A 43612-nucleotide genomic window follows, 5' to 3' on the forward strand; every position below is an offset into this window, starting at 1 on the left:
TCAACTTGCTTTCAGACGTCATTAGTAATTGAGTCTGTTCTTCGAGCTCCTCGTTTGAAGCTTGTAACGCTTCCTGTTGTTGATATAATTCTTCGGCTTGTTGTCTGGTTTGCAGCAAAGCAGCATTGAGATCAAACCTGGATCTGGCCGAGGCGAGGATTATAGCAATACTGCCGGCGGTCTCTTCCAAAAACTGATTTTCAGATTTATTGAGATTCTTAATCGCACCCAATTCTAACACGGCTTCAACCTGATCGTTGTAAATGCATGGTACAATGACCAACTGGCTTGGGGCCACACTACCTATACCTGAGCTTACAGAAATATAGTCTTGAGGAAGATCTGTTATCTTAAGGATTTTCTTTTCATATGCGGCCTGGCCAAGGAGGCTTTCACCTGTCTTGAAGGATTTTAGAAATCCTGCTCCGGGTTGAAATGCATAACCTGCAGTATATCTGAAGGTTTCATTGCCATCATAGGCATACATGAGACCAACTTGCTGCTTGAGATAACTGGCAATAAAGGTGATTACATTTGTGCATATTTGTTCTTGTGACTGGTCTCCTCGTAACTGATTGTCAAGATCTGTAATACCTTTTTCTAACCACTTTTGGTGCTTATCGTATTCGTGTGCCGCCTCAAGACTTTCAGCCATGAGATTAAAGGATTCCGTAACGGATCCTAATTCGTTCGAGCCGTTAACCGGAATCCTGTGAGAGAGATCGCCCGCACCGATCAGTTGTGCACCCGATTGTAGCCGAAGCAATGGTTTAAATGTTTTTATTGAAAAATAGAGAGAGAGGAGCACGGCAATAGCAAGGACAATCATGAGCAGGATGGTCTGTCTTTTGCTGATGAGATTTACAGCAATAAGCGCTTCATCCACAGGTTGGGCGACAACAATGAGCAGCTTGGGTTCAGCCACCTCGTGAGCATTGGATATTACTTTGATATTATAGCGATTAAAGTATGTTCCGTTGGTATTTTTATTTTTGGCACCAGCTGCAAAATCCTTAACTATAGGATTATATAGCGCATTTTCTCCTGCCAGGACGGCACTATGGTCAGGATAAGCTATATACTGTCCCTCAGTGTTAACCACATAAACGTAGCCCGTCTCTCCAACTTGTAAGTCAGGTATAAAATTTACCAGCTTTTCCATATCGATTTCAACGACTAGTACAGCGGTAACCTGTCTATCCATGGCGCTGAGTAAGGGAATCTTCGCATTTAAGAGTAACAGATTGTCCTTGTTTTTATATAAAGATCCAATAGTACTATGAAGACTTGCTGTATTACTGAAATATTTGTGGTCAGCATTTACGCCGAAATCTTTGAGGTTGTATATAGTATCGCGGCCGATTTTTACGAATTCGCGACCATCGGATTTTACTATGGCCAGGGTATAAAGAGAGGGGTTTGATGATATCAGTAATTGTAGAATCGATTCCTGATCCGTTATCTCTGCACTTTCAAGTTCAGTACCTTCGGCAACAAGTTGGATCTTTTCCAGTGTACCGCTGAGAGAAACTTCGATCAGCTTTGCAGCATTGTAGGCTACTCTCGTTTGAATCTCAGCAACCGATTGCAAACGGACGTGACGAATGTCTTGAATCGTGCTGATACCAAATCCGGCTAGAGGAACAATGGCCAACAGGAGAATGAACACTGTCAATCTGACGCTTAACCGATTCCACCATTTCATAATGCGCTCTTTCGACTAAAATTGAATATCAACTATCTGATCGGCAATGCGCCAGACACGACTGGTAAAGTGTAAGCCGAGTCTTTCAACTATGTTTTTGTTGATTATAAGCTCGATTTTTTCAGGGGTTTCTATTGGAATGTCCTTGGGGGCTATCCCTTTTACTATCTTGTGTACCAACCGTGCAGCCTGCCTTCCATCATTGTACTGTGAACCACAATATGAGGCGATTGCACCAGATTCAATACTTGTCATGTCATGACCAAATACAGGAATTCCCTCCTCCATGGCTTTAGGGAAGATGATTGTTTTCAGAGCCTTACGGATTGGTGCAATTGGCAGCTCGAAGATAACATCAATGTGTGATTTTGACAGTGCTGCAGTTGCCTTAATAATATCGTCCTGGGTTTCCACTTCTACAACCTGCAATTCAAAACCTAGCTCGTCAGCACTTTTTCTTGCAACAGCCAGTGATTGAACTGATGGTACTATAGATGGGACATGGAAACAGAAAAGCTTTCGAGCTTTAGGGAACATTTTCCGGATAAACCAGAGTCTTTTGGCCATTAGCTTCGTATCATTGGTATCTATTCCTGTGAAATTATTACCGGAACTTGCCATGCTAGCTACAATTTTTCGTTCAACTGAGGATGCGGCCAAGAGAAAAACAACGGGAATACTGCTTCCCGCTGAGGCAAACAGCAGGGCATCAGCCTCTATGCCTCCGGCGGCTATTACCACGTCAGGTTTCTCTGCAATCAGTTCTGCTGCAAGCTCTGGGAGTTTGTCTCGATCTCCTGCAGCATCCTTTATCTCATAGATAAAGGTGTTTCCCTCAGCCCTCTCATGTAAGGCAAGTCCATCTTGTAAGCCCTTAATCGGACTATTACGTATATTGCTGGACTTGAGAATAGTGACACGGATAGATTTGGCAAAAACGGTATGTGCCTGAAAAATGGTTGTATATACAGTTGAGAGTAAAAAGAATAAAAAAATACAAGAGAATTTCTTTAGAGGTGGCAGGCTAGGTGTTTTAAGCTTTTTCTCATATAAAGAGCTTTTCAACATCATTTTGAGTCACTCCGTGTAGGTGGAGAATTTTCGTTTTTTATTTGCATTAAGTTTTCCTGTCTTGAGACATCAGAACAAGCCCAACTTGCATCCACCATCCTTGGCGGTACAGCGGGTTTTTACATGAGCACTGAATGTCAGTTATCCGATCAGAACCACGTTCTTAATTATGTTACCAATAAAGTGTCTTTTAAAAGTATTATCATGATTCTAGCCGCTTATGTTAGCGTCAAATAGTCAGGCCAGATATCTCTATAAAATAGTATAAGTAAAAGGCTATCATAATATAAATGGCGAGTCCAATTTCTTTAAGAAGAGTGCCGAAACTATGTAGAGTACAAGTTGAGTTCTAAGGCCATGTTCAAGGCAACGGATATGAATGTGCAGAGCCGCTCGCCAGATTACGTGCCAGATTTGGGAGATCAGGGATATATATTGTCCTGCTATAGAAATTCCAGTTTCTCTATTACTGGTATAAGATTTGAGAAATAAATGAACCCAAGGTGGATTTTTGTATTTGATTGACGGAATTATCACCGGACTTGATTACATGGTGCGTCGAAATCATGAAGAGATATAGGATGTTTAAACAGTGTCTGGATCCATAATGGAAGAACTGGCCTCGGATATCGCAGTAAGGTTGTAAAGATATGGAAGTGAATATTGTTCAAATGGAACTGATTCCAGTTCAAGGTACCCCGTTAATATTGCCACATCTAGGGCCCAATTTCCTGTCAATTCCTAAATTACAGGTGTCAACTCATGTTCCCTAACATTTGAAAGACAACTATTGTCACCTATTTTCCAATGTGGCACGGTAAGAAAATCAGACATCATGACATTTGCGATTATCATGCGGAAAAGGTTATCAGGTGTTGTCCACGTCTTTAACCTCCTCAATACCTAATTGCGTTACCGCCCAGGTGTGCATCATTTTAAGAATCGGAAACGCAGTTTTTCCAAGCTCGGTAAGAGTATATTCAACACGGGGTGGAACTTCAGGGTATACGGTCCTTACCACCAGTCCATCCCGTTCCAACTCTTTGAGCTGCTGAGTGAGCATCTTCTGGCTCACTCCCGGTACGATTCGTTCCAGCTCCATATATCGTTTCGTCCCGTCATTTAGGTGCCAGAGCATCAAGCATTTCCATTTTCCGCTTAACATATCCATGGATATCTCTACCGGACAATGATACTGCTTCTTCTTCCACTGAATCATTATTTCAAACCCTTCCTCAAAAAAAAATCTCTCGGTACGCCATATATCTCAGCAATTCAAACCAAAAGGTTCGTGTCGAACCAAAGGGTGCCTTCTTGTTCCATTACTTCAACTGGTTATCTTTTACAGTGTTCGAAACAGGCATAAACTAACCACAACACCAGGAGATAACAATGACATATCCAAGAACATTCTCCCATATCGGGATATCTGTAACTGATTTAGAAAAAGCTGTAGAATTTTATACCAAAGTACTTGGCTGGTACGTCATCATGCCTCCGACTGAAATTGTATCAGACGATTCTGCAATCGGAATAATGTGCGATGATGTTTTCGGAAAAGGCTGGGAGCGATTTAAGATTGCCCACCTTGCAACCGGGGATAGAGTTGGCGTAGAAATATTTGAGTTCAAAAACGCTGAACTCCGAGAAGATAATTTTGAGTTTTGGAAGAACGGAGTATTTCATTTTGCTGTTCAGGACCCTGATATTGAGGGCCTTGCTGCTAAGATTGTAGAACACGGCGGCAAGCAGAGAATGCCGGTCAGAGAGTACTATCCAGGTGAAAAACCCTATCGTATGGTATATTGCGAGGATCCTTTCGGTAATATAATTGAGCTATATTCCCATAGCTACGAATTGACGTACTCCGCTGGTGCATACCAGGATAAACTGTAGAGCCCTCCCAAAAAACGTACCCTGCGTTCTTGCAGGGTACGCTGATTCCAAAAGTTACCCTTGTTTTTTAAAAAACAATCAGCCTATCGGACCATTGTAGATATTTTCTTGTACTGAATGTAGCCCTGGCCAAATTGTACGGTTACAATTGGCAGATGACCCATGTTTTGAGACGACTGGTAACACTTTTTTTTATTTCGTAATACGGACTCTGGTGATATATTACCTGCAGTGTAGGCAAACAAGCTGGTACCTTCACGGTAGAAACTACAATTACGATGTTCACGAAAAAATCAGGGTAGACGTAGGAAGGAGGATGTTGAATAGTGCCTTTTGGTTGCTCACTGCTTGTTCAATAGAGATTGTATGGCAGAAGCGAACTAAAATCAGCAAGAGCCATCGCGGCGTTCTCCTCAACCATCCGTAGAATAGTGAATTGAATACCAAAGAGGACATTAAAAATGAATATGAACAATCCTTATCAAACGACAATGCACATTCATCCTGTTGGCACGGTATCTAGCCCCATCAAAGATCTCTCACTGAAAGCCGGAGAATCAGGTCTTGAACGTCAGGAGAATGACGGAGAAATCAGAGAAAACCACCAACGGATAAAGGAAACAGTTTGTGATTTGGTTATTGCCAAGGAATGGCAGGAACTGCTTGACGGCATTGAGGAGTTTTCTCACGCCCTTGTACTTTATTGGCCGCACCTTCTGGATACAGACAGGCGGAGGATTAAAAAAGTTCACCCCATGGGGAGAAAGGATCTTCCGTTGACCGGCATTTTCGCCACGCGCAGCCCGGCCCGTCCCAACCCAATCCTTGTATCGGTGGTGAAAATTGTTGAAAGGGAAAAAAATATTTTGAGAGTTGTGGGACTGGAGGCAGTCGACGGAAGTCCTGTTCTGGATATCAAACCACATGTCAAATCGTATGATACCTTGGAAAACCCAAAGCTAGCACCATGGATGGAACAAATCCAAAGAGAACTCGAAGGTGAGGATGTCAAATAAAAACGGACATTGTTGTGACGCGTCTTTTCAGCCCTGTTTACTTTTCTTTTCGTTTTTTTGAGGTTGTAAATTTTTATCTCCTCTTCCTCTTTTGATCGGCAATAACGAAAACGTCTCATAACAAACGAAGGGCTCAAAGCTGCCATTTTGAGCCCTCCTGCAGGTATCCCAGCAAACACTTGTGGCTAAGCACGGTTCTCGTTGTTGCTCAAGAGGGAAGAATGGAGATCAATGCACTGAAGGCAGGTCCAACAGACTCTTATAGGCAAGTGACCATTATCTTTTGTAGCTGGTGATGACTCGATAAGAAAATAATCCACAGTAACCAGGGCAGACCATGGTTTCAATCATTTAAAATATATGCAATTGCGTTTGCCTGTTGCCACCTGTCAGGAAAGCCTGTGCAAATATAATGTTTGAAAGCTTGTCACTTCAGTTTTGAACCTCTCTCATACCTTGAAGCGGCCCGTGACTTCTTGCATCTTAGCTGTCATTTCACTCAGATTAGCAGCACTTTTACGCACCATGGTACTACTTTCAGTCAACTCCAGAGAGGAGTGGCTGACCTCAGCGATATCCTTGGCGACTTCTCCTGAAACCATGGATATCTGAGATACGTTGCTGGCCACTTCCTGAAGGCCGGTTGAGGCCTGTTCAATATTTTCAGCAATGTCGTTGGTGGTGGAGGTTTGATTTTCCACGGCGGAAGCAATGGAGTCAACTATGGTGTTCACCTCGTTGATGACCCGGAGAATTTCCTGGATCTCATCCACAGTCTTGCCGGTTGAATCTTGTATTCCCTTGATCCTGGTGTTGATCTCGATAGTGGCCATGGCGGTCTGTTTGGCCAGTTCTTTGATCTCGTTGGCAACTACCGCAAAACCTTTTCCTGCATCTCCGGCCCTCGCGGCTTCAATGGTGGCATTCAGGGCCAGAAGGTTCGTCTGCTCGGAGATCTCAGTAATGGTTTCAGTTACCCTGCCGATCTCCTGAGCGGCATCTCCTAGGACGCTAATCAGTTCATAGGAGCTCCGGGTACGCACCACAGCCTCATTGGTCATGGTCCGGGCGTTTTTGGTGCTGCCGGCAATCTCTTTTCCCGCTGCGGCAATGGTTCCAGTGGATTCAGCCACCGTACTCACATTGACCGCAGCTTCTTCTACAGCAGCGGCTACGGTGTTCATATTAATGCTCATCTCTTCGGCGGCAGCGGCTACACCATTAGCCCTGGATTGAATATTTGATGTCGCCCCGCTCATCTGTTCTGCGAGAGCTGCCAGCTCCTGCCCAGAGTGGTTCAGGGTAACGCCGTTGTTTTGAATCTGGCTGATCATCCCGCCAAGAGTGGTGAGCAACTTGTCAATGGAACGTCCAAGAACTCCAATTTCGTCTTTAGCAGTAAAGCCCATTCGTTTCGTCAGGTCTCCCTCTCCTTCGGCAAGGTCAAGAGCAACATGGATTGCTTGGTTCAGTCCTCTGATCAAGCTCAAAGAAGTGGTTATCACAAGCATAATGCTGGCAGCAAGGATGGCGACAAAACTGACCCCAATTATGGTCAGCTTTCTCTGCATGGTTTTGACCTGTAAAATAGCAGACTGGATAATGTTTTGTGCAAGTGTATCATCAACGCTCTTAAGGAGATTGATTTTATTCGTAATGGTCTTGAACCATATTTCCGGATCAATCCCAAAGGTTTTTGTGTTGTCTAGGCCGACGTTCAACGCTACCTGTCGCATGCGCGCCACTTCATCGACATCGTTTCCGCGAACGGTTTCATTATAGATTCTCATAGCTTCGACGGTTGATTCGGCGCGAAAGGCGTCGAGATAATTTTCTTGGGCAGCGAGAAGTTGCAGGAAGCGGCTGTAGGTCTCCGTGGTAAATGAACCTTTGCTGAATACGGCACTTAGAGTGGCCCGTTCTATTCCAGCTCGTTCCTTGCCCTGAAGAAAATTGACATAGGCAAAGAGTTGAGTGGTGATTCCAGGGTTATCGCTGAGATGGCTTGTGGCGGAAATGGTATCCAGGAGTGTTTTAATAAGGGCAGTGTAGTAGTGAATGACCTCTTTTGTTTCCATCTGCTGGCTACTGACCTTTTGCCGGGTTCTGTCGAGTTCCTTGAGGATAGTTTCAACCTGGCGGGTTTTCACGGCGAGTGTCGCTCCTGCAGCTTGTTCCTGGAGAGTGGTCAACGATTTTCTATAGTTCGCAGATTTCTCGTCGGTTGCAGTTCGTTGGTTATCGAGGATTACCTCAAATTTTGTTCCCTTACTGGCGAGAAATCCAGAAGAGGCCCCACGTTCTTTTTGTAGCTCGTGAACCAGCAGGCTGATCTGCCCACTGAATTCGACCATGGTGATGATATTCTTATCAGACCGGACCTTGGCATAAGTCGTGACCAAATTGATACCGGAGGTGACGAGGTAGCCGCACATGGGGAGCAAGATAATGAGGCCGATCTTAGTTTTGATAGAGAGATTCTGTAGGAGATGTTTCATGTCATGTTTTCTTCTGTTGATTGCATTATTAAGCGAAAGTTCCATCAGCAATGATATCACTTTTTGTTGATAAGCCATATCGCGAGGTGAAAAAAAATGAAAAAATTTGTGGCGATACATCAACACATCATTTGTAAGGTACAAATCAGGGATCTGGTGTGTTTTATGTAGAGGTGGACGCGAAAGACTGGACAATGAGGATACCAATTGGGGTTGGAGTCTTTGTCTTGTAAAGAGCACCGAAATAAATACTGCAAGACTCAACGATATAAAAATCTCTGGAGCTATTCCAGAGGGCATAAAGACGGATAATGGTGTAAAATTAAATAGATAAACCTGAAACCTATACTTTTAGCAGAAGTGAGGACTACAGTTATTGGGGATTAACTGTATTGTTAAACTCAGACCCCATAGAATCAGGGATTAATCTCATAGATCAAATAAGAGGCTATAGTAGAGCCGAGCTAGAGAGTAACATCGCTCAGGTTGCGGTGATCATGAGGCCTAGCCTCGGCGAGAGAGACATACGAAGATATGCAGGTCATGATCAAGCAGGGCATGTACCTTGACACAACACTGTTTTTCTCGTCTATTTATTCGATGTTCCTTTATGTTTTTCGCAAATTTTGTTCGGGAAAAGGGTGGTCAAGTTGACCCAACAAGCTGCTACCTTGAAAATATGAGTGCCCTTGAAGCTTGTCGTGATGTGAAATTTGGTTGTATAATTCATACAGTACCCTGTCCCGACAGACCATTTTAAAGTGATCCTCATTGGGACAAAAGTGATTGAGGGTTTACCAGAAACGAAGTCTCTGAGGAGGAGACAAAAAGATATGAGGAAAATCAGCATAAAATGGGCAGCATGTTTTATCATCATTTTCATCCTCGCTCCCCTGGCATACCCGAGAGATGAGCCTGTCAAAGTCCTTATTCTCAATTCATACCACAAAGGTTTTCCCTGGACTGATAATATTGTGAAAGGAGTGGAGGCTGTTTTTAAACCTGAAGAAACTAATTTTGAACTGAGTGTAGAGTATATGGATACCAAGGCCATGGGCTATAGCGCAGAATATCAACGAAAGCTCCATGATCTCTACCTTTACAAATATAGCGGGCAGAAATTTGATCTCGTAATCTCCTCTGATGACGACGCATTCGATTTTTTAAGAGAATATCATGAAGAATTGTTTCCTGGAACTCCTGTAGTTTTCTGTGGGGTGAACAATCGTATTGCACCAAATATTATAGATCACAATACGTTCACGGGGATTCTTGAAACTACCGCCCATAAAGAAACTATTGATTTGATCCTGAATAATCACCCACAGACAAAAAAAATATTTCTTATAATTGATAAGAGTCCATCAGGAGAATATCAGTGGGAAATCTTGGAGCAAAGCTTTACCCGTTATAAGGGTATCGATTTTATCCGCCTGTCTGATGACCTTTCAATAAAGGAGATTGAACAGATCCTCTCCGGCCTTACAGAGGATGCCGCTGTTATTTTTTTTACGTTGTCACAAGATAAATCTGGCGCATATCTGACATTAAAAGACAGTGTAATCCGGGTGACAAGGGCAAGTAAACGGCCCGTATACACGACACATTCGATGGACGTGCTCTATGGAGCGGTGGGGGGGAAGGTCCTTGGAGGCTTTCATCATGGAGAAAATGTGGCTGCTCTTGCCCAGCGCATCCTTGGTGGCGAAAAGGTGAGCAGCATACCTGTTGTCGAAGTGAGCCCAACCCAATATGTATTTAATTTTGAACAGCTTAAAAAATGGGGGATCGAACTCTCAAAACTTCCCAAAGAGAGCATTTTCCTCAACAGGCCAGTCTCAACCTACGAAGACTATAAGGTCCTGATATGGTCTGTTGTTGTAGCTATAACATTGCTCGTTTCGATCATTTTTTTTCTGCAGGCAAATATCATGCGACGTAAGGTGGCGGAGGACAAACTGAGAGACAGTGAGGAACGATTCCGTCTTGCTTTTGAAAAGGCCAATGACGGCATATGTCTGGTAGCCATAAGTGGCGAGATCCTCAAGGTGAATCAACGGATGTGTGACATCTTTGGCTATAGCTCCCAGGAATTGGAAAGCATGACTGTAAACGACATTGCCTGTGCAGAAGATAAGGAAGTGAGCCCAACCTTTATGAAAAAAAGCATGGATGGGGAAATTGACCACGCTATATTCGAAAAAATGTATACCCATAAGAATGGCAGGATGATACACGCTCAAGTTTCAAATACTATGGTAAAAGATAGCGCAGGGAAACCCTTATATTTCATCTCTCACCTGCAGGATATCACCGACAAAAAGAAAAATGATGAGGCGTTTCGTGCAGGACAGGCCAAGTTAAAGGCGGCTCTAGATAGCATGACTGATGCGGTTTCTATCTCTGATGAAAAGGGCAGGCTTATCGAATTCAATGAGGCTTTTGCAACCTTTCATCGGTTTGGCAGCAAAGCCGAATGTTATAGTGTTTTTTCAGAGTATCCTGAAATTTTAGATGCTTTTTCACCGGATGGTACACTGGTACCATTGGATATGTGGGCAGTTCCCAGGGCTCTGCGGGGTGAAGTTGTAATAGATTCGAAGGTTATCTTAAAACGTAAAGACACCGGAGAGAGTTGGATTGGCAGTTATAATTTTGCTCCCATTCGCAACAAAGAAGGTGAAATAATTGGCTCAGTAGTGGTGGGGCGGGATATCACTAAAGAGACGGAAATTGAACAGGAGATTATCCACCAGCAACAGCTGCTCAAAGCGATTGTTGATAACATTCCAGTCCTTATTACCCTGTATGATCCAAAAACCAGGGTTTTGCTCACCAACAAAGCGTTTGAAAAAACGATCGGCTGGACCAACGAAGAGTTCCAGCACATGGATATCATGGAGGCATGCTATCCGGATCCTCAGCATAGAGCTGAGGCCGCTGAATACATGGAGAAAGTTTCAAATGAATGGCAGGAATTCAAAGTCACAACCAAAAGTGGTGGAACCATCGACAGTATCTGGTCCAATGTTCGTCTGGAAGATGACACCCGGATTGGTATCGGCATAGATATCACCGAAAAAAAGCAGCTTGAGTCAAATCTCAATCAGGCGTACAAAATGGAATCGCTGGGCACTCTTGCCGGTGGAATTGCCCATGATTTCAATAATATTCTATCGGTCATCCTGGGGTTTACCGAATTAGCCCTTGCTGGTGCAGAAAAAGAGACCCCGGTGGAGAATGATCTCAGAGAGGTGTATGCAGCAGGAGTTCGGGCCAAAGAACTGGTGACCCAGATTTTGACCTTTGCCCGCCAGTCTGATGAGACACTCAAACCAATTGAAGCTGGTCTTATCGTTAAAGAAACTCTTAAATTTATTCGGTCGACTATTCCGACGACAATCGAAATAAGGCACAATATTGAAAGTACATCCCGCATCCTGGGAAGTCCAACTCAGTTGCATCAGATCATGATGAACCTCTGCACCAATGCTGCTCATGCCATGGAGGAAAAAGGTGGTACTCTTGAAATCACACTACGGGACAGATCTCTTCATAGAGCCACGGAAACCGTTACGGGTGATTTAAAACCTGGAGAATATATTGAACTCAAAATTTCTGATACGGGATGCGGGATAGCCCCTCATATAGTTGACAGAATTTTCGAGCCTTATTTCACTACAAAGGGCCCGGGAGGGGGAACGGGAATGGGACTCGCTCTCGTTCATGGGATTGTCGAGATATTCAACGGTAAGATTATTGTAGAGAGTACCCAAAGAAAAGGAACGGATATAATCATTTACCTGCCAATCTGTAAAGAAAGCATCCTCCAATCACCAGACAATACGGAAGAGTTACCCACAGGGCAGGAACGAATTCTATTGGTCGATGATGAGGCCCAGGTCGCATATATCGGTAGTCGGATTCTTCATCAGTTAGGCTATTTGGTAACAGTAAAAACCTCCAGTCTAGAAGCGCTTGAGCTTTTCCAGTCGGATCATGCCGATTTTGACCTGGTAATCAGTGATGTTACAATGCCTAAGATGACCGGAGACCAGCTGGCGAGCCATTTCAGGGATATCCGACCGGATATCCCAATCATTTTATGCAGTGGCTATACAAAGAGGTTTTCAGAGGAAGAAGCTTTAAAAGCAGGAATCAAGGCCTTTATTAATAAACCGATTGTCAAAGCGGACTTGGCTGTGACGGTACGAAGAGTATTGGATGAGGCCAGGACCTGATGTTGACATAAGTTGATTCCTCATCACTTGTCTACACCTTCTGGTAACCATTGTTTTTTAAATACTGTTTATTATGGGCAGGCTAACAAAATAAAGCCCAAGTACTCCAATACAAACACCTGCGAGTTTACGGAAAATGCCACTTCCTCTATTCCATGTATTGTTTGTTAAAAACTTTTTCACTAAAGCCGTTGAGCTCCCCGCTAAGACAATGGGAATACAGTGACCAATACCAAACAGGACAATGAACATAACCCCTGTCATTATCTTGTTCTGGATTGTAATGATAGCAAGAATAGGAGCAATAAAGCCAAAGGTGCATGAGCCTGAAAGAATTCCATAGGCCAAGCCGAGTACAAATGCTCCCAATAAACCTTTTACCTGTATTTTGGCCATCAAGCCGTTGGACATCGAACACTTGGCTATGCCAAGAAAATCGAGTGATACCCATACGAGAATAGCACCTACAGCAATGCTCATGTATGGGCCAACATCACCCAGCATTCTTCCAAGTAAACTGCATATAATCCCTATCGTGGCAATCGTGATAAATAGGCCAAAGGTAAAAATAACTGCGTATAGAGCAGCTCGTCGACCTTCTACAACTTGATTTTGCCCAGCGACATAGCTGACCAATAAGGGAATTGAAGCCAGATGACAAGGACTAAACAGAACACTTACAACGCCCCATAAAAAACAACCGAGGCCACCTAACAAGAGACCTTGGCTCATCCAGGCGTTAATCGTGAGAAATATCTGATCCATGGGTTATTGAACTCCCAGTTTCTGCAATTCAGCAACAATACCTGCTTTATCAAAAAAGCCTTCATGTCTGAGCACCTCGTTCCCTTCGGCATCATAAAATATTTGTGTGGGGATAGCCCTAATGCCGAATTTTTTGCCGGCATCAGGATTTACCCAAACATCGATGAAAACGATTGCTGCCCGGTCTTTATATTCTTTTTCCAGCTCTTCCAGAATTGGTGCCATCATTTTGCAAGGAATACATTTTTTGGCTCCCAGATCGACCATGGTCACGACCCCAGGAACCGGAACCTGTGTTTCAGTTATTGTTGTTGTACCTGCAGAAGCAATTGATGCGAATAACAGAATTGCGGCAATGATGCGAAAGAGTTGAATGCTGTATATTTTGAGAATAGAATTCACGTTGCGAGCCCTTTATAGATATTTTTTAACCTGACTAACCAGATCCGTTATAGTTTTCATTGAAACCTCTGTTTTACCTTTTTCAAAACCAAGGTCACCAAGCACGATATGGTTAAACTCTGAAAACTGCAACCTCAAGTGACTTCTTCGCACAGCCAAGAGAACACCCGTCAATGGCTAAAATGGATGAGGCAGCCTGCGTTGTTTTAATTATGCCCTCGACCTGACCGCCTATTCCGGCGAGACAGAACATTTTTCCACTGCCTTCGCGAGTAAGTCTGCGAGCTGCCTGGTCGGCAAGCTCGCCTACATCGGCCGCTCCTGAACATGAAAAGATGAGTTTGGGAGCTGAACTGCATGAACATCCACAAGTGATTGATGTTGAACTCATTTTCTATCCCCTTATGAAAATCATTGGATCATATTTTTAATTTCAGTAAGCGAAGGTACGCGTCCAACACTTTTCACTTTCCCATCAATAACCAAACCTGGAGTCATCATCACCCCAAAAGACATGATTTTGTCAAAATCAGATACTTTTTCCAGTTCGAATTCAATACCGAGCTCTTTTGCTGCTTGGGTTGCAGTTTCAGCCAGCTGATTGCATTTAGGGCACCCAGGCCCAAGGATATGAATTTTCATAATTTTCTCCAAAGTTTTAAATTATCCAACAATTATTCCAAAAAACATCCCGCTGATAGTCGCCATAACGATGACAAGGCTGACGAAGACCGCCGTTTTCTTTGCACCAAGTACCGAGTTAATGACCAACATATTGGGGAGGCTGAGGGCAGGTCCTGCCAGGAGCAGTGCGAGTGCAGGACCATTTCCCATGCCATTTGCCATAAGACCTTGCAAAATCGGCACCTCTGTCAAAGTGGCGAAATACATAAAAGCACCGGCGAAAGAAGCAAAGAAATTAGAAAACAGGGAATTACCACCGACTGCTCTGGCAACCCATTCTGAAGGGATCAGGCCTTCATGCCCAACACGACCAAGCAGTGCCCCGGCAATCAATACACCGAAAAGCAACAATGGCAGGATTTGTTTTGCAAAGGACCAGGACGAAGAAAACCACTCTTGGTTTTCGCCCTGATCGGTACTTGTTACAATAGAAAGGCCTATAAAACCGGCAGTGAACGGTATTAGGGGCTGATCATGATAGACATAGGCAAGAAGAGCGACGGGAACAGCGACACATGCAACTTTCCAGACTCGCATCTTAAACCAAAGGATGAGCATCAGGCTAAAAAGCACTGAAAATATCGAGGTTATTAGCCATTTAGCATTGAATATTGCCGCCCAAATACCAGTGGTCGCCTCAGGTTTTCCCCAATTTGCAAAGACAAGAATTCCTACCATTGAGAAGAGATAAAGGCTGGTCTGCCAGAGAGGGCGTGTGACAGGTTCTTCCGGCATTGCCATTTGTATAGCCAACTTGGCCTTCTCTTCCTTGCGAAAAATAAATGCCATGAGTACCCCGATCACAATACTGAAAATCATTGCTCCCACAGCCCTTGCAATTCCTAATTGTGGACCAAGAATTCGTGCTGTTAAGATGATGGCAAGTGCATTAATTGCTGGACCGGAATATAAAAATGCTGTGGCTGGACCAAGGCCAGCACCCATTTTGTAGATTCCAGCAAATAAAGGAAGGATGGTGCAGGAACAAACGGCCAGAATGGTTCCTGACACGGATGCAACCCCATACGCCAGGATCTTATTGGCTCCTGCGCCCAGATATTTCATTACAGAGTTTTGACTGATGAAAACACCAATAGCCCCAGCGATGAAAAATGCAGGGACCAGACAAAGCAACACGTGCTCACGGGCGTACCATTTAACGAGGTGAAAAGCTTCTAATACTGCCAGGTCGAAGCGCTCGCTTCCCACAGGTAAATAGAAACATCCAACAAATATCGCTATGATCCATACAAGATACTTCCACTCATTTTTCCAGTTCATGACACTTGTCCCACAGTATGACATTTGGTAAAATGACCAAATGATAGAGAAAAAAATATACTTAAAACTACAACAAATCTGCTTGTTCTTCGGCCTGATTTTTTATGACAGCTTCAATACAAGACATGTATTTTAAAATACATGGAACCTTCAGTTTATAAAAAACTTGTTTTCCTCGTTTTTCGTCAGCAACAACTCCTGCTTGTTTAAGGACAGATAGATGCTTTGAAATTGTTGAGAAGTCAGCATCTATAGATTCTGCCAGTTCGCAAACACATTTTTCCCCATGTTCGAGTTGTTCCGCCATCCACAATCGGGTAGGGTGGCCCAGCGCTTTTAGGACATTGGCTTTTGCCTCAATTAATGCTTTTTGCTTGTCTTTCATTGTACCTCCAAAAGGATGGACACATGGTAAAACGACCAAATGATCTTGTCAAGATGATTTATTGGGTTTACTGTGTTGGTCGTAGAGTGAAAAACGTTAAAAACATAAAAACTATGGGCTTTTAGCTCGGACAAACCCATTTAATTGTATGAAAAACAACAAAAGATTACTCGTCGTAGGTGGTACAGGTAGAGATGTAGGTAAAACAGAATTTATTTGTCAACTGTTAAAGAAAATATCTGTGACTCATGAGGTATATGCTTTAAAAGTCTCAGCAATATTCCCAGATGAAGACCTGTTTCACGGAAGCCATGATGAATCTGAGAGCAGGTTGCATCTTTATGAAGAATTAAATGCATCTACGACTAAAGACACATCAAGAATGTTAAGAGCTGGTGCGAAGAAGGTATTTTACCTGCGAAGTGATGATGCGGGAATATTGGATGGATATAGAAATTTTGTCAATCAAATCCCCCCAAAAGCTATAGTTATCTGTGAATCAAACAGTCTTGGTCAATTTATCAAACCGGGAATTAGTATAGTTGTAAAGGCCTTACATAAGCCTATCAAAGAGAGGGCGATCGTTTTATTAGAGAGTGCGAATTTGGTGGTCAACTCTGATTGTATTTCAGGGTTTCCTGAACTGGAATCAGTCTGTTACAGCGAAACAGGCGGCTGGAAACTCCAATCAAAAACAGAGGTAAATTTCGACTGAAATCCTTGGAAATATTTAGCTGAGTCAATTCCCCCATCTTAAATGGCTGTCTGGAATCGGAATGCTCATTCTTTTGCTCTATTGAGTCATGTCTACTGTACTACCCTTGCACTTTGGTCGAGTATGTGCAAGGGTATGTCAGTGTGAAAAAGGTTTTTTCTTCCCTCTCATACCCATTGTCGTTGCAAGGAAAACACCCCAAACCCCTCGGGGTTGAAACCGGCATCCTTAAAACAAAAACACTTCAACGAGACTTTCCGGTTCAAGGATTTGCCCCGGTTCCAGCACGATATAACCGTCGGCGTGAACAATGGTACTGAGCATGTGTGATCCCTGCTGGGTCATTTCTGTAATGACTGCAAGTTTATTCGGTTTGTTTTCGACGGTGACGCGAATAAAATTTGTCCGGCTCCCTGTATTGGATACTCTTTTGATTGTTTTTGCAGTTATGGAATGGTGTATAGATTCAACCCCCTGAAGTTCAGCCAAAACGGGACGTACATAGTTGATGAAGCACATGAAAGCAGAGACAGGATTCCCGGGTAAGCCAAAAAGCAGTGTACCTTCCAAACGGCAGACAAAAAGAGGTTTGCCGGGTTTTTGGCGGATTTTCCAGAAAAGTTCTTTAAAACCTGCAGTCAAAGCGGCTTCTTTCACATGATCATGCTTGCCTACTGATACACCTCCGGAACAGAGGATAATTCTATTACCGGTCATGGATGCATTTTTAACCGCTTCAATTGTTTGCTCCAGACTATCTTTAATGTGCGAAATAGAGCTGATATGAGCACCCGACTCACGGACCGCAGCGGCTAGCATTATGGAGTTTGAGTCTCTGATCTGATGTGATTTTATGTCAGTTGTATCAGGAGGTGCCAATTCAGTTCCTGTCACAAGTATAGCTACTTTAGGAGGCGCGTAGACCGGAACCGTATATTGCCCAACGGCTGCAAGAAGAGCTAATTCACGTGCTCCCAGGACCATTCCTTTTGAGAAGAGCCGGGTTCCTTTCTTAAATTCCTCCCCTTCATATCTGACATCCTGCCCCTTGGTTTTAACCGAGAGTATCTCGACATTTTCTCCATTTTCTCGCGTATCTTCCACTCGGACAATTGTATCGGCACCTTCCGGCAACATTGCACCTGTACTAATTCTAATTGCTGAACTGGAGGTTATTATTCCTTTGAAAGGAATGCCTGCCTGGCTTTCTCCGATCACTTTCAGGCAAACGGGATGGTCCGAACTGGCTTCACTGCAGTCTTCCCATCGAACCGCAAAACCATCCATTGCTGAATTTGTATATCGCGGTGAAGATTCCGGTGCTTCTATGTCGTCACTGAGCCTTCGAAGGTGTGCATCTGCGAGACCGACTATTTCTGTTACAGGAACAGGCATATTCTCATGAAGTATTTGATGTGCTTCTATGACCGATATCATGAATTTCTCCAGGGGATGTTTATTTAAAGTTATAATCAAAATTATGTCTGACCAGGGAATAGCTATACAACAACTGTGCCATTGTAAAGGCTGGTGGAGTGTCATTAGAGATTATTGTAGATCGTGGGGCCATTCCTTCGTCTTTGGACGTCAGAGAGGTCCATTTGTCTGAGTAGCAAAAAAAACAGATAGTGATGATGGCAAACTCCAACAATAGCACCTGAAGAGAAAAATGTGTTACAATTTCGAAACGTCGAGAAGCTCAATTATCGAATTGGGCGGTGTCGGACAAAGATACAGGGAGATGGAGTGAATATTGCAAAAAAACATATGGTATATAATCTCAGCAATTTTTGCTTACCCGGGGGCACCATGAAATATTTGAAACTGTCTTTTCTCTGTATCCTCCTTCTCTTGTCTAGTGCGCTTCCGTTAAAAGCTGATCAGGAAACGTTAAGAGCTGGGGTGGCCAGCATGATCACTCCCGTCAGTGCTGTCAAATACTATCAGCAGGTTGTTCAATATTTGGGGAAAAAGCTGGGACTTCCAGCAGAGATGGTTCACCGTACAACGTACGATGAAATAGATGTCATGCTCGAAGATGGGCTCGTGGATTTTGCATTTATCTGCTCAGCCCCTTATGTCATTGATAGTGAAAAATTTGGAGTCGAACTGCTCGTTGCTCCTCTGGTTAATAATGAACCTTTCTACCGTTCTAATATTATTGTCCATAGGGAGAGTCCGAGCAAAACTATTGATGACCTTGAAGGCCAGTCTTTTGCTTTTGTTGATCCGAAATCAAATACAGGCCGTCTGTATCCAACCTATGCCCTCGCTAAAAAGCATGAAACCCCTGAGGCCTTTTTTAGCTCGACAGTTTATAGCTATAGCCATAATAAATCTGTTGAGTTCGTCGCTAAAAAGAGAGTGGCGGCTGCAGCTGTTGATTCGATCGTATACGATTATATGGTAGCGACCAACTCTCCTTACGCCAGAGAAACAAAGGTCATTCATCGATCACAGCCGTTTGGAATCCCCCCGGTCGTCGTCCCTCCGGGGTTGTCGTCATATATGAAAAGTGCCATTCGTGAAGTTTTTTTGGATATGCATCTCGATACTGAGGGAAAGGCCATATTATCTGCAATGAAGATTGATAAATTTGTGGACGTCCCCGATAGCAACTATGACTCTATTCGAGCTATGCGTGCTTTCATAAAAAACAACACACACCTTCCGGGCACTTCACGGCAGGTGGAAGATGAGACCTCAAGTGAAGACACCAATACGTACTATTTTGGAATAGTTCCTCGAGATAATCCGAGAGTTTCCTATGAGCGATACCAGCCTCTCATCGATTATTTGTCAATGGTGACAGGTGAGAAAATAGAATTACAGCTCGAAACAGATTACAAGGACGTGGTCAACAGTCTGGGTAAAGGCAAGACATCCTTTGCTCTACTTGGGCCTCTCACCTATTTAGATGCCTATAAACGCTATGGTGCAGCTCCTATTGCACGAAGCAAAACAGCTCGTGGAGAGATGTACTATCGAAGCGTAATTGTTACCGGTCTCGATGGCTCAATCCAGGAGCTGTCGGAGCTTGTTAATAAAAAGTTTGCATTTGCAGCGACTTGGTCAACCTCAGGTAACCTGATCCCACGCTACATGCTCGCCTGGTCTGGGATACATCTAGAGAATCTTAAAGAATATCAGAATTTCAACTATCATGGCTCGGTTGCAAAGAAAATACTCAGCAATCAGTTTGATGCCGGAGCGATCCGTTACTCTATCGCTGAACAGTACCTTCGCTATGGATTGAAAATCATAGCGACTTCAGACCCTATTCCAACAGGTCCGGTAGTTGTCTCACCTAAAACCCCCTATGAGGTAATGCAGAAAATTCAAAAAGCACTGCTTCACATGGGAGAAACAGAAGAGGGGCTAGCCGTTTTAAAAAAACTTGATCCGGATTTGCAAGGAGGGTTTTTCCCCGCCTCGGACCTGAATTACAGCAAGATCAGGCAGATGATAAACGATGTGCCAATGACCTGTGGAAAAGACTGTCACCCCCAAAGGACACTCTAAGATGTTCCAGTCGATTAACGATTCACTGCAAAAAAAGTTCATTCTCATAACGTTTATATCGGTTCTTATTCTTGCGGTACTGGTCAGCGTTTTTGTCGCCAGTAAAACCCGGTCTGCTTTATACAACGCAACAGAACAAAAAGGTCGAATGCTTGCACAGACAGTGAGTGCACTCATTATAAACGAGCTTATTTACGAACAACTCGGCCTTGTCGAGGAAGGGGGCTTGATTGACAACTATGTGCGGGAACTGTACGAGCGCAAAGAGCTTGAATTGCTCTATGTAGCTGTGCTCAACCCAGAGTTTCAGGTTATTTCACATAGTGATTTCGGAGAGTTCGGTAAAGATTATCAAGATCCTTTTGTACAAGAAACCCAGCAGGCTCAAAAGGTTCTTGTCAAGAAAACTCAGGTCCAGGACAGCACTGTTAACGCCTTGGAGTTTGCTACCTCTCTATCGATTGAAGGCAAACGCTGGGGGGTCTTGCTCTTTTCTATATCGCTTGAAAGTGTTGAAAAAGAGGCAAAGAAAATACTTTTTCAGATTCTTCTGCTTACCTCCATGGCGTTGATTCTCCTCTTCTTGCTTGTATTTTTTTTAAGCCAGAGATTTATCCGTCCGATTATCGATCTGTCTCAGGCAATGGCTGAGGTTGAAATTGGTATGGTCGAAAAAGCTATCCCGGTAAAAGGCAGGGATGAACTGTCGCAACTCGCAGAAAGTTATAATGAAATGGTTCGTCGAATTCGAGATACCAATGAGGAAATGAAACTCGCCCACGAAAAATTACTGCAATCTGAAAAACTGGCAACACTCGGTGTGCTCTCCTCAAGTGTTGCCCATCGAATTAATAACCCGCTTGGTGGTTTGTTCAACTGTGTACAGATGTTGAAACGAAAAGGGGATGATCCTGAATTCAGGGCTAATTACCTGGCTCTTGTTGAAGAGGGCCTAGACAACATTGAGGAGACAGTAGGACAGTTACTCTGGACCGCAGGGACAAGAGAGGGAGAAGAGAGAGCATGCGAAATTTCGACTGCCCTGTCTGGGGTCGTCAAATTTCTTGATTATAGAATGGGCAGACAAAATATCAGCTACTCTGAGTCAGTCACGCCAGGATTGCGGGTGTCTGTTCCGCCGCACGATCTGGAAGAAATCTTTCTCAACACAATGATTAATTCTATTCAGGCGATGGAAAATGGCGGGCAGTTAATCGTTTCTGCCGGAAGGGAAGGGAGAAATACCGTAATATGCATAGAAGATAACGGAATAGGTATAGCAAAGGATAAGCTGGATAAGGTGTTTGAGCTCTTTTATTCCACCAAAAAAGCAGGTGAAGGGACCGGACTTGGGATGTGGATGACCTATGAACTTGTTGTGAAGTACAAAGGAACAATAAAGCTACAGAGTACTGAAGGTGTTGGTACATCTGTGATTATATCGATACCGGAGAGCAAATGAATAAAAGTATCCTGATTGTCGAAGATGAAAAAATTTTACGAATATCTCTTACCGATGCCTTAAGGGAAGAAGGATATACCGTTTTTGCTGCAACAAACGGTAGGGAGGCTCTGGTTGCCATAGAGCAAGGAATTTTTTCCGTCATAATTACAGATATCCGCCTGCCTGATATAAGTGGAATGGAAATTTTGAGAAAATCCATGGAAATCGCTGCGGCAGTACCCGTTGTGATGATGACCGGTTATGGCAATATCAAAGATGCTGTGGAATCAATGCGAATAGGCGCATTTGATTATATCACCAAGCCATTTGACCTGGAAGAAATGTTTGTAACGGTCAGTAAGGCCCTGGAGGTTAATGCCATTACCGAGGAAAATATACGCTTAAAAAAGGAACTGAGCAGTCAGTTCAGTGCCGGCAAGATAATAGGTGAAAGTAAAGCGATGCAGTCCGTTTTCGCTCTCCTTGATAAGGTGAGTCGGACGGAATCCACGGTTTTGCTTCTTGGCGAATCAGGCACAGGAAAAGAGCTTGTTGCATCGACAATCCACTATCAGAGTGCGAGGAAAAAAAAGGCGATTATCAGGGTCAATTGTGCTGCCCTTCCTGATGATTTGATTGAAAGTGAATTGTTCGGCTACGAAAAAGGCGCTTTCACCGGTGCAGATGGCAAAAAACCAGGCAGGTTTGACATGGCAGATGGAGGGACTCTATTTCTCGATGAAATCGGCGACCTGCCGCCCCTTACCCAGACGAAAATATTACGTTTCTTAGAGGAGAAAACTTTTGAACGACTAGGCAGTACCTCGACGGTATCTGTTGATGTACGTATCATCGCGGCAACGAATAAAAATTTGGAGAGAGAAGTCAGTAAGGGAATGTTCAGAGAGGACCTCTATTATCGACTTAATGTCATTCCTGTAATCCTGCCACCTCTGCGGAAAAGAATTGAAGACATTCCACTGTTGCTCGACTCATTTACGCGTAAATTCAATGATCAGTTCGGCACAAATGTGGTTTTTGGCGCGGATGCGGTAACAGAGCTATCGAAATATGGCTTCCCCGGTAACGTCAGAGAATTGTTGAATATTGTTGAACGATGCATTGCTTTGGCAAGTAACAAGATTATTGGCCGGAATGATTTGCCTGTACATATTTTACAAAATAAAAGGGAGAAAGTCCCTCTCCTGTCATTGCAGCAGGTTTCTGTCGAGGCGGAGAAAAACCATATACTTAAAATCTTAAGTATGACCCAAGGAAACCGCTCAAAGGCCGCAGAAATTCTCGGGGTGAGTAGAAAAACTCTCTGGGAAAAGATCAATAACTATAATTTGAACGTTTAACGCACATTTGGTTGAGGCTCAATACAACCTGAGCTAGAAGTAGGCGCGGGTGGTTATGTTACCACAATGTAACACAAGTGTTATGAGGCAGCCAGTTATCTCTTTGATATTTCGGTTCATCCAGCTCAAATAGCCACCATGGAGACAATCGTCCCCTTGTTTGTCTTGTTCACTTCTATAACGCCCTGTAATTAATACACATAAATCCGTAACATTAATTTTACGTTACGACTGTGTAACACTTGTCGCCTGATTTTGCATGGCACAAAAAATGCTTGTTATCTGTAGTGTCGCTTGTGTGATCGCTGATCGAAATTTTATTAATTTGTGGAGGTGTACATGAAGATTAAAAGAAGGGACTTTTTGAAGTTGTCTGCGGCGGCCGGTGCCTCGGCGGCTTTAACCGGCTGTGTCGGAGCAAACGAGCCTACGACTAATGCTCTGGCCCCAGGAAGTAGCAATGTCAAAATTGGAGAAATGCCGGGCGAATGGAAACCCTCAACATGCCAGGGCTGTACAACCTGGTGTCCTGTAGAGATTTTTGTCCAGGATGGAAGGGCCGTTAAAGTAAGAGGAAATCGATATTCCAAGCAAAATGAAGGAAGTGTGTGTCCACGTGGGCATCTTTCACTGCAACAACTCTATGATCCTGACAGAATAAAAGTGCCGATGAAGCGCACCAATCCCAAAAAGGGACGCGGGGTGGATCCAAAATTTGTACCGATTAGCTGGGACGAGGCACTGAACACCATTGCTGACAAGATGATGGAACTTCGCAAGGCAGAAGAGACAGAAAAATACTGTTTAATGCGTGGGCGATACACATACTTAAGGGATGTCATTTATGATGTGATGCCTAAGGTCTTCGGGTCACCAAATAACATCTCCCACAGTTCCACCTGTGCAGAAGCTGAAAAATTCGGGTCATTTTACACGGAAGGATATTGGGACTACAGGGACTACGATCTTGATAACGCGAAGTATATTTTGATCTGGGGCTGTGATCCTGTTGCCAGTAATCGAATGATTCCCGCAACGATTCAGAGACTTGGAGACGCCCTCGATAGAGCAACCGTAGTGGCGGTTGATCCACGTCTTACCACCAGTGCTGCAAAAGCAAACGAGTGGCTGCCTCTCATGCCAGGATCTGACGGTGCTTTGGCACTTGGTATTGCCCATGTGATTTTATCAGAAGGACTCTGGTTCAAAGGTTTCGTGGGTGATTTTAACGATGGGGTCAACCGTTTTAAGCCTGGTATGGAGGTTGAGGAAACGAGCTTCACCGAAAAAGAAACCCATGGCTTGGTTAAATGGTGGAATATTGCTGTAAAGGACATGAGCCCTGCCAAGGCTGCTGAACTGAGTGGTGTTACAGAAGAACAGATTCTCCGGGTCGCAAGAGGAATGGCGCAAGCTGCTCCCAATGTCTGTGTCTGGATGGGGCCGGGTGCGGCAATGCACGCACGTGGTGGATATTCGGCGATGGCCGTCCATGCTCTTGGTGGTTTGGTGGGTGGGATTGATAACGTAGGAGGCTCTCTGCAAACAGCCAAGATACCGGTCAATAAACTTGATAAAGATATACTGAAAAAGCATCAGGATGATCTGGCTAAGAAACATTCAAAATTTGAAAAAATCGATCAGCGAGGCCGTCTTGAATTACCGGTTATTTCTCACGGTGAGTCGGGTGGGGGGGTTGCAACCAACAATGCGGCAACCGGCATCTTAAATAAAGACCCCTATGATATAAAAGTCCTTGTCGGCTATATGAATAATCCCGCGTTCTCCTGCAACGGCACTGACCGCTGGGAAAAGGCTCTTGCCAGTGTCCCGTTTACTGTTCACCTGACTACAAATGCCTCAGAATTCTCCATGTTTGCAGACATAGTTTTGCCCTGTACCGTGAACAAATATGAGAGGTACGGATTCGTTAAAACCAAGGCAAACAGGTATGCAACCTGTACTCTTCTGCAGCCGGTAGTTGATCCGATTTGGGATGTGATTGTCGATGAAACGGAGTTCCCATTCCTCATTGCAGAAAAGCTGAAAGAGCGTGGCTTCTCAAACCTCTACGACTGCCTGGTTGAAATGTACTCGGATCCTGAAACAGGGAAAAAACCCGCGGACAGCAAGGAATTTACAATATTCGCCCTTAAATATTATACAAGTCCTTTATGGGATGGCAAAGAAGACACCCATGGCGATAAAATCAATGGTTGGGCGGATATGCTTAAGAAAGGGATGTGGAATTCTGAAGCATATAAGTACAAGGCGCACTGGGGTGGTAAATTTCATACCGAGTCTAAAAAGTTTGAGTTCTATAGCGAAACTCTAAAGAAAGCACTTACGGGGCATGCCGATAAACATAAGGTTGATGTCGATACCGTGCTTGAAAAGGCAAATTATACCGCAAAGGGCGAGCTTGCCTTTGTGCCTCATTACGAGCCTCCGCTTCGACATGGGAGTGTCGAAGACTACCCGCTGGTGTTTATCGACTATAAATCCAGGTTAAACAGAGAAGGGCGGAGTGCAAACTGCCCATGGTATTATGAATTCAAACATGTTGATCCGGGTGATATCGGGGATCAGGATACTCTTCGTATGAATCCAATCGATGCCGCCAGGTACGGAATCAAAGATGGTGACAAGGTTCTCCTGTCATCTGTTGCGGCCAGTGGTGAATGTGTTGCCCGTGTGTGGGAAGGTGTTCGACCCGGGACTGTCAGTAAATCCTATGGTCAGGGGCATTGGGCATACGGTAGAACGGCAACAGAAGATTTCGCTAAAGCCAAGCCAAGAGGCGTGAACAACAACTCCATTATCCCCTGGGAACTGGAGCGTCTGTCAGGTTCAAACGCTCGCAATGGTGGACATGCAGCAGTGCGTGTCGAAAAGATATAGTTAACAGGAGGACAGATTTATGACGCAATATGCGATGGTGATAGATTTACGGAAATGTGTTGGTTGCGGTGCCTGCGCTCTTGCTTGCAAGACAGAAAACAACACCGCTCTCAGGAATAATGGTCAGACGCACAACTGGGCTGATTTCATTCATGAAACAACAGGTGTCTTCCCGGATACAAAATACCGAACCTTACCGGTACTCTGTAACCACTGTAGTAATGCTCCGTGTGTTGAGGCGTGTCCTGTTGAGCCAAAGGCAATGTTTAAAACGCCTGAAGGTCTCACAATGCACAATGATGAGCGTTGCATCGGCTGTCGTGCTTGTCAGGATGCTTGTCCATACAGCATGGAAGAAGTTGCAAAAGACAGGGCTTCCGGTGACTACAGTGTGATTAGTTACAACGAAGAAGGTGAGCCAACACATCCTTACTACTCAGATAAAACCGAGCTGATTCCGGGTTGCTCCGCATCGGCAGCTGAACAGGCAAAACTTGCTGGTGCCACTCCGCCTCATGAAATGAAGTATTCACATCCGGATTATGAAGCCGTTCGCCGGGATAATATTGTAGAGAAGTGTATTCTCTGTGATCATCGACTGAAGGTTGATAAAGAACCCTATTGTGTGGTCTCTTGCCCTTCTGGAGCCAGAGTCGTTGGTGATATTGATAATCCAGAGAGTGAAGTCTATAAATTACTCAGAAAGCATAAAGCGTTTGTCCTGAAAGAAGACGAAGGGACTTCGCCGAATGTTTACTATATCAGAGAGTATAGTAATCGCTAAAAAGTAATCGTGCATATCTAATACCCCTGCGTTTTTCATAACACATGAAAAGCGCAGGTTACTCATTTCTACCTTTACGAAAATTATTCATGATGAATGAAATCAACAAGCTCATATCCCGTGGCGATTGTTTTAAACTGCTGGCCGTCTGTTTCTATGAACCTGAAAAAAAATTATTCACTGAAGAGAAGTTAGGTGAAAATCTTGGACATTTACTGGCGGACATCTCTTTTGATGCGCGCATAGCGGCAGATAGTATGCAAAGAGCTCTCTGTGAAATAAGTCAGGAAAATTTAAGCATTGACCATGCATCGCTGTTTGTCGGCCCTTTTGAACTCATCGCAGCGCCCTATGGTTCAGTGTATATAGATAAAAAACGGACTGTTATGGGGGAGTCTACCCTGTATGCGGCCAGGTGTTACCAGGAGGCCGGCTTAGCTGTTGATATCAAGGAACCCCAGGACCACATCGCGATTGAGCTGGAATTTATGTATTTTTTGTGCAGTAAAGAAGCTGCTGCCAGACAAGAAAACCGGATGGAAGATGCAGACCGTTTCCAAGATCTGCAGGCCAGATTTTATTATAACGCCATGCGACCATGGGTGAACGAATTTTGTGATGCCATCCAAGCGGGAAGCAAAAATGAATTTTACCTTGGAGTTGCACGGTGTTTGGATCATTTTCTATCCGCCTGTGAGAGTGTTTACGGCAGGCCTCCTGTCACGTGCACGGATTTGAAAAACTAATGGGACCACTTACACTATTTACAAACATTTTTTCAGACCCTTCTTTGCTTCCTGTTCAGTATCCTGGGAGATGTCTTAGAAGACGGCTGAACACCAATCAATGTCAGAGGTGCGTGAGCAGCTGTCCGTCAGGTGCAGTAACTTTAAATGATCGTGAAATTGTACTTAATGAAAAGAAATGTACCGGGTGCATGGCATGTACGGCAGCTTGCCCTCAGGATGCACTGGAGAGCGAATATGATTTGAATGAATTCGTGCATTCGTGCAGGGGGGACTCCAGTATCGTCATCTCATGTGCTCGCCAGAAGCAGGCTGGTCCCCATGAAATTGTCTTACCTTGCGTTGGTATTCTTTCAAACCAAGTCTTATCAGCTATTTTAATCATGAATAGCAAATCGGTGGTTATTAACGTTTCCGGGTGTGCTGGCTGTTGCAATCAGGTGGCGTCAGATAATTTTATTCAAGACTACAGACAGATCACAGAATGTCTTGCAGAACGTATAACAACAAAGACTACGTTAATTCATAATAAAGAACAGTTGCATGATATCATTGTGGATCGGAGATTATATTTAACAAATATCAGAAATATCGTGACCAAGGTCACGAAGAAAAACCTTGTTTTTAATCCTACTGTTCAGCCTGATGAGAAAGACACAACACGGCGAATACCTTTAAAAATACGACTGTTCAAGAACTTGGTTGCAGAGTTGGACTCTGAAGCCCGCAAAAATATTCTTAAGCTATTTTGCCCGCAGCTGTCGATTAATGAAAATTGTACGGTCTGCCCGCTATGTAAAGGCATTTGCCCAACTGGGGCCATTCAGATAGAACGGGCAGAAGGATCTAAAAATCTTCAATTTAACTCTCTGGATTGCAGCGGCTGTGGCTTGTGCGTTGAATTTTGTAAAAAAAACGCTCTGTCAATGTACTGATTTTGACAGTAGAATTAATGTATTGCCCCCCGCAGATAAAGGGATACCAAGACGCTTTCCAAGCAGTACTTTTTCCATCACGCCTGCCAAGCCACATCTCTTCGAAATCCTGTATCGTAGGTCCTGACCTCTCCGCTGCCTGTAAGTATTAAAAAAAAATGGCAAAGACTTGCCGTTTTATCCTTCGAAAATATTGATAGGACAAAGGATGGAACAGGGAAGGGGAGTTGCGTTTCCTCAGGTGTCTGCAGGGTATCCTCTCACCAAGAGATAAGCTTTAGCGCAGGGATTCCAATCAGTAGCCCTTGGGAGCATTATCTCTACCTGACTCCAACCTTTTGCGGTGAGCTTTTCTTTGTCGCGCCATAAATGGAAAAAGAATTTAACATTGTATAACAGACAGTTAGATTCATTCTCCTGATAGTTTGCAAAAACCACTTGCACATATCCGAATATTCGGATATATGAATTTATAGATGTTGAGCGCAACTGTAACACTTTTACAAATAGGAAGCGATTATGCAAACAGAAATACAGTTATTCAAAGCACTCTCCGACAGTACAAGGCTACGGATGCTTCTGCTGCTCCTGAGCAACGGTGAATTATGCGTCTGTGATCTGATGGAGTCCTTGGAAATTCCGCAATCAACAGCGTCCCGTCACCTCACTCTTTTACGGAGTGCTGGAATCGTTGATGGGCAACGGCGCGGTACCTGGATGTATTATCAGATAGTTGAAGATCAAGCCCTCGGTTCCGCGCTAATGCGCGCACTCAAGCAACACTGCTCAAATCTGGAAAAAGCGGTAGAAGACCAGAAAAGATGTATGGAATTTCTCTCAAAAAAAATAGATTCTCCGTGTCACAAAGCACGCAATGAATAGGAGGAATAAAAATGTCAGCAAATAAACAGCTTTCGTTTCTTGATCGCTACCTCACTCTCTGGATTTTCCTGGCCATGTTCGTCGGGGTATTTACAGGCTACCTGTATCCTCCAGTAAATGAGTTCATCAATACATTTCAGGTTGGTACCACCAATATCCCCATAGCCATCGGCTTGATTATGATGATGTACCCACCCCTTGCAAAGGTAAAATACGAAGAACTGGGCCTGGTCTTTAGAGATACAAAAGTTCTTGTACTTTCATTGGTACAGAACTGGATTATTGGCCCCGTGTTGATGTTTCTGTTGGCCATAACCTTTCTTTCCGGTCATCATGAATATATGGTCGGCCTGATCCTTATTGGTCTTGCCAGGTGTATCGCCATGGTCATTGTCTGGAACGATCTGGCAGACGGCGACACTGAGTATTGTGCGGGACTTGTTGCCTTTAATTCCATCTTCCAGGTGCTCTTTTTTTCACTCTACGCCTGGATCTTTATTACCGTCGTACCGGCATGGTTCGGTTTTGCGGGCACTGTGGTCAATATCTCCATCGGGGAAATCGCCAAATCGGTCTTTATCTACTTAGGAATACCCTTCATAGGCGGGATGGTGACTCGTTTGATAGGCTTGAGAACCAAGGGTAAGGAGTGGTACGAGACAGTCTTTATTCCGAAAATATCACCACTAACCCTTATATTTCTGCTCTTTACCATACTGGTGATGTTCGCTTTAAAAGGTGAGTACATCGTCCAGCTACCTTTTGACGTGTTGCGTATTGCTGTGCCGCTGACCATCTATTTCCTCGTTATGTTTCTCGTCTCCTTCGTTCTTTCCATGAAGGTTGGGGCAACGTATGAACAAACTGTAACGCTCAGCTTTACCGCCGCATCAAACAATTTTGAACTGGCTATTGCCGTGGCGATTGCAGTTTTTGGCATCAATTCCGGCGTAGCATTTGCGGCTGTTATTGGTCCGCTCGTGGAGGTGCCTGTACTGATTGCACTGGTTAACGTGGCCCTCCGTTTCCGAACCAAATATTTTCCCCACGTACAGAACACCGTCACCGGCGTTTGTCACGTGAGAAAACCACAATAATGAGAAGGTATCATGGGTACAAAAACAACAATTCTCTTTCTCTGTACCGGGAACTCCTGCAGGAGTCAGATGGCAGAAGGCTGGGCAAAGGTGCTGAAAAAAGATCAGCTTGAGGTCTGGTCCGCCGGTATAAAAAAGCATGGCCTCAACCCTTTGGCAGTACAGGCCATGGCTGAGGCCGGTGTCGATATTTCAAAACAGGAATCTCAGCTGATTAATGAATTGCCGATCAAGGAATTTGACTGGGTTATAACCCTCTGCGGTCATGCAGATGAAACATGCCCCTTCTTTCCCGGCAAAAGGGTTCATGTCGGTTTTGATGATCCACCAAAGCTTGCCGAACAAGGCGCCAATGATGAAGAAAAACTCGTCCATTACAGGAGAGTTCGAGACGAGATTAAGGCATTCATCCTTTCTCTTCCCGACTTTCTCGAAAATAAATAACAGTATAGGAACGACCATGAACGAACTTGACGAAACACTTACAGAAATGAACTTTGATTTCCTTGGAAACGGCGATCACGCAATGAGTGTAGATGGGATGCGTAAAACCCTTGGCAATGAGCACTTCGTTTTTCTTGATGTACGTACTGACAAAGAAAAAGAGTATAGTGGATTTCCTTTTGCAATCCACATCCCTCTGCATGAGCTCCCCGGCCGGTTGGCTGAACTGCCAAAAGATAAATGTATCGTTGCCTTCTGCTCCTCCATTTTCAGAGGTGCAGTCGCATACACCTATCTCCGTGCAAATGGTTTTGACGAGGTGAAAGGTGTGGCGGCCACCATGGAAGAGATGATCGGCGCATTCAAGCCCGGTCCACTTGCAAAAATGCAGGCGTAATACGAGTTTACCATGGACTCTTCATTACTCGCCATTAGTGGCATGTCCTTTATTTTAAGTTTTATCTTTGCCCTTGGTGGGGTCGGTTCTGCTCTTGTGCTGATCCCGGCCCTCACCTGGATCGGTTTGCCATTTGCACAGGCAAGATCTATCGGACTGTTTGTCAACGGGGTAAGCATGATGGGCGCAACCTGGTCGAATATTAGACAAAAACGCCTTGATTTCCGTTTGGGGCTGCCAATTATAATAGCCTCCATCATACTTGCTCCGGTGGGTGCCTGGGTTGGATTACATGCTCCTGTTGACTATGTAATGTACGCTTTTGTCACCTTCCTGAGCTTTTCCGGGCTCATGATCCTGTTTTTCAACGGTTCAAAATTTAAAGATCAATACCGGGAAGACAGGCCGGTTACGGGTCCTTTGCTCACAGGAGTCAGTTCCGGTTTTCTCTCTGGTTTACTCGGCGTGGGTGGTGGCGGCTTGATCTCACCGCTTATGATCCTCCAGGGATTCAACCCCAAAAAGGTAACTACGGTGACAGCCTTTGCAGTGCCGTTTTCCTCGTTTACAGCCTTTCTCGCCTATGCAAGCATGGGTTCCGTTCACTGGAATACCTTGTTTTTTGCTGGTGCTGCAGCCTGGGCAGGGGGCTATCTCGGTACAATTGTTATGCAGAAAAATATGCGCCCGGCCGCGGTACGGAAATTTCTTGGTTGCATGCTTCTGCTGCTGGCAGCCCGCATGATACAGAAGATGGTAATGTAAGCGAGACGTAAAACCTTCACCAACATACTCCTCCTTTTTTGCACGTACAAAAAAGGAGGAAATAGATGGAAACATGAGTAGGTGGACCAGGAACTGCTCTCAGTAAAGAATTTCCTGTAGAACATCAAATAACCAAAGGAGGCCGCATGAAAATTACGGCATATATAGTCATGGTATTGCTCTGCTTTGTCACTCCTGCAAGAGCAATGACCATGGCAGATCTTTTTGCGGCATTGAGGGAGCAGCCAGTCACAAAGCTCGACACCCTGCAGGCCCACGACTCAGCACTGGGGGTGCAGGCGGTTCATGACCGTTTTTATCCGGTACTTAGTGGTGTTATGAGTTACGAGAAGTATAACTCTCCAACGAATTTGCGACCCGTAACCCCCACAGAGTCTGCACTATTGCTGGCAAGTGATGGTTCTCTCCCATTTAGTGAAACTATCAGCCGGATCGGGGTTTCAATGTCCATGCCCATATTTACAAAAGAGTTGTTTTCTCTGAGTAAGCAGGCGGCGAGCATCTCTGACAGTGCTCAGGTGAAGAAACGGATAAGCCTGCTTGAACGTCAGGCCCTGCTCGTCGGTGCCGACGCCAACCTGATGCACCTCGATTCCTTAACAAAAGCCCTGACGTCAAGGAAAGCCTCCCTGAAAAAAACCTGGGATGACATCAGTCTTCAGGTCGCAACAGGACGGCTGCCAGAGACTGAAAAAATTCAGTTGGACGAAGCTATAAATCAGATTGACCTTACTTTTCTCCAGACCTCGCAACAAGAGAGTGAGCTTCGCAAAAATATTGAATCACTCACAGGTCTTTTTCTAGAGGAACCGGCTCCCTTGCAGGTAAACGGCGCTCTGGACGAGGGTGAATTATTTGCGCTCCAACCACTGCAGAAAAATATTGAGGCCCGCGAGTTTGGAGTTCAGGCGGCAAAAGACAAGCTCTATCCCGCCATTGTCGGCACTGCCCAATGGTTTCATAACTACGGTGAAGCGTACAATACCGGGGATGACGTGGATAACGAATACGGTGTTCTTGCGCTAACCCTGCAGATGCCTCTTTTTAACAAACCGGCCTACACGGCAATACAACGTGCCAAGGTACAATTGCGCCGGGAAAAAATGAGCTTTGCCAGGACAAAGATTGACCTGGAGGCAAAGGCGAGAAACCTGAACACAACCCTGAACCTTCTTGGTCAGTCAAAAGAGTTGGCGCAAAACAGTGTCAAACATCAACGTGAGCTGCTGAAAGTAGCAAAGGTTTCATACGCCAGTAGAAGGATGGCCCAGGAAGAATACTTACGTTTCGAGGAAAAAGTATTAACGGCTGAGGCGAATTATTATCTGACCGAAGCGCGCTGGTGGGAGACTTTTGTCTCCCTGGCGGTGCTGTACGGAAACAATCTGGACGAGTTGATTCAATGAAAAAAATTATATGGTTATTAATTGCAGTACTACTTATCGGCGGAGCAGTCGTGCTGGTCAAAAAAAAGAGACAGGCCATGGCAGACATCCCACCCATGAAGCTCTATCATCAGGTCGTTGAGGTCATGACCCCGACAATCGATGATATTGTCCTCACCCTGCCTGCCCTCTCGGAGGTTAAAAGCGACCAGGACGTCGAGCTTTCCTCCAAACTTTCTGCGCGGATTACCAGTATGGTAAAAAGTGGCGACACCGTGAAGAAAGGTCAGGTGGTAGCAACTCTTGATCATGCGGATCTGCTTGCCAAAAAAGAGGCCATAGTCCTGCAGGTGGCATCCCTTGAGGCTGAAATTACCGCTCAAAAAATTGCTTTGGACGCTGCCCTTCAAAGCCATAAGCGCACCAAGGTTCTGCTCGATGCCCGGGGGGCCTCTGTTGAACAATATGATAGCGAAGCGAGCAAGATTGCTTCCCTTGAGGCGGGCCTCAAGGGGCTGAGTGGTCAAGAAGGCATCTTAAAACAAAATAGCAAAGAGGTCGAAAATCTTCTCAGCTATGCGGTAATCCTCTCTCCCATAGATGGAGCTGTGAGTTCGACATCTGCCAATGTTGGTGTGATTGCCATGCCCGGAAAACCCTTGCTTTCAATCCAGGCGGACAGCGGTAAGTACCTTCTCATACGCACCACGGGTGATATGTTGCCAACCGAGGTTATTTTTGAGGGCCTGCATCACCCACTCTTACCACTCAACCACACCTATAAGGGCCTGGATGAATACCGAGCCGATGTAGAAACCAAAAGCAGCTCCGGAGAGCGTCTGCCGGTACGATTGGTTGTTTACAAAGGGGCGGGAACTATGATCCCCCTGTCAGCACTGTTGCAGAAAGAGGGACAGAATCTGTGTTTTATCCCTGAAGGGGAAAAGGCCATTCCGGTACCTGTCAAGGTTATCGCCAGCGGTACCGAAGGTGTGGTTGTTGAAGGCTTACAGGCCAGTCAGATCATTGTTGCCAAGCCTGATATCTTGCTGAAACTGCTGGCCGGAACCCCGATTACTGTTAAAAAATAACTTTATACACCCTCTGCCTGTTGGATAAAACTATGTTTGGTTTTTTTTATAAACGGCCACACCTGCTGTTTTCCATTATTGCGCTGCTCTTTGTCTTAGGCGTTATTGGCCTAATCACTATGCCGAAGAACCTCTTCCCCGATGCCGACCGTCCCCAGGTTATCGTTATTACCCAGGTACCTGGATCAACGGCCGAAGTCGCTGCCAGTACAGTCTCCAAACCCATAGAAAATGAAATTGCCCGCTTAAGTGAGGTGCGTGAGATCAGCTCAGTCAACGTGGCCAACTTCTCCATCGTCAAGGCAGAGTTTGAATACACGAAGGGACTCAATGCTGCTGCCGTGGATGTGGCCAATGCTCTGTCCATTGCCCGTGCCAACCTACCAGCCAGTGCCAATCCGGCGGTATATACTGCCGGTTCGTTTACTCTGCCGGTCGAGGTGGTGGCCTTAAGCCCTAAGAGCGATCTCATCAATCTCGCCGATATTCGTAAGATTGCCGATTCTTTTATCAAACCGGCCTTGCTGGCAAATCCCGGGATAGGCAATGTCGAGGTCTTCGGAGGCCACCAGAGCGCTTTTGTCATTGAGATTGATCCGCTGCGTCTGCAACGCTATGGACTTACCGTCGATGGCCTGGCAAAAACCATTATGGCTGCCAACCAGAATGTCCCGCTTGGTTTTGTCAAAGGTACTGACGGATTCTTCACCCTTACCTATTATGGTGAGCAGACCAGTGTCACGGCGCTGTCCGGCCTGAGAGTCTCGCCCAACCTCAGATTGAGCGATGTCGCCGACATCCAGTGGTCTACCCAGAAACGATTTTCCGGATATATAGGAAACGGTAAAGGGGCTATAGCTCTGGCTATCCAACGTTCCCCCGGTGGATCGGTCCTGAGTGTGAGTGACACGGCCAGGGCAGAGCTTGAAAAACTAAAAGGGCAGTACCCAAACATAGATTTTCAGATTACCGACACCCAACGCAACCTGATCGAGACCGCAAATGATAATATGCTGGAGGCCCTCCGTGACGCGATTATCTATACCCTGCTGGTACTCCTCTTTTTTCTTGGGAATTTCAGGGCAATTCTTGCCGCAGGACTCTCCATCCCTCTGGTCTTTTTTTCGACTATGGCCGTGATCTTTCTTTTGGGTGGCGAACTGAATATCGTTGTTTATACAGCCATCATTTTAGCTCTTGGGATGCTGGTCGATGATGCGGTGGTGGTGCTGGAAAACATCGAACGCCATCTGGGGGAAATGCACGAGGATCTTGCAACCGCCATAGAACAGGGGACAAAAGAAGTAATTGCGCCTATCTTTGCAGGTACCGTGGCCACCATTGCCGTTATGTTTCCCCTTTTGTTTGTAGGTGATTTCCCCGAGCGTATCTTCAGACCCCTGATTGAGACGCTGATCGTTGCCCTTCTGGTTTCATATTTTCTATCCATCACCTTTATCCCTAAGCTGTCGATCTACCTCTATCGCAAAGGCATTAAAAAGAACCGGGTGGAGCTCTTTTTTGAGTCCTTTTATGAAAAAACTGTCGGCCGTCTTGTTGCACCCTATGAAGGCGTTCTGCATTTCTCCAATGGCCGTTTCTCCAAGGTGAGAAAGCTTGTTTTAACCCTGGGAGTGCTGGCCGTTCTGGTTCTGAGTCTGAAAAATGTGATGCCAATTATCGGAAAAGACGTGATGCCGCCTATGGATACCGGAATCGTAAAGGTCCATGTGGCTTTTTCTGCCAACGATACGGTTGAAAGTGCGGAAGAACGCATTGCACCTTTTCTTACCTGGCTCCATAGCCAGGAAGAGGTGGCAATGAGTTCGGTTGCCTTTGGTGGTGAAGCGGGGGTCTTGTCACTGGGGAGTGGAAACCTGCCGGCTGAAGCAACATTTACGGTGAACTGTGTCAACCGCTTTGAACGAACCAAGAGTCTCTGGCAGATTGAAGATGAGATTCGTGACCGGCTCAATACAATTCCGGGAATCAAGAGTGTCGATGTCTACGACTTTGGTGCAACCGCCTTGTCCTCAATAAAGGCACCCCTTGACGTACGGCTTATGGCCCCGGATTATCGCGATCTTCCCGAAATGGGGCACAAGATTGCAGGTGCTCTTGGCGGTATTAAAGGCCTTACCAGCATGTCTCTGTCCTGGGATCAGGATTTTAATGAAGCCGAGGTGGTCATAGATACCAATAAAGCCCTCAGCTATGGTTTGAGCCCTTTTGCCATTGCAGGTCAGATCCCCATAAAAGGTCAGATTGTCTCACTGCTTGGTAATTTCACCACCATGAACACTCAGCCGGTGCGGCTCTATCTCAAGGGTGAATTCAACGCCAACCTGCAGAGCCTGCGCCTGCTTCCCATCGAAACAGGCGATGGTAATAGTGTTCCCTTAGAGGCTGTGGCCGATATCCACCAACAGCTGACTGCCGCAAAGATCGAGCGGGACCGGATGCTCTACAGTCTTGATATCAGCGGCTATCGCAGCCAGCGTCCTATTACACACATTACCTCCGATGCTGATGCCATCCTCGAGGGAATCGATACAAGTGGTGTCATCGTCAGCCAGGAGGGTGATATTGCCCAACTCAACGACTCATTTAAACGAATGATGAAGGCCATAGGAACAGGTATTATTATTCTGATCATGGCGCTCATCGCCATCTACCGGTCAGTACGTTTGTCTCTGGTGATGGTCGTCGTGCTGCCGCTTTCCATGATTGGGGCTTCCTGGGGAATGTTACTCTTTGGCAAGCCAAGTTGTATGCCATCCATGGTGGGTATACTGCTGCTCTTTGGTATTATAATTAAAAACTCAATTTTACTGATCGATTTTTATCAGCATTACAGGAAAAAAGAGAGAGCCTTTGAATCGGCCCTTGAGTCGGTGCGGGTCCGTTTTCGCCCGGTCATGATGACCGCCTTTGGCACCATTGCCGGCATGATTCCCATTGCCCTGGAACAGGCAGTAGGTCTGGAGCGCCTTTCACCACTTGCCGATGTTGCCGTGGGAGGACTCATTATCGGAACCCTGCTGACTCTCATCTATGTACCGATGTTTGCCTATGGCTTAGATAAGCGATAAATGACCTCCATGTTTTTTTGTGAGGTGGGTGCCGATACCCACCTCGCGGCCAAGGAGAGAATTACGGCAAAAATCAAAAAATTGTACAGCTTGCCGTAATTCTATGTTGCTGGGTTTAGAAGATATATTTTTCTGACTGACAGGTGGCATCAGCGATGAAACGCTTTGCCGCCAGCAGGCCATGAGCCTTGTGATTGGTTATGTTTTCAATTGCCTTCAAGGGTGTATTTTGATCGATGAACGCTGCACATTTTTCGGCACCATTGACAAATTGCTGCTTTGCCCTGAACGTGCAAATTGTGACTACTGCCCGATACAGCTCCTGCTTATTTCCTGTTGCGGTTATAGATGATTTCTCGGCACGCAATACGACACTTTCCAGAGCAAAGATCTGAATCACCATGTCGGCCAGAGTGAGCAGGATTTCCTGTTCACCTACCGCCTTAGAACCGAACTTTTCCCCCGTAAGATCGGCTAGTGTCAGGTACAACTTTTTCATCCCTTGCAGCAGTTTTCTCTCCACCTCAAAAACTCCTTGAACCGTGTTTTCAAAATCTGGGTCCAGTAATTTTTCGCTGATTCCTTTGCGGAGTAAAAGTCCAGGGATAAGCAGGCGGTTGATTTCGTTGGTCCCTTCATAAATTCGTTGAACCCGTTCATCACGATACAGCTGCTCGATCGGATATTCAGCCATGTACCCATATCCGCCATGAACCTGCAGCATTTCATCAATTGCTTTTGCAGCCGATTCGGTGCAGAAAACCTTTACCATGGCACATTCGGCTGCATATTCCTCAATACCCCTCTGGTATTCGATGTAATAGTTATCAATACCTTTATCGAGGTGCGCCAGACGATCATCGATCAATCCCGCAAGCCTATATACCATTGATTCGGAGGCGAAGGTCAAGGCCGTCACATCGGCCAGTTTTTCCCGGATGGCACCAAAACTGCTTATCGGCACATTAAACTGGTTACGTTCGTTGGCATAACGAGCGGCTTCTGACAGGGCGTATTTTTCCTGGCCCACACAGAGCGCTCCTAACTTAAAACGACCCACATTTAATACATTGAAGGCAATCTTATGCCCCTTGCCGACATCACCCAAGACATTTTCCATCGGTACATGCACGTTTTCCAGGATAACCTGGCGGGTGGATGAGCCGTGCAGGCCCATCTTCTTTTCCTCCTGGCCAAGTCCCAGGCCGGCAAATTTACGCTCTACCAGAAAAGCGGTGAAATGCAGTTTGTCGACCTTGGCAAAAATGGTATAGAGGTCGGCAAAACCGGCGTTGGTACTGAATTGTTTGGTGCCGTTAAGGATGTAATGTTTGCCGTCATCAGAGAGAGTTGCCGAAGTTTTCGCCCCGAGAGCATCTGAGCCCGAGCCAGGTTCGGTCAGGCAGTAGGCACCGATCATTTCAGCACTGATGAGTTTACCCAGATAGCGTTCTTTCTGTTCGGTGGTTCCATAATATATCAGCGGCAGCATGCCGATTCCGGTATGGGCCATATAGGTGAGGCCAAAATTGAGGGCAAAGGCCATTTTTTCCATCACCAGCATACTGGTAACCTTATCGAGTTCCAGGCCTCCATAATTTTCCGGTGCATCGATCATCATCAGGCCGAGCGACGCGCATTCTTTCATCTTTTCAAGCACAAGATCGAAATTTTTCGCCTCAATATCATCATTGATCGGCCAGATTTCATTGATCACAAATTGTTCGGTGGTTTCAGCAATCTGCTTATGTTCATCTGTGAAACTTTCCGGAATGAAGATCTCTCGACAATCGATATTTGTGATCAGGAAATCGCCACCTTTACGTATATGTTTTGCCATGATCGTTCCTCTTTACATATCCTGTCAGTTTGAGGTGTGGTGATTACCGGAAAATACCTTTGTACGATTCCCGCATTTCTCGTTTGAGAATTTTTCCAGTAGGTGTTTTGGGGAGAGCATCTACAAAAATAATCTTTTTCGGAACCTTGAAAGAAGACAGATTCTTTTTACAGTGTTCCATCAGCTCTGCCTCCGTAACGGTGGTTCCTGCTTTCCTTTTAATCACTGCAGTTACAGCCTCTACCCATTGCGGATGGTTTACACCGACTACGGCTACCTCTTCTACGGCTGGATGCAGGTAAACAGCTTCTTCGACCTCCCTGGACGCAACATTTTCACCGCCCGTTTTGATCATGTCTTTTATCCGATCGACTACGGTGATGTAGCGGTCCTCATCAAGAACACCCAGATCGCCGGAATGGAACCAGCCGCCCTTCATTGCAGCCTCGGTCTTGTCCGGTTCTTTGAAGTACATGGTCATTGCATGGGGGCCACGGCCGCAAATCTCTCCTGTTGTATCCACAGCAGAAATTTCATCACCTGCTTCGTTTTCAATCCGGGATTCCATGTGCAGTCCACCCATTCCGGCTGAGCCGATTTTTGCCATGGCATCTTCGGCTTTAAGAATGGTGTGATAGGGGGCGAGCTCAGTCTGACCATAATAGTTGTACACTCCGGCTTTGGGGAATTTTTCGAGGAGTTCCTTGAGAATTTCCCGTGGCATGATGGAGGCGCCGTAATAACATTTTACCAGGCTGGATAAATCATAACGGCCAAAATCCGGATGCCGAAGCATGCCGATCCAGACCGTTGGCGGGGCAAAGAACATGGTTGCTTTCCAGGCCTCTATGGCGGCCAGGATTTTGCCGATATCCGGACTCATGAGAATATTTGTGCCACCAAGCCAGAATATCGGGTTTAAAAACACGTCCCGTTGCGCGCAGTGGTAAATGGGCAAGGCGTTGATATTGATATCACTATGGTCGTATTTTCCGTCGATTATGCAACCCATATACTGGGCAATGAGGGACTGGTTGCTGATGAGTACAGCTTTCGGTAGGGATTCTGTGCCGCTGGTATAGGTCATCTGCACCGGATCTTCGATGCGCAGGATGACATCGGGTTCTGCCTTCGGTGCCGCTCTGTACCAGTCATTAAAGTCGATAAAACCGTCAATCGGCACCTGCCCAGCTCCCTGATTCGACCAGATCAGCTGTTTAATCCCCGGCAGCCTGCCCAGTACTCCTTTGACATTATCGTAAAGGCTGTCCTCAACAATAAATACGGTACTTTCAGAATGGTTGAGACAGTAGGCGATGTCGTCGTCTTTTAAGAGGTAATTGACCGCCAGGTAAATCGCTCCGATCTTGGCGCAACCAAGCCAGGTGATGACATGATGGTGGGTATTGTGGGCCAGGATTGCCACCCGGTCATATTTTTTGACGCCCAGGTCGATCAGGGCGTTGGCCACCTGATTGCATTGCTCTTCCAGTTGGCTATAGGTCAGACGTATCTCGTCAAACACCAGGGCGGTTTTTTCAGGGTGATGATAGCTGGTCCGGCGGATCATGTCGGCGATGACCCACCTGTTGATCCGGTTATTCCGGTTCATGATAAAATCGATGTTTTCCTGGTTGATGGTACTGTACCGAAGCTTGTCTTGTTCCGATAAAGGTTCGTGCATCATGGTAATACCCTCCAGAAAGAAAGATTGAGAAAACCTGTTGCTTTTCTGTTACCGGATCTGATCTGGATATCCGGCCTAGATCATTTCAATCGCACATGCCATAGATACTCCTCCACCGCCGCACAGGGTGGCCAGTCCCAATGATTTTCCTCGATTTTTCATCGCATACATCAGGGTAACCATGATCCGGGCGCCGGTTGAACCCACCGGATGCCCCAGACCGATCCCTGAACCGTTAACGTTGGTAATGTCCCGGTTCAGGCCTAACTCTTTTTCGCATCCCAGATACTGGGCGGCAAAGGCCTCGTTAACCTCGATAAGCTCAAAATCCTTCAGCGCTAAACCTGAAGATTTGAGGAGGTTGCGGACAGCCGGGACCGGTGATAGACCCATAACCGATGGATGGCAGGCACCTCTGGCCACAGCCTTGATCCTGGCTATGGGGTGTACCCCGAGTTCTTTGGCCTTGTCTGCCGACATAATGACCATGCCGGTTGATCCGTCGTTGATACCGCTGGAGTTTCCTGCAGTTACCGTGCCGATTTCCGGCACAAAGGCCAGCGGCAGTTTGCGCAGGATATCCATGGTCATGCCGGGCCGGAAATGTTCGTCTTTATCAAAGATAACAGGGGATTTCTTTTTCTGGGGAACCTCCACCGGGACGATCTCATCGGCAAAGGAACCGTCCAGGGTGGCTCGTTCTACTTCATTGTGACTGCGCAGGGCGACTTCGTCCATCTCTTCTCTTGTGATACCAAGGTGCTGAGCGATGAACTCGGCTGTCTGGCCCATGATGTAGGGTTTACCGACGAACATGCTGAGCGGTGGTTTTGTTGCATCCACCGGACCATCTTCGGGGTGGGGGATGATATGGGAGCCGCAGTGGAGGGCATGAATTAAATTATCGACAAATGCCTGGTCCTGCAGGCGACAGCCCCATCTTGCTGCTGGAACCGAGTAGGGGACACTGGACATATGCTCTGTACCTCCAGCCAGGATGATATCGGCCATTCCTGCCTGGATCATAGCCATGCCTGAGATGACAGCCTCCATGCCCGAGATACAAACCCGGTTTATGGTGACGGATGTCACTGTTTCCGGGATTTCCGCAAGGAGCGATGCGACTCTGGTAACATTCAATGTATCGGCCGATTCCATACAACAGCCATAGCGAACATCATCAATGAGCACCGGGTCTATTCCGGCCCGGCGGACAGCTTCTTTCATGGTGATACTGCCGAGAATGGCGCCGTTCAAGTCACGGAGGGTTCCACCGAAAGCGCCGATAGCAGTCCTGCATCCAGATACAATGACAACATCTTTCATGGTTGTAGTCCTTTTAACGTAACGTTTGAATTATCTTTTGATTCCATTGAAAATCAGGTCAATGATAATTTTGCAGCATCATTGTTGATATTGTCTCGTTAAAATTGACCCGATTCTGACCAGAATGTTTGGTAGTTCTTGGTTATGGCCTGTAAATGACAGCATCATTTAAAACCTCGTCGCAGATTGGTACCTGCCGGTAAATCACGTTTTTTACGAAAAGAGGTACTTGCAAGCAGCGTGTTCATCACTTTTAGCTTGGTTGTCGCACAACAACCTTGTGGTTATTGTGGAAAAATCTGTTTTAAAATCTGAACAGAGGATATGAAATATTTTCCCTTATTTTTTATACCTGAATGTAACTATATAATCAATATTCCACTTGTTTTACACAGGTAATCCCTCATTGCAGGAAAATAGCTGGGCGCTCTTCTATATTGGTATTCACAGAAGTGATTTTTCTCAGCAGATCGTCCTATAATCCCACAATATTCAATGTCCGGTAATCAACCACCACTACGAATTTTCGTGCGTGATTTTCTGTGATCTTTGGCCTTGGCCGGGATGGAGTGTGTAATGCACCACAATCGTATCAGCGCGAGGGCCGACACACTCCCGACAGGGGACATGCTGTCCCTCCGCGACATCACAGGAGGAAACAACACGGTCTGACAACAAAACTCCTGATATGGTTAACACTGTCAATACAAAACAAGAATCCATTGCCTCTTTTTCATTGCAGTACCAATGCTTGCAACGAGGATAATTATTTTCTTCTAGTTCATGACCAGAGACGGGGTCATAGTGTAACGACGGTTGATCAATCTGATATGCGCGGGTTGGGTACCGAATGAATTGGCTTCGTCGTGGAGCTACCTCTATCTATAAGCGGGAGTTTCAGCTGTTATGCGTATTCCTGTAGGAGATTCGAGGATTCTCCAATCCGTGACCGCGCCTCTGGCAATGAACTGGTAAGACTGTCTTATTTTCTCAATAATCCTCCCTGGGTATATATTATGAAAAATTCATTGAGTTATCTGGTTTAGCTCTTTTGTTTGAGCCCCGCCGGAGGTGCTCCTCCGCATCGCCACTTTCAGGTTGAGCACTGAGTGGTTGGGGTGTCAAGGTTGCGAGGAACGAAGCACCCGTAGGGCTTGACCTTTACGCCCCAACCACTCAATGCTAGCGGTGATCAAGAGTCAGGCCGCCTTGGAAAGCTCCCTTGCAATTGCC

General features: G+C 45.5%; 33 protein-coding genes (1 of these 33 cut by a window edge). 19 read left to right on the forward strand and 14 right to left on the reverse strand.

Annotated features, from left to right (window positions below; all coding sequences use genetic code 11):
* The 3 genes from FCL48_RS07650 to FCL48_RS07660 all read right to left on the reverse strand — a co-directional run.
* Positions 1-1705 carry the start of a response regulator gene (locus FCL48_RS07650; protein WP_136871666.1) on the reverse strand. 2210 nt of this gene lie to the left of the window's left edge, so the window shows 1705 of its 3915 coding nt (coding positions 1-1705); its start codon is at positions 1703-1705; its stop codon lies beyond the left edge, outside the window.
* 15 nt (positions 1706-1720) lie between these two features.
* Positions 1721-2776: an ABC transporter substrate-binding protein gene (locus FCL48_RS07655; protein ID WP_136871667.1), complete on the reverse strand. Its 1056-nt coding sequence runs from the start codon at positions 2774-2776 to the stop codon at positions 1721-1723.
* Positions 2777-3644: 868 nt separating this feature from the next.
* The gene (locus FCL48_RS07660; protein ID WP_240744782.1) at positions 3645-3947 is read right to left on the reverse strand and encodes a helix-turn-helix domain-containing protein; all 303 of its coding nucleotides are present in this window, start codon (positions 3945-3947) and stop codon (positions 3645-3647) included.
* Positions 3948-4168: 221 nt separating this feature from the next.
* Here FCL48_RS07660 and FCL48_RS07665 point away from each other — a divergent pair, with 221 nt between their 5' ends.
* Both FCL48_RS07665 and tsaA read left to right on the forward strand, forming a co-directional pair.
* Positions 4169-4672, forward strand: a complete 504-nt coding sequence (locus FCL48_RS07665) for a lactoylglutathione lyase family protein (protein ID WP_136871669.1) — start codon at positions 4169-4171, stop codon at positions 4670-4672.
* A gap of 461 nt (positions 4673-5133) precedes the next feature.
* Entirely contained in the window at positions 5134-5688 is a 555-nt protein-coding gene (tsaA, locus tag FCL48_RS07670) for a tRNA (N6-threonylcarbamoyladenosine(37)-N6)-methyltransferase TrmO (protein ID WP_240744783.1), read from the forward strand.
* A gap of 449 nt (positions 5689-6137) precedes the next feature.
* Here the strand turns inward: tsaA and FCL48_RS07675 are convergent, their stop codons facing one another.
* Positions 6138-8186, reverse strand: coding sequence for a methyl-accepting chemotaxis protein (locus FCL48_RS07675; protein ID WP_169309128.1), 2049 nt, complete (start codon positions 8184-8186; stop codon positions 6138-6140).
* Positions 8187-9019: 833 nt separating this feature from the next.
* Between FCL48_RS07675 and FCL48_RS07680 the strand changes: the two genes are divergently transcribed.
* Complete coding sequence (locus FCL48_RS07680; RefSeq protein WP_136871671.1) at positions 9020-12427, forward strand: ABC transporter substrate binding protein; 3408 nt, start codon at positions 9020-9022, stop codon at positions 12425-12427.
* A gap of 57 nt (positions 12428-12484) precedes the next feature.
* Here the strand turns inward: FCL48_RS07680 and FCL48_RS07685 are convergent, their stop codons facing one another.
* The 6 genes from FCL48_RS07685 to FCL48_RS07710 all read right to left on the reverse strand — a co-directional run bounded on the left by FCL48_RS07685 (position 12485) and on the right by FCL48_RS07710 (position 15944).
* Complete coding sequence (locus FCL48_RS07685) at positions 12485-13192, reverse strand: cytochrome c biogenesis CcdA family protein (RefSeq protein WP_136871672.1); 708 nt, start codon at positions 13190-13192, stop codon at positions 12485-12487.
* A 3-nt stretch (positions 13193-13195) separates the two neighbouring features.
* Positions 13196-13585, reverse strand: coding sequence for a thioredoxin family protein (locus FCL48_RS07690; RefSeq protein WP_371418670.1), 390 nt, complete (start codon positions 13583-13585; stop codon positions 13196-13198).
* Positions 13586-13706: 121 nt separating this feature from the next.
* The gene (locus FCL48_RS07695; protein ID WP_240744784.1) at positions 13707-13985 is read right to left on the reverse strand and encodes a putative zinc-binding protein; all 279 of its coding nucleotides are present in this window, start codon (positions 13983-13985) and stop codon (positions 13707-13709) included.
* Positions 13986-14005: 20 nt separating this feature from the next.
* Positions 14006-14236, reverse strand: coding sequence for a thioredoxin family protein (locus tag FCL48_RS07700; RefSeq protein ID WP_136871673.1), 231 nt, complete (start codon positions 14234-14236; stop codon positions 14006-14008).
* 21 nt (positions 14237-14257) lie between these two features.
* A complete protein-coding gene (locus FCL48_RS07705) occupies positions 14258-15559 on the reverse strand; it encodes a permease (RefSeq protein ID WP_136871674.1) in 1302 nt (433 codons plus the stop codon).
* 67 nt (positions 15560-15626) lie between these two features.
* Complete coding sequence (locus FCL48_RS07710) at positions 15627-15944, reverse strand: helix-turn-helix transcriptional regulator (protein ID WP_136871675.1); 318 nt, start codon at positions 15942-15944, stop codon at positions 15627-15629.
* Between the two features lie 148 nt (positions 15945-16092).
* On the opposite strand from FCL48_RS07710, the gene FCL48_RS07715 reads away from it, so the two are divergent.
* Complete coding sequence (locus FCL48_RS07715) at positions 16093-16659, forward strand: hypothetical protein (RefSeq protein WP_136871676.1); 567 nt, start codon at positions 16093-16095, stop codon at positions 16657-16659.
* Positions 16660-16887: 228 nt separating this feature from the next.
* Here the strand turns inward: FCL48_RS07715 and glp are convergent, their stop codons facing one another.
* Positions 16888-18096 carry a gephyrin-like molybdotransferase Glp gene (gene glp / locus FCL48_RS07720; RefSeq protein WP_169309129.1) on the reverse strand — a complete coding sequence of 403 codons (1209 nt, stop codon included), beginning with the start codon at positions 18094-18096 and terminating at the stop codon, positions 16888-16890.
* 372 nt (positions 18097-18468) lie between these two features.
* Here glp and phnD point away from each other — a divergent pair, with 372 nt between their 5' ends.
* The 15 genes from phnD to FCL48_RS07795 all read left to right on the forward strand — a co-directional run bounded on the left by phnD (position 18469) and on the right by FCL48_RS07795 (position 37526).
* A complete protein-coding gene (phnD, locus tag FCL48_RS07725) occupies positions 18469-20181 on the forward strand; it encodes a phosphate/phosphite/phosphonate ABC transporter substrate-binding protein (RefSeq protein WP_169309130.1) in 1713 nt (570 codons plus the stop codon).
* A gap of 1 nt (position 20182) precedes the next feature.
* Positions 20183-21643: an ATP-binding protein gene (locus tag FCL48_RS07730; protein ID WP_136871679.1), complete on the forward strand. Its 1461-nt coding sequence runs from the start codon at positions 20183-20185 to the stop codon at positions 21641-21643.
* Positions 21640-22986, forward strand: coding sequence for a sigma-54 dependent transcriptional regulator (locus tag FCL48_RS07735; RefSeq protein ID WP_136871680.1), 1347 nt, complete (start codon positions 21640-21642; stop codon positions 22984-22986). Before FCL48_RS07730 ends, FCL48_RS07735 begins: the two co-directional genes overlap by 4 nt.
* A gap of 339 nt (positions 22987-23325) precedes the next feature.
* Positions 23326-25887 carry a molybdopterin-dependent oxidoreductase gene (locus FCL48_RS07740; protein ID WP_136871681.1) on the forward strand — a complete coding sequence of 854 codons (2562 nt, stop codon included), beginning with the start codon at positions 23326-23328 and terminating at the stop codon, positions 25885-25887.
* A 19-nt stretch (positions 25888-25906) separates the two neighbouring features.
* The gene (locus tag FCL48_RS07745) at positions 25907-26671 is read left to right on the forward strand and encodes a 4Fe-4S dicluster domain-containing protein (RefSeq protein WP_136871682.1); all 765 of its coding nucleotides are present in this window, start codon (positions 25907-25909) and stop codon (positions 26669-26671) included.
* An 89-nt stretch (positions 26672-26760) separates the two neighbouring features.
* Positions 26761-27417, forward strand: coding sequence for a molecular chaperone (locus FCL48_RS07750; RefSeq protein ID WP_169309131.1), 657 nt, complete (start codon positions 26761-26763; stop codon positions 27415-27417).
* Positions 27417-28352, forward strand: a complete 936-nt coding sequence (locus FCL48_RS07755) for a 4Fe-4S binding protein (RefSeq protein WP_136871684.1) — start codon at positions 27417-27419, stop codon at positions 28350-28352. The genes FCL48_RS07750 and FCL48_RS07755 overlap by 1 nt, the downstream gene beginning before the upstream one ends.
* Positions 28353-28871: 519 nt before the next feature.
* Positions 28872-29234 carry a metalloregulator ArsR/SmtB family transcription factor gene (locus tag FCL48_RS07760; RefSeq protein WP_136871685.1) on the forward strand — a complete coding sequence of 121 codons (363 nt, stop codon included), beginning with the start codon at positions 28872-28874 and terminating at the stop codon, positions 29232-29234.
* Positions 29235-29245: 11 nt separating this feature from the next.
* The gene (gene arsB, locus FCL48_RS07765) at positions 29246-30331 is read left to right on the forward strand and encodes an ACR3 family arsenite efflux transporter (protein ID WP_136871686.1); all 1086 of its coding nucleotides are present in this window, start codon (positions 29246-29248) and stop codon (positions 30329-30331) included.
* 12 nt (positions 30332-30343) lie between these two features.
* Positions 30344-30775 (forward strand): arsenate reductase ArsC, encoded by a 432-nt coding sequence (locus FCL48_RS07770; protein WP_136871687.1) that lies wholly within the window; start codon positions 30344-30346, stop codon positions 30773-30775.
* A 16-nt stretch (positions 30776-30791) separates the two neighbouring features.
* Complete coding sequence (locus FCL48_RS07775; protein WP_136871688.1) at positions 30792-31172, forward strand: rhodanese-like domain-containing protein; 381 nt, start codon at positions 30792-30794, stop codon at positions 31170-31172.
* A 12-nt stretch (positions 31173-31184) separates the two neighbouring features.
* Positions 31185-31937 (forward strand): sulfite exporter TauE/SafE family protein, encoded by a 753-nt coding sequence (locus FCL48_RS07780; protein WP_136871689.1) that lies wholly within the window; start codon positions 31185-31187, stop codon positions 31935-31937.
* 146 nt (positions 31938-32083) lie between these two features.
* A complete protein-coding gene (locus FCL48_RS07785; protein ID WP_136871690.1) occupies positions 32084-33364 on the forward strand; it encodes a TolC family protein in 1281 nt (426 codons plus the stop codon).
* The gene (locus FCL48_RS07790; RefSeq protein WP_136871691.1) at positions 33361-34434 is read left to right on the forward strand and encodes an efflux RND transporter periplasmic adaptor subunit; all 1074 of its coding nucleotides are present in this window, start codon (positions 33361-33363) and stop codon (positions 34432-34434) included. Before FCL48_RS07785 ends, FCL48_RS07790 begins: the two co-directional genes overlap by 4 nt.
* A gap of 32 nt (positions 34435-34466) precedes the next feature.
* Positions 34467-37526, forward strand: coding sequence for an efflux RND transporter permease subunit (locus tag FCL48_RS07795; protein WP_136871692.1), 3060 nt, complete (start codon positions 34467-34469; stop codon positions 37524-37526).
* 115 nt (positions 37527-37641) lie between these two features.
* Here the strand turns inward: FCL48_RS07795 and FCL48_RS07800 are convergent, their stop codons facing one another.
* The 3 genes from FCL48_RS07800 to FCL48_RS07810 all read right to left on the reverse strand — a co-directional run bounded on the left by FCL48_RS07800 (position 37642) and on the right by FCL48_RS07810 (position 42379).
* Positions 37642-39366 (reverse strand): acyl-CoA dehydrogenase family protein, encoded by a 1725-nt coding sequence (locus tag FCL48_RS07800; RefSeq protein WP_136871693.1) that lies wholly within the window; start codon positions 39364-39366, stop codon positions 37642-37644.
* Between the two features lie 43 nt (positions 39367-39409).
* Positions 39410-41053, reverse strand: a complete 1644-nt coding sequence (locus FCL48_RS07805; protein ID WP_205747665.1) for an acyl-CoA synthetase — start codon at positions 41051-41053, stop codon at positions 39410-39412.
* Between the two features lie 75 nt (positions 41054-41128).
* Positions 41129-42379 (reverse strand): acetyl-CoA C-acyltransferase, encoded by a 1251-nt coding sequence (locus FCL48_RS07810; protein ID WP_136871694.1) that lies wholly within the window; start codon positions 42377-42379, stop codon positions 41129-41131.
* Positions 42380-43612 lie beyond the last annotated feature (1233 nt).

The sequence above is a fragment of the Desulforhopalus sp. IMCC35007 genome, assembly GCF_005116575.1.
Classification (GTDB): Bacteria; Desulfobacterota; Desulfobulbia; order Desulfobulbales; family Desulfocapsaceae; genus Desulforhopalus_A.

Excerpts from the sequence above, each read along its gene's own strand:
- FCL48_RS07655 (WP_136871667.1), bottom strand. The coding sequence starts at position 2,776 with ATGATGTTGAAAAGCTCTTTATATGAGAAAAAGCTTAAAACACCTAGC.
- FCL48_RS07660 (WP_240744782.1), bottom strand. The coding sequence starts at position 3,947 with ATGGATATGTTAAGCGGAAAATGGAAATGCTTGATGCTCTGGCACCTA.
- FCL48_RS07665 (WP_136871669.1), top strand. The coding sequence starts at position 4,169 with ATGACATATCCAAGAACATTCTCCCATATCGGGATATCTGTAACTGAT.
- tsaA (WP_240744783.1), top strand. The coding sequence starts at position 5,134 with ATGAATATGAACAATCCTTATCAAACGACAATGCACATTCATCCTGTT.
- FCL48_RS07675 (WP_169309128.1), bottom strand. The coding sequence starts at position 8,186 with ATGAAACATCTCCTACAGAATCTCTCTATCAAAACTAAGATCGGCCTC.
- FCL48_RS07680 (WP_136871671.1), top strand. The coding sequence starts at position 9,020 with ATGAGGAAAATCAGCATAAAATGGGCAGCATGTTTTATCATCATTTTC.
- FCL48_RS07685 (WP_136871672.1), bottom strand. The coding sequence starts at position 13,192 with ATGGATCAGATATTTCTCACGATTAACGCCTGGATGAGCCAAGGTCTC.
- FCL48_RS07695 (WP_240744784.1), bottom strand. The coding sequence starts at position 13,985 with ATGAGTTCAACATCAATCACTTGTGGATGTTCATGCAGTTCAGCTCCC.
- FCL48_RS07700 (WP_136871673.1), bottom strand. The coding sequence starts at position 14,236 with ATGAAAATTCATATCCTTGGGCCTGGGTGCCCTAAATGCAATCAGCTG.
- FCL48_RS07705 (WP_136871674.1), bottom strand. The coding sequence starts at position 15,559 with ATGAACTGGAAAAATGAGTGGAAGTATCTTGTATGGATCATAGCGATA.
- FCL48_RS07710 (WP_136871675.1), bottom strand. The coding sequence starts at position 15,944 with ATGAAAGACAAGCAAAAAGCATTAATTGAGGCAAAAGCCAATGTCCTA.
- FCL48_RS07715 (WP_136871676.1), top strand. The coding sequence starts at position 16,093 with ATGAAAAACAACAAAAGATTACTCGTCGTAGGTGGTACAGGTAGAGAT.
- glp (WP_169309129.1), bottom strand. The coding sequence starts at position 18,096 with ATGATATCGGTCATAGAAGCACATCAAATACTTCATGAGAATATGCCT.
- phnD (WP_169309130.1), top strand. The coding sequence starts at position 18,469 with ATGAAATATTTGAAACTGTCTTTTCTCTGTATCCTCCTTCTCTTGTCT.
- FCL48_RS07730 (WP_136871679.1), top strand. The coding sequence starts at position 20,183 with ATGTTCCAGTCGATTAACGATTCACTGCAAAAAAAGTTCATTCTCATA.
- FCL48_RS07735 (WP_136871680.1), top strand. The coding sequence starts at position 21,640 with ATGAATAAAAGTATCCTGATTGTCGAAGATGAAAAAATTTTACGAATA.
- FCL48_RS07740 (WP_136871681.1), top strand. The coding sequence starts at position 23,326 with ATGAAGATTAAAAGAAGGGACTTTTTGAAGTTGTCTGCGGCGGCCGGT.
- FCL48_RS07745 (WP_136871682.1), top strand. The coding sequence starts at position 25,907 with ATGACGCAATATGCGATGGTGATAGATTTACGGAAATGTGTTGGTTGC.
- FCL48_RS07750 (WP_169309131.1), top strand. The coding sequence starts at position 26,761 with ATGATGAATGAAATCAACAAGCTCATATCCCGTGGCGATTGTTTTAAA.
- FCL48_RS07755 (WP_136871684.1), top strand. The coding sequence starts at position 27,417 with ATGGGACCACTTACACTATTTACAAACATTTTTTCAGACCCTTCTTTG.
- FCL48_RS07760 (WP_136871685.1), top strand. The coding sequence starts at position 28,872 with ATGCAAACAGAAATACAGTTATTCAAAGCACTCTCCGACAGTACAAGG.
- arsB (WP_136871686.1), top strand. The coding sequence starts at position 29,246 with ATGTCAGCAAATAAACAGCTTTCGTTTCTTGATCGCTACCTCACTCTC.
- FCL48_RS07770 (WP_136871687.1), top strand. The coding sequence starts at position 30,344 with ATGGGTACAAAAACAACAATTCTCTTTCTCTGTACCGGGAACTCCTGC.
- FCL48_RS07775 (WP_136871688.1), top strand. The coding sequence starts at position 30,792 with ATGAACGAACTTGACGAAACACTTACAGAAATGAACTTTGATTTCCTT.
- FCL48_RS07780 (WP_136871689.1), top strand. The coding sequence starts at position 31,185 with ATGGACTCTTCATTACTCGCCATTAGTGGCATGTCCTTTATTTTAAGT.
- FCL48_RS07785 (WP_136871690.1), top strand. The coding sequence starts at position 32,084 with ATGAAAATTACGGCATATATAGTCATGGTATTGCTCTGCTTTGTCACT.
- FCL48_RS07790 (WP_136871691.1), top strand. The coding sequence starts at position 33,361 with ATGAAAAAAATTATATGGTTATTAATTGCAGTACTACTTATCGGCGGA.
- FCL48_RS07795 (WP_136871692.1), top strand. The coding sequence starts at position 34,467 with ATGTTTGGTTTTTTTTATAAACGGCCACACCTGCTGTTTTCCATTATT.
- FCL48_RS07800 (WP_136871693.1), bottom strand. The coding sequence starts at position 39,366 with ATGGCAAAACATATACGTAAAGGTGGCGATTTCCTGATCACAAATATC.
- FCL48_RS07805 (WP_205747665.1), bottom strand. The coding sequence starts at position 41,053 with ATGATGCACGAACCTTTATCGGAACAAGACAAGCTTCGGTACAGTACC.
- FCL48_RS07810 (WP_136871694.1), bottom strand. The coding sequence starts at position 42,379 with ATGAAAGATGTTGTCATTGTATCTGGATGCAGGACTGCTATCGGCGCT.